At 68.4% G+C, this 57671-nt stretch carries 37 protein-coding genes and 1 pseudogene (2 of these 38 only partly in view); 27 read left to right on the forward strand and 11 right to left on the reverse strand.

Annotation, left to right across the window (positions count from 1 at the left end; translation table 11 throughout):
• On the reverse strand, positions 1–1031 hold the 5' portion of the coding sequence (locus tag AC3WRR_RS02275) for an OpgD/OpgG family glucan biosynthesis protein (RefSeq protein ID WP_439669191.1). Its footprint begins 583 nt before the window's first position; only the first 1031 of its 1614 coding nucleotides appear in the window; it begins with the start codon at positions 1029–1031; the stop codon falls past the left edge of the window.
• Between the two features lie 133 nt (positions 1032–1164).
• Positions 1165–1917: a TerC family protein gene (locus AC3WRR_RS02280; protein ID WP_010810224.1), complete on the reverse strand. Its 753-nt coding sequence runs from the start codon at positions 1915–1917 to the stop codon at positions 1165–1167.
• A 206-nt stretch (positions 1918–2123) separates the two neighbouring features.
• Here AC3WRR_RS02280 and AC3WRR_RS02285 point away from each other — a divergent pair, with 206 nt between their 5' ends.
• The 11 genes from AC3WRR_RS02285 to AC3WRR_RS02335 all read left to right on the forward strand — a co-directional run bounded on the left by AC3WRR_RS02285 (position 2124) and on the right by AC3WRR_RS02335 (position 17378).
• Positions 2124–3101, forward strand: coding sequence for a 2-dehydropantoate 2-reductase (locus AC3WRR_RS02285; protein ID WP_010810223.1), 978 nt, complete (start codon positions 2124–2126; stop codon positions 3099–3101).
• 276 nt (positions 3102–3377) lie between these two features.
• A complete protein-coding gene (locus tag AC3WRR_RS02290; RefSeq protein ID WP_011617427.1) occupies positions 3378–4097 on the forward strand; it encodes a GntR family transcriptional regulator in 720 nt (239 codons plus the stop codon).
• Between the two features lie 358 nt (positions 4098–4455).
• The gene (frc, locus tag AC3WRR_RS02295) at positions 4456–5688 is read left to right on the forward strand and encodes a formyl-CoA transferase (protein ID WP_010810221.1); all 1233 of its coding nucleotides are present in this window, start codon (positions 4456–4458) and stop codon (positions 5686–5688) included.
• Between the two features lie 138 nt (positions 5689–5826).
• A complete protein-coding gene (locus AC3WRR_RS02300; RefSeq protein ID WP_010810220.1) occupies positions 5827–6609 on the forward strand; it encodes a fumarylacetoacetate hydrolase family protein in 783 nt (260 codons plus the stop codon).
• A gap of 37 nt (positions 6610–6646) precedes the next feature.
• On the forward strand, positions 6647–8209 hold the full coding sequence (locus AC3WRR_RS02305; RefSeq protein ID WP_037023416.1) for a Re/Si-specific NAD(P)(+) transhydrogenase subunit alpha: 1563 nt from the start codon (positions 6647–6649) through the stop codon (positions 8207–8209).
• Positions 8210–8225: 16 nt separating this feature from the next.
• On the forward strand, positions 8226–9623 hold the full coding sequence (gene pntB, locus AC3WRR_RS02310; protein ID WP_492296130.1) for a Re/Si-specific NAD(P)(+) transhydrogenase subunit beta: 1398 nt from the start codon (positions 8226–8228) through the stop codon (positions 9621–9623).
• A gap of 344 nt (positions 9624–9967) precedes the next feature.
• Positions 9968–11311: an oxalate/formate MFS antiporter gene (oxlT, locus tag AC3WRR_RS02315; protein ID WP_011617423.1), complete on the forward strand. Its 1344-nt coding sequence runs from the start codon at positions 9968–9970 to the stop codon at positions 11309–11311.
• A gap of 584 nt (positions 11312–11895) precedes the next feature.
• Entirely contained in the window at positions 11896–13635 is a 1740-nt protein-coding gene (gene oxc, locus AC3WRR_RS02320; protein ID WP_010810216.1) for an oxalyl-CoA decarboxylase, read from the forward strand.
• Positions 13636–13677: 42 nt separating this feature from the next.
• Positions 13678–14928 (forward strand): formyl-CoA transferase, encoded by a 1251-nt coding sequence (frc, locus tag AC3WRR_RS02325; RefSeq protein ID WP_010810215.1) that lies wholly within the window; start codon positions 13678–13680, stop codon positions 14926–14928.
• A 155-nt stretch (positions 14929–15083) separates the two neighbouring features.
• On the forward strand, positions 15084–15521 hold the full coding sequence (locus AC3WRR_RS02330; protein ID WP_011617422.1) for a PAS domain-containing protein: 438 nt from the start codon (positions 15084–15086) through the stop codon (positions 15519–15521).
• A gap of 279 nt (positions 15522–15800) precedes the next feature.
• Positions 15801–17378: an AMP-binding protein gene (locus tag AC3WRR_RS02335; protein ID WP_058696478.1), complete on the forward strand. Its 1578-nt coding sequence runs from the start codon at positions 15801–15803 to the stop codon at positions 17376–17378.
• A 6-nt stretch (positions 17379–17384) separates the two neighbouring features.
• Here the strand turns inward: AC3WRR_RS02335 and AC3WRR_RS02340 are convergent, their stop codons facing one another.
• A complete protein-coding gene (locus AC3WRR_RS02340; RefSeq protein ID WP_010810212.1) occupies positions 17385–17990 on the reverse strand; it encodes a TetR/AcrR family transcriptional regulator in 606 nt (201 codons plus the stop codon).
• 273 nt (positions 17991–18263) lie between these two features.
• On the opposite strand from AC3WRR_RS02340, the pseudogene AC3WRR_RS02345 reads away from it, so the two are divergent.
• Positions 18264–18541, forward strand: a pseudogene (locus AC3WRR_RS02345) (type II toxin-antitoxin system RelE/ParE family toxin).
• Positions 18542–18552: 11 nt separating this feature from the next.
• Entirely contained in the window at positions 18553–18870 is a 318-nt protein-coding gene (locus tag AC3WRR_RS02350; RefSeq protein WP_010810210.1) for a HigA family addiction module antitoxin, read from the forward strand.
• 65 nt (positions 18871–18935) lie between these two features.
• Here the strand turns inward: AC3WRR_RS02350 and AC3WRR_RS02355 are convergent, their stop codons facing one another.
• Entirely contained in the window at positions 18936–19241 is a 306-nt protein-coding gene (locus AC3WRR_RS02355; protein ID WP_010810209.1) for an HAD family hydrolase, read from the reverse strand.
• Between the two features lie 104 nt (positions 19242–19345).
• Complete coding sequence (locus tag AC3WRR_RS02360) at positions 19346–20287, reverse strand: LysR family transcriptional regulator (protein ID WP_010810208.1); 942 nt, start codon at positions 20285–20287, stop codon at positions 19346–19348.
• Positions 20288–20605: 318 nt separating this feature from the next.
• Here AC3WRR_RS02360 and AC3WRR_RS02365 point away from each other — a divergent pair, with 318 nt between their 5' ends.
• The 6 genes from AC3WRR_RS02365 (at position 20606) to AC3WRR_RS02390 (ending at position 29796) form a co-directional block, all read left to right on the forward strand.
• The gene (locus AC3WRR_RS02365) at positions 20606–21529 is read left to right on the forward strand and encodes a LysR family transcriptional regulator (protein WP_010810207.1); all 924 of its coding nucleotides are present in this window, start codon (positions 20606–20608) and stop codon (positions 21527–21529) included.
• A 147-nt stretch (positions 21530–21676) separates the two neighbouring features.
• A complete protein-coding gene (locus AC3WRR_RS02370; RefSeq protein WP_010810206.1) occupies positions 21677–21895 on the forward strand; it encodes a hypothetical protein in 219 nt (72 codons plus the stop codon).
• A gap of 679 nt (positions 21896–22574) precedes the next feature.
• Complete coding sequence (oxlT, locus tag AC3WRR_RS02375; protein WP_010810205.1) at positions 22575–23894, forward strand: oxalate/formate MFS antiporter; 1320 nt, start codon at positions 22575–22577, stop codon at positions 23892–23894.
• Positions 23895–24074: 180 nt separating this feature from the next.
• Positions 24075–25784, forward strand: coding sequence for an NADH-ubiquinone oxidoreductase-F iron-sulfur binding region domain-containing protein (locus AC3WRR_RS02380; RefSeq protein ID WP_492296132.1), 1710 nt, complete (start codon positions 24075–24077; stop codon positions 25782–25784).
• A 9-nt stretch (positions 25785–25793) separates the two neighbouring features.
• Complete coding sequence (gene fdhF, locus AC3WRR_RS02385) at positions 25794–28610, forward strand: formate dehydrogenase subunit alpha (RefSeq protein WP_058696475.1); 2817 nt, start codon at positions 25794–25796, stop codon at positions 28608–28610.
• 169 nt (positions 28611–28779) lie between these two features.
• Positions 28780–29796, forward strand: coding sequence for a zinc-binding alcohol dehydrogenase family protein (locus tag AC3WRR_RS02390; protein ID WP_010810202.1), 1017 nt, complete (start codon positions 28780–28782; stop codon positions 29794–29796).
• A 77-nt stretch (positions 29797–29873) separates the two neighbouring features.
• On the opposite strand, the gene AC3WRR_RS02395 is transcribed toward AC3WRR_RS02390, so the two are convergent.
• Together AC3WRR_RS02395 and AC3WRR_RS02400 are read right to left on the reverse strand one after the other, a co-directional pair.
• Entirely contained in the window at positions 29874–30167 is a 294-nt protein-coding gene (locus AC3WRR_RS02395) for a GYD domain-containing protein (protein ID WP_010810201.1), read from the reverse strand.
• Positions 30168–30441: 274 nt separating this feature from the next.
• Complete coding sequence (locus AC3WRR_RS02400) at positions 30442–30963, reverse strand: MarR family winged helix-turn-helix transcriptional regulator (protein ID WP_041688483.1); 522 nt, start codon at positions 30961–30963, stop codon at positions 30442–30444.
• Between the two features lie 139 nt (positions 30964–31102).
• On the opposite strand from AC3WRR_RS02400, the gene badH reads away from it, so the two are divergent.
• From badH to aliA, 4 genes are read left to right on the forward strand one after another with little or no spacing between them, the layout of a single operon-like run.
• Positions 31103–31870: a 2-hydroxycyclohexanecarboxyl-CoA dehydrogenase gene (badH, locus tag AC3WRR_RS02405; protein WP_011617415.1), complete on the forward strand. Its 768-nt coding sequence runs from the start codon at positions 31103–31105 to the stop codon at positions 31868–31870.
• Positions 31871–31900: 30 nt separating this feature from the next.
• A complete protein-coding gene (badI, locus tag AC3WRR_RS02410; protein ID WP_010810198.1) occupies positions 31901–32683 on the forward strand; it encodes a 2-ketocyclohexanecarboxyl-CoA hydrolase in 783 nt (260 codons plus the stop codon).
• Between the two features lie 30 nt (positions 32684–32713).
• Entirely contained in the window at positions 32714–33865 is a 1152-nt protein-coding gene (gene aliB / locus AC3WRR_RS02415; RefSeq protein ID WP_011617414.1) for a cyclohexanecarboxyl-CoA dehydrogenase, read from the forward strand.
• A gap of 45 nt (positions 33866–33910) precedes the next feature.
• On the forward strand, positions 33911–35554 hold the full coding sequence (gene aliA, locus AC3WRR_RS02420; protein WP_011617413.1) for a cyclohexanecarboxylate-CoA ligase: 1644 nt from the start codon (positions 33911–33913) through the stop codon (positions 35552–35554).
• A 49-nt stretch (positions 35555–35603) separates the two neighbouring features.
• On the opposite strand, the gene AC3WRR_RS02425 is transcribed toward aliA, so the two are convergent.
• From AC3WRR_RS02425 to AC3WRR_RS02440, 4 genes are read right to left on the reverse strand one after another with little or no spacing between them, the layout of a single operon-like run.
• A complete protein-coding gene (locus AC3WRR_RS02425; RefSeq protein ID WP_454750922.1) occupies positions 35604–37028 on the reverse strand; it encodes a diaminobutyrate--2-oxoglutarate transaminase in 1425 nt (474 codons plus the stop codon).
• Positions 37025–37858, reverse strand: coding sequence for a 4'-phosphopantetheinyl transferase family protein (locus AC3WRR_RS02430; protein WP_492296136.1), 834 nt, complete (start codon positions 37856–37858; stop codon positions 37025–37027). Before AC3WRR_RS02430 ends, AC3WRR_RS02425 begins: the two co-directional genes overlap by 4 nt.
• Positions 37845–38663 carry a thioesterase II family protein gene (locus tag AC3WRR_RS02435; RefSeq protein ID WP_454750920.1) on the reverse strand — a complete coding sequence of 273 codons (819 nt, stop codon included), beginning with the start codon at positions 38661–38663 and terminating at the stop codon, positions 37845–37847. The genes AC3WRR_RS02430 and AC3WRR_RS02435 overlap by 14 nt, the downstream gene beginning before the upstream one ends.
• A complete protein-coding gene (locus tag AC3WRR_RS02440; RefSeq protein WP_010810192.1) occupies positions 38660–38866 on the reverse strand; it encodes an MbtH family protein in 207 nt (68 codons plus the stop codon). Before AC3WRR_RS02440 ends, AC3WRR_RS02435 begins: the two co-directional genes overlap by 4 nt.
• Positions 38867–39247: 381 nt before the next feature.
• Here AC3WRR_RS02440 and AC3WRR_RS02445 point away from each other — a divergent pair, with 381 nt between their 5' ends.
• The 4 genes from AC3WRR_RS02445 to AC3WRR_RS02460 all read left to right on the forward strand — a co-directional run.
• Positions 39248–40195 carry a TauD/TfdA family dioxygenase gene (locus AC3WRR_RS02445; protein ID WP_492296259.1) on the forward strand — a complete coding sequence of 316 codons (948 nt, stop codon included), beginning with the start codon at positions 39248–39250 and terminating at the stop codon, positions 40193–40195.
• A 115-nt stretch (positions 40196–40310) separates the two neighbouring features.
• A complete protein-coding gene (locus AC3WRR_RS02450; RefSeq protein WP_492296138.1) occupies positions 40311–49595 on the forward strand; it encodes an amino acid adenylation domain-containing protein in 9285 nt (3094 codons plus the stop codon).
• The gene (locus tag AC3WRR_RS02455) at positions 49588–52683 is read left to right on the forward strand and encodes a non-ribosomal peptide synthetase (protein ID WP_492296140.1); all 3096 of its coding nucleotides are present in this window, start codon (positions 49588–49590) and stop codon (positions 52681–52683) included. The genes AC3WRR_RS02450 and AC3WRR_RS02455 overlap by 8 nt, the downstream gene beginning before the upstream one ends.
• Positions 52684–52720: 37 nt before the next feature.
• Positions 52721–57671: the 5' portion of an amino acid adenylation domain-containing protein gene (locus AC3WRR_RS02460; RefSeq protein ID WP_492296142.1), read on the forward strand. The gene runs 1076 nt beyond the window's last position; only the first 4951 of its 6027 coding nucleotides appear in the window; it begins with the start codon at positions 52721–52723; its stop codon lies beyond the right edge, outside the window.

The following is a 57671-nucleotide window of genomic DNA, read 5'->3' on the forward strand; positions in this document are numbered from 1 at the left end:
TCGCGCTGCAGCAGCCCGAAGCCCTTGGGGTTATCGTCGGAAAACGCCGAGGCCGTGGTCTGCGGCGGGTTGTTCAGCGGGCGCCAGATATGCTCGCCGGCGCCGTTCCACAGCGCCAGGCCGTCGGAGTCATGCACCTCCGGGCGCCAGTCGACGGCGGTGCCTTTGATGCCCTCAGAGAACCAGAACATCGAGGTCAGCGGCGCCAGCCCCAGCCGGCCCACATCCTTGCGCAGGAACAGCGCGCACTCCACATCCATGATCACGGCCTTGCCACGCTGCATGACGAAGCGGTAGGCGCCGGCGATGCTGGGGCCATCCAGCAGCGCATAGACCGTGACGGTATCGCCGTTGCCCTCGGGCGTCTCGAACCAGAAATGGGTGAAGGCCGGGAATTCCTCGGACTTGCCGGCTTCGGCCACGTCGATGGCGATGCCGCGCGCGGACAGCCCGTACTGGTACAGGTCGCCGATGGCGCGGAAATACGACGCGCCGAGGAAGGCAACCCAGTCGTTCTTGCGCCAGTCGCGTGTCTTCTGGTCGCCGAGGCGGCTTTCCTGGAAGCGGAAGCCGGCAAAGCCGCTGCCCGGCGGCAGCTTGTGCGCGGGGCTGTCGGCCGGCATGTCGAAGTAGGCGTCGTCGTAGACGATCTCGCGGGCCTTGCCGGGGCCGCCCTTGGCGCGTTCGATCACGTGCATGCGCACCGGCGTGCGGAAGTACGTGCCGAGGTGGAAGAAGGTGACCGGGAACTGGCCTGGGCCACTGGCAAAGAGCGCGTCGTCGGTGCGGAAGCGGATCTTGCCGTGGGCGTCGTAGTCGATGCGGGACAGCACGTCCGCGGGCGGTGACGGCGGCGGCGCGTAGGGCTTGCCGGCCAGTGCGCGGGCGCGTTCGATCAGGGCGTCGAAACCGAATGGCTGGGCGTCGCCGAGTTTGATCCGGCTGGCTGCCAGCACCGACGGGGTAATGCCCAGTGCGGCGAGCGCGGCGGAGGCAGTGGCGGAGACCAGCAGGGTTCGGCGGTTCATCATGTGGCGAAAGCGTCCTTTTATTGTCCGGGGGGTGTGCAGAACTGTAAGAGACGCCGCCGTCCGCGAAAAGTTCGGACACCCTCTGTTACAGGCGGCCGCCCGCAGCCCGGCTGCAAGCGGCCGCCGCCGCACATCAGGCCTGCCCGCTGGCCCGGCGCCGCTGGCGCCGTTGCCGCGCCAGCATGTTCAGCCCCTCGACCGCGGCCGAGAACGCCATCGCCGTATAGATATAGCCCTTGGGCACATGGGTGCCGAGGCCCTCCGCGATCAGCGTCATGCCGATCATCATCAGGAAGGCCAGCGCCAGCATCACGATGGTCGGGTTGCGGTTGATGAAGTTGGCCAGCGGCGTGGCCGCGAACAGCATCGCCATCACCGCGGCGATCACCGCCACGAACATGATCTGCACATGCTCGGTCATGCCGACCGCGGTGATGATGCTGTCGATCGAGAACACCAGGTCGAGCACCAGGATCTGGCCGATGGCCGCGGCAAAGCTCTGCACCGCCTTGGCCGTGCCGCCTTCCTCGCCTTCTTCGGCGGCGGTGACGTGGTGGTGGATTTCGCGCGTGGCCTTCCAGACCAGGAAGGCGCCGCCCGCGATCAGGATGATGTCGCGCCACGACAGCCCCTGGCCCAGGATGGTGAACACCGGCTCGGTGAGCTTGACGATGAAGGCGATGGTGGCCAGCAGGCCCAGGCGCATCACCAGCGCCAGGCTGATGCCGACCTTGCGCGCCTTCTCGCGCATGGCTTCAGGCAGCTTGTTGGTCAGGATCGAGATGAAGATCAGGTTGTCGATCCCCAGCACGATTTCCATGGCCACCAGGGTGGCCAGTGCCGCCCACGCGGCGGGGTCCTGCAGCAATGCCAACGACGCTTCCATGGGGGGCTCCGGGTGTCAGGTTGCAACTCGGCGCCGGACGGTGGTCCGCCCGGGGCACATGCAGGCGTTATGTTAGCGCAGCGCCGCTTGCCCGCGCCGTGTGATCCGGAAAGATAAAGGTTGTTCTATGCGGTTGCCATGCGCCTCGATGGAATATAGTATGTGATATATCAAAAGATCCAAATCGAGCCATCAAGGAGACAGCAATGAAAGTGTGTATCTACGGCGCAGGCGCGATCGGCGGCTATGTCGGGGCGCAGCTGGCGCGCGCGGGGGCGGAGGTCAGCTTCGTCGCGCGCGGCCCCCATCTCGCGGCAATGCAGGAACATGGTGTCAGGCTGCTGATCGACGGCGAGGAGCGCGTGGCCAAGGTGCGCTGCACCAGCGATCCGCGCGAGCTCGGACACCAGGACTATGTGTTCATCACCCTCAAGGCGCATTCCGTGCCGGGCGTGGTGGACCAGATGCAGCCGCTGCTGGGGCCGGAAACCGCGGTCGTCACCGGCGTCAACGGCATTCCGTACTGGTATTTCTACAAGCATGGCGGCGACTTGGCCGGCAGCACACTGGAAAGCGTCGATCCCGGCGGGCGCCAATGGCAGGGCCTGGGGCCGGAGCGGGCGATCGGCTGCGTGGTCTATCCCGCGGCTGAGATCGTTGCGCCGGGCGTGATCAAGCACGTCTACGGCAAGAAGTTTCCGCTGGGCGAGCCGGATGGCAGCCGCTCGGCGCGCGTGACCCGGCTCAGCGAAATGATGATGGCCGCCGACCTGGACGCCCCGGTGCGCGACAATATCCGCGACGAGATCTGGCTCAAGCTGTGGGGCAACCTGTGCTTCAACCCGATCAGCGCGCTCACGCATGCCACGCTCGACGTCATCACCGCCGACCCGGCCACGCGGGCGCTGTCGCGCCAGATGATGGTTGAGGCGCAGGGCATCGCCGAGCGCTTCGGGGTGAAATTCCGCGTCGACGTGGAGCGGCGCATCGACGGCGCCGGTGCCGTGGGCGCGCACAAGACCTCGATGCTGCAGGACCTGGAGGCCGGGCGGGCCATGGAAATCGACCCGCTGCTGACCGTGGTGCAGGAAATGGGACGTCTGGTCGCGCAGCCCACGCCGATGTGCGATGCCGTGCTGGGTCTGATCAAGCAGCGCGACACGATGGCCAAGCTGGCCGCCTGAGCGCGGCTGGGAACAGGGGATACCGCCGGGTCAGGTATCCCCTGGCGCACGCCAGGCGCGCCAAGGTAGCATTGGCCGGGCTTGCGAAGCGAGAAAGGCAGGCGATAGTGATATACCATATACGACAGACCGCGCACCGCTACTGTGCCGATGCATGACAACAACGCATTGTTTGATGCGTTTTCGTAATGGGTCCGGCGTTTTTGCTAAGCTGTGCGGCAATGCGGGGGGCAGCCATTCCGGCCACCCTGCCGCTGGTCTCACACGAGCTCATTCATGTCTGCGCAAAGCCAATCCATCGTCCAGCCCAACGGGCTGGCCTTGTCCGTGCAACCGATCAATGCCGGCGCGAGCCTGCGCGACCAGGCCTACGCCATGTTGCGCCAGGCCATCGCCGACGCTGACATCTACCAGTCGCGCGACGAGATCCGCCTCGATGAGCGGGTACTGAGCGAGGCCATGGGTGTCAGCCGCACGCCCATCCGCGAAGCCATGACGCTGCTGGAGCAGGAGGGCTTCCTGCGCACCGTGCCCCGGCGCGGCATCTACATCATGCGCAAGACCAAGCGCGAGATCGTGGAGATGATCCAGATGTGGGCCGCGCTGGAAAGCATGGCCGCGCGGCTGGCCACCGAGAACGCCACCGATGCCGAGATCGCGCAGCTGCGCAGCATGTTCGACAGCTTCCGCGATTCCACCCCGGCCGAGCATATCGAAGAGTATTCCGACGCCAATATCGCCTTCCACCAGGCGATCGTGCAGCTGTCCAAGTCGCACATCATCATGGACACGATCCGCAATATCTTCATCCACGTGCGCGCGATCCGGAAGATGACGATCTCGCAGAGCGACCGGGCGGCACGTTCGATCGTGGACCACCTGCGCATCATCGAGGCGCTGGAGAAACGCGATACCGAGCTGGCCGAGCGGCTGGTGCGGCAGCATTCGCTGGATCTGGCTGACTACGTGGAACGGCACTGCGACTTCCTCGACTGAAGGCGGGCGGGGTAGGGCGGCAAAACGGCGGACCTTGGTCCGCCGTTTTGCTTTTGTACGTTCCCGGATGACGCGCGAGCTTTTCGCGTTATGGTATGTAATATATCAATGCGAAAAAGATGCTGGCTGACTGATTCGGGATTTCACTGGGTTTCCCACTTCGGGCAAGCAAAGCAGGCCGATTGCTGCATTGCATCGTCGAAATTTGTGTTGCATCGGGCAAACTCCTCTTGCTCTCTTCTGATATATCACATACCGTATGTCATCAAGAGGGCCGGAACGGACGCGAGCGAGTACGCGCCGAGCACCAGGAACAGACCATATACAAGTGAAACCATCGTCCGAGGAGACATCCGAAATGGAAACCAAGGCACTGCAAGGCGTTCGCATCCTGGACATGACCCACGTCCAGGCGGGGCCCTCGGCCACGCAGCTGATGGCGTGGCTGGGCGCGGACGTGATCAAGGTGGAAATGCCCGGCCGCGGGGACATCACCCGCAGCCAGTTGCGCGACGTGCCCAATGCCGACAGCCTGTACTTCACCATGCTCAACAGCAACAAGCGCAGCCTGACGCTGAACATGAAGACGCCCGAAGGCAAGGCGCTGCTCGAAGACCTGGTCCAGCGCAGCGACGTGCTGATCGAGAACTTCGGGCCGGGCGTGCTCGAGCGCGCGGGCTTTGACTGGGACCACCTGCAGGACCTGAACCCGCGGCTGGTCTATGCCTCGATCAAGGGCTTCGGCCCGGGGCCGTACGCGGACTGCAAGGCGTATGAGAACGTGGCCCAGTGCATGGGCGGTTCGGCCTCCACCACGGGCGATGCCGAGGGCGTGCCCACTGTCACCGGCGCGCAGATCGGTGATTCGGGCACGGGCGTGCATTGCGTGGTCGGCATCCTGGCCGCGCTGCTGCAGCGCGAGCACACCGGCCGCGGCCAGCGCGTGGAAGTGGCGATGCAGGACGCGGTGCTGAACCTGTGCCGCGTCAAGCTGCGCGACCAGCAGCGCCTGGCCAACGGCCCGCTGCGCGAGTACCCGAACGAAGAGTTCGGCGACCACGTGCCGCGCGCCGGCAATGCCTCGGGCGGCGGCCAGCCGGGCGCGGCGCTGCGCTGCGCGCCGGGCGGCCCCAACGACTATGTCTACGTCATCATCCAGCCGCAAGGCTGGGAGCCGCTGATGCGCCTGTGCGGGCGCGAGGACCTGATCACCAATCCGGACTACGCCACGCCAGAAGCACGCCTCAAGCACCTGGCCGACTGCTTCGCCGTGATCGAGAAATGGACCGGTGGCCGCAGCAAGTTCGACGTGATGGCGGCGCTCAACGAGGTCGATGTTCCGTGCGGCCCGATCCTGTCGATGAAGGACCTGATCGAGGACGAGTCGCTGTACCAGCGCGGCTACCTGAAGGAGCTGGAGCACCCGCAGCGCGGCAGCTACGTGCAGCTGGGCTGCCCGATCACGCTCTCGGCATCGCCGGTGGAGATCGAGCGTTCGCCGCTGCTGGGCGAGCATACCGAAGAGATTCTCGAGTGGCTGGGGCGCTCGCCCGCGCAGATCGCCGCGATGAAGCTGGCCGGCGCGGTATGACGCAAGCCTGACGTCATTCCCGCCTGTGCGGGAATGACGAATCCGGGCGCGAGCCGCCCACGATCCCATTTCTTCCAAGATCCTGCAACCGACATCGGAGCAGGCAGGGCCCCGCTTTGCCTGCGCAAGGAGCATGCTGTGCAAACCTGGATACGCTTTCGCCGCGCTGACGGCAGCATCGGCCATGGCCGCATCGACGAAGCCGATGGCAACCGTGTCGTCGAATATGACGGCGACGGTTTCAACGACCCCGCCCCCACCGGCGCCGTGCATGAGCGCGCGTCGCTGACGCTGCTCGCGCCCTGTGCGCCGGGCAAGGTGGTGGCGCTGTGGAACAACTTCCACGCACTCGCGCGCAAGCTGGAAAAGCCCGTGCCCACGCACCCGCTGTTCCTGCTCAAGCCGGCCTCGTCGCTGGCCGGGCCGGGCGATGCGGTGCAGCGCCCCAAGAGCTACGACGGCAAGATCGTCTATGAGGGCGAGCTGGGCATCGTGATCGGCAGCAAGGCGCGCAATGTGTCGGTGGCCGAGGCCGGCGCGCATATCTTCGGCTATACCGTCGTCAACGACGTGACCGCGGCCGAGCTGATCACGGCCGACCCCAACTTCCCGCAGTGGACGCGCGCCAAGGGCTTCGACACCTTCGGCTGCATCGGCCCGGCCATTGTCTGCGGCTTCAACTGGAAGGCCGCCAGCGTCATCACGCGGCTCGATGGCGTGGAGCGGCAGAACTACCCGCTGTCGGACATGATCTTCTCGCCCGAGGAACAGGTCAGCCGGATCTCGCAGGACCTGACGCTGATGCCCGGCGACGTGATTGCGTGCGGCACCTCGATCGGCGTGGGATCGATGAAGGACGGTGCGGTGGTCGAGGTGGCGATCGCGGGCATCGGCTCGCTGGTCAACCACGTGCGCGGCTGAGCCGGCGCCCGATTCCTTCCAAAAAACGGTGAATGCCATGCCAATGACGATCGGTGTGCCACGCGAAGTCCACCCGGGCGAGCGGCGCGTTGCCGCCACGCCCGACTCGGTCAGGGAACTGCTCAAGCTCGGCTACCAGGTGGTGGTGGAGAGCGGCGCCGGCCAGGAAGCGTCGTTCTCCGACGCTGACTACAGCGCCGCCGGTGCGGCCATTGTCGACGCGGCCAGCCTGTGGGCCTCGGTCGACGTGGTGATCAAGGTGCGCCCGCCGCAGGTCCATCCCAGCCTGGGCGTGGAAGAGGCGGCGCTGCTGAAGAAGCATGCCACGCTGATCGGCTTTGTCTGGCCGGCGCAGCAGATGGCGATGCTGGAGCGGCTGACGCAGCGCGGCGCAACCGTGCTGGCGATGGACTGCGTGCCGCGCATCTCGCGCGCGCAGAAGCTCGATGCGCTCAGCTCGATGGCCAATATGGCGGGCTACCGCGCGGTGATCGAAGCCGCGCATGCGTTCGGGCGGCCCTTTGCCGGACAGATCACGGCCGCGGGCAAGATCCCGCCGGCGCGCGTGCTGGTGATCGGCGCGGGCGTGGCGGGGCTGGCGGCCATCGGCGCGGCGCGCAGCCTGGGTGCGGTGGTGCGCGCCTTCGATACGCGGCCGGTGGTGCGCCAGCAGATCGAAAGCCTAGGCGCCGAGTTCCTGACCGTCGAGATCGAAGAGGACGGCAGCGGCAGCGGCGGCTATGCCAAGGAGATGAGCCCGGCCTTTATCGAAGCCGAGATGCGTCTCTTTGCCGAACAGGCGCGCGAGGTCGACATCATCATCACCACCGCGCTGATCCCGGGCAGGCCCGCTCCCAAGCTGCTCGAGGCCGGCACGGTGGGCCTGATGCGCGCCGGCAGCGTGGTGGTCGACCTGGCTGCTGAGCAGGGCGGCAACTGCGTGCTGACCGTTCCGGGCGAGGCGGTGCGGCAGCACGGCGTCACCATCATCGGCTACACCGACCTGCCCAGCCGCATGGCGGCGCAGGCCAGCCAGCTCTATGGCACCAACATCCGCCACCTGCTGACGGAGCTGACGCCGGGCAAGGACGGCCAGCTCGTGGTCGACATGGACGACGAGATGATCCGCGGTGCCACGGTGCTGCACCAGGGCACGGTGACCTGGCCACCGCCGCCGCTGACGGTGGCGATCCCGCAGCAGCAGGCGCCGGCCGCGCCGCCGCCGGTGCAGGCCGAGGCCGAGCCGCCGCGCAGCCGCACCGGCGCGACGCTGATCGCGCTGGCCATCGCGGCGGCGGCGCTGCTGGGCCTGGGCGCGGTCGCGCCGCCGGCCTTCATGGCGCATTTCACGGTGTTCGTGCTGGCGATCTTTGTCGGCTACCAGGTGGTGTGGAACGTCACCGCCGCGCTGCATACGCCACTGATGAGCGTGACCAATGCCATCAGCGGGATCATCGTGGTGGGCGCGCTGGTGCAGCTGGGCAAGCCGTCGCTGCTGACGGCGGTGATTGCCGGCAGCGCGGTGCTGCTGGCCACCATCAATATCGCCGGCGGCTTCCTGGTGACGCAGCGCATGCTCAAGATGTTCCAGCGGGACTAGAGACGGGGAGACAGGGATGCCATCCGGAATCAGCAATATCGCTTACCTGGGCGCCAGCGCGCTCTTCATCCTCAGCCTGAGCGGGCTGAGCCACCCCGGCACCGCGCGCCGCGGCAACCTGCTGGGCATCGCCGGCATGGTGATCGCGGTGCTGACCACCGTGCTGGCGGGCAGCCCGGACGGCATCGCCATCATCATCGGCGCGATGCTGGTGGGCGGCATCGCCGGTGCCATGCTGGCCAGGCGCGTGGAAATGACGCAGATGCCGCAGTTGGTGGCGGTGCTGCACAGCTTCGTCGGCCTGGCCGCGGTGCTGGTGGGTTATGCCAACTACCTGGATAGCCATGCGCTGACCGGCGCGGAGAAGGCCATCCATGAAGTGGAAACCTACCTTGGCATCCTGATCGGCGCGGTCACGTTCACGGGCTCGATCATCGCCTTCCTGAAGCTGCAGGGCACCATGGGCGGCAAGCCGATGCTGCTGCCCGGGCGGCATGCCTTGAATGCCATCGCGCTGCTGGTTTGCGTGTGGCTGGGCTATGCCTTCCTGAGCGCGCCCGACGCGCAGCAGGGGCTGGTGCCGCTGGCGGCGATGACGGTGATTGCGCTGCTGGTCGGCGCGCACCTGGTGCTGGCCATCGGCGGCGCCGACATGCCGGTGGTGGTGTCGATGCTCAACAGCTACTCCGGCTGGGCCGCGGCGGCCACCGGCTTCATGCTGGGCAACGACCTGCTGATCATCACCGGGGCGCTGGTGGGATCGAGCGGCGCCATCCTCAGCTACATCATGTGCAAGGCGATGAACCGCAAGTTCCTGTCGGTGATCCTGGGCGGCTTCGGCGCGGTGCAGGCACAGGGCGCGGCGACCGAGCAGGGCGAGGTGCTGCCGGTGTCCAGCGAGGAAGTCGGCAACCTGCTCAAGGACGCCAGCGACGTGATCATCGTGCCGGGCTACGGCATGGCGGTGGCGCAGGCGCAGGGCACCATCAGCGAGATCGCGCGGCGGCTGCGGGCGCAGGGCGTCACCGTGCGCTTCGGCATCCACCCGGTCGCAGGCCGCCTGCCCGGGCACATGAACGTGCTGCTGGCCGAGGCGCGCGTGCCGTACGACATCGTGCTGGAGATGGAAGAGATCAACGACGACTTTGGGAAGGCCGACGTGGTGCTGGTGGTGGGCGCCAACGACATCGTCAACCCCGGTGCGCTGGAAGACCCGGGCAGCCCCATTGCCGGCATGCCGGTGCTGGAAGTCTGGAAGGCCCGCACCGTGGTGGTGTCCAAGCGCAGCATGGCGGCGGGCTATGCGGGCGTGGACAACCCGTTGTTCTACAAGGACAACACGCGGATGTGGTTCGGCGACGCCAAGGGCAGTGTCGATGCCCTGCTCAGGCAGCTGGAGGAAGCGCCGGCCTGAGTTGGTCGAGTCGAGGTCTCCAAGCTGAGCAGTTCAGGCGGCCGCGAAGCCACCGCCGCCCCGCGTTTGTCGGGGCGGCGGTGGCTTTTGTTGTCTGGATGGGCCCATAGACAACCTGTTATGGAAGCCCGGCGGGCGATTCATGCCAGCTCCGCGATATATAAACGATCGCAAATAGAAACGATAAAAAACTTTAAGACTAGTCAAATTAAGCTTCAGGTAGCATCAATCCACGACTTCATGTGCCGCAATGCCAGGCGCCGGTCTAGTTGTGAGAAGGGCAACCCACAAAGCCCTGTTGTGCCAGTCGAGGCACAAACAAACAGTACCAGGAGACAAGACAGATGGCGCAATTTGAAGTATCGGCCCCGGCCGGTCACGGCAACGTGAACGGGCGCGGCCTGCAGAACCGTTGGATCCAGCTTGCAATTGGCGTGGTGTGCATGGGGCTGGTGGCGAATTTGCAATACGGCTGGACCCTCTTCGTGTCACCGATGGACGCCAAGCATCACTGGGGCGCGTCCGCCATCCAGGTGGCATTCTCCATTTTCATCGTGACGGAAACCTGGCTGGTGCCGCTGGAGGGCTGGCTGGTGGACAAGTTTGGCCCGCGCCCGGTAGTGGCGGGCGGGGCGATCTGCGCGGGCCTGGCATGGGTGATGAATGCCTATGCGACCACGCTGCCGGAACTGTATGCGGCCGCGGTGATTGCCGGCATCGGCGCGGGCGGTGTCTATGGGACCTGCGTCGGCAACGCGCTGAAGTGGTTCCCGGACAAGCGCGGCCTCGCGGCCGGACTGACGGCGGCGGGTTTCGGCGCGGGCGCGGCCATTACGGTGATCCCCATCGCCAACATGATCCAGAGCTCGGGCTATGAAAAGGCCTTCCTGACCTTCGGCATCCTGCAGGGCGTGTGCATCTTCGTGCTGGCACTGCTGCTGGTGAAGCCCAGGCCGCCCAAGGGCGCGGTGGCGGCCAAGGCGGTACTGACCAACCCGGTCGAGTTCTCGCCGGGGCAGATGGTGAAGACGCCGGTGTTCTGGCTGATCTACGTGAGCTTTGTCGCGGTGGCGGCGGGGGGGATCATGGCGACGGCGCAGCTCGGGCCCATCGCCAAGGACTATGGCTTCGCCTCGATGCCGGTGACGATGCTGGGCATGACGCTGCCGCTGCTGACCATGACCTTGTCGATCGACAACCTGTGCAATGGCTTTACGCGGCCCTTGTGCGGTTTCCTGTCGGACAAGTTCGGGCGCGAGAACACCATGTTCGTGATCTTCGTCGGCGAGGGGCTGGCGCTGCTCGGGCTGATGCAGATGGGGCACAACCCGTACTGGTTCATGTTCTTCGCGGCGCTGACCTTCCTGTTCTGGGGCGAGATCTTCTCGATTTTCCCGGCCTTGTGCGCCGATACCTTCGGCAGCAAATTCGCCGCGGCCAATGCCGGCACCCTGTACACGGCGAAGGGCACGGCGGCGATGGTGGTGCCGCTGGCATCGATCCTGTCGGCGCATGGCGGCTGGGGAGCCGTGTTCTCGGTGGCGGCGGTGGTGACGATTGCGGCAGGGATCTCGGCCAAGGTGTTGCTGGCGCCCGTGCGCAAGCGCTTTATCACCGGGCATGCCGAGGCAGTGCGCGTGTCCGACACCGCGTTCCTGGCTGGCATTTCGCCGCGTCAGGGGGAGTAATCCCGGGCTGAACGGTAGAGGGGGAGCCTGGCGTAGGCTGCCGGGCTTCCGGAGCGGGGGCAGGACATTCCCATTAGTGGGCGCGCTGGTGTTCGCGGAGGACGCCAGTGCGCGGCAATGTGTTCCAGAGAGCCATAAAGCCGCTGGAATTTTTGGTATGTAGTATATCTTCATGCGTAATCCCGGCGAGATTTCCAGGCTTCGACATGGCCCGGAAATCTGTGCCGATTGCGCATGAATCGCGTGCTTTCAGAAATTACGCTGATTTAGCCGTAGTTGCCTGCAAAATTGCTGCGCCGCATCGACGAAACTTGAAGGGCTAGGGAAATTCTTCTTGCTTCGTTCTGATATATCACATACCGTATGTCATCAAGATCGAGTGAAACGATCGGGCGCCGCAAGGCATACGGGTAGCAACAGCGAAGGGCGAGAAGGCGAGAGTGCCCCGCCCCGTAAAGAGTTCAACGAGGAGACCAAGACATGTCCGAAGTCGTCGAAGCCAAGCGGGTCGGGAGCACCACGCGGAAGACACCCTGAATTAGAAGAATTCCAACCCCAGTCAATTTGTATAGAAGGAATCAACCATGGCAGAAGTCGGAAACGAACTGCAGCGTCACGCCACGGAAGAACATCAGGCACAAACCGATGGTTTTCATCTGGTCATCGACGCGCTGAAGCTGAACGGCATCGAGAACATCTACGGTCTGCCCGGCATTCCGGTCACCGATCTGGCCCGTCTGGCACAGGCCAACGGCATGCGCGTCATCAGCTTCCGTCACGAGCAGAACGCAGGCAACGCAGCAGCGATTGCCGGCTTTCTCACCCAAAAGCCGGGCGTTTGCCTGACCGTTTCTGCGCCGGGCTTCCTGAACGGGCTGACGGCGCTGGCGCATGCGACCACCAACTGCTTCCCGATGATCCTGATCAGCGGCTCGAGCGAGCGCGAGATCGTCGATTTGCAGCAGGGTGACTACGAAGAGATGGACCAGCTGGCCATCGCCCGTCCGCACGCCAAGGCTGCCTTCCGCGTGCTGCACGCTGAAGACATTGGTGTCGGGATTGCGCGTGCCATTCGTGCCGCCGTGTCGGGCCGTCCGGGCGGTGTGTACCTGGACCTGCCGGCCAAGCTGCTGGGCCAGTCGATGGAAGCCGAGAAGGGCCGCAAGTCGCTGATCAAGGTGGTGGATCCGGCCCCGCGCCAACTGCCTGCACCGGACTCGATCGACCGTGCCGTCGCGCTGCTGAAGAGCGCCAAGCGCCCGCTGATCCTGCTGGGCAAGGGTGCCGCGTACGCACGCGCCGAAGCGGATATCCGCACGCTGGTCGAGAAGACGGGCATTCCGTACCTGCCGATGTCGATGGCCAAGGGCCTGCTGCCCGATACGCATCCGCAATCGGCCTCGGCCGCACGCTCGTATGTGCTGGCTGAAGCTGACGTGGTGTTGCTGGTCGGCGCCCGCCTGAACTGGCTGCTGTCGCATGGCAAGGGCAAGACCTGGGGCAAGCCGAAGCAATTCATCCAGATCGACATCGCGGCGACCGAGATGGACAGCAACGTCGCCATCGCCGCGCCGGTAGTGGGTGACATTGGTTCGTGCGTGTCGGCGATCCTCGACAAGGTCGGCAATGACTTTGCCAAGCCGGGCGCCGAGTGGCTGAACGCGGTGGCCGACCGCAGGGACACGAACCTGGCGAAGATGGCCGAGACCCTGGCCAGGTCCAAGGATGTCTCGCCGATGAACTTCCACGGCGCGCTGAACGTGCTGAAGGATGTGGTCAAGGCCAACCCGGGCATCTCGTTCGTCAACGAAGGCGCCAACACGCTGGACTACGCCCGTGCCGTGATCGACATGTACGAGCCGCGCAAGCGCCTGGACGTAGGCACCTGGGGCGTGATGGGCGTGGGCATGGGCTACGCGGTCGCCGCGGCGGTCGAGACCAGCAAGCCGGTGCTGGCGCTGTGCGGTGACAGTGCGTTCGGTTTCTCGGGCATGGAAGTCGAGACGATCTGCCGTTACAACCTGCCGGTCTGCATCGTCATTTTCAACAACAACGGCGTCTACAAGGGCATCGACGTGAATCCGACCGGCGGCAAGGATCCGGCGGTCACGACGTTCGTCCCGGGCGCGCGCTACGACAAGATGATGGAAGCGTTCGGTGGCGTCGGCCGCAACGTCACCACGCCGGCGGAACTCGAGGCTGCGGTGAACGAAGCCCTGCGCTCGGGCAAGCCCACGCTGGTCAACGCTGTCATCGATCCGGCTGCTGGCACGGAAAGCGGTCGTCTGACCAATCTGAATCCGCAAAGCTCGGCCAAGAAGTAATTCACCCGAATTTCACCCCTCTGATCCAATAGGAGAACGAAAGTGAACCTACCACTCAACGGCATCAAGATCATCGACTTCACGCACGTCCAGGCCGGTCCCGCCTGCACGCAGCTTCTCGCGTGGTTCGGTGCGGACGTGATCAAGGTCGAGCGCCCCGGTTCCGGCGACGTGACGCGCACCCAGCTGCGCGACATCCCGGATGTCGATGCCCTGTACTTCACCATGCTCAACAGCAACAAGCGCAGCCTGACGCTGGATACCAAGAAGCCGGAAGGCAAGAAGATCCTGGAGCAGCTGATCCGCGAGTCGGACGTGCTGGTCGAGAACTTCGGCCCGGGCGCGCTGGACCGCATGGGGTTCTCGTGGGAACGCATCAACGAACTGAACCCGAAGATGATCGTGGCTTCGGTCAAGGGCTTCAGCGACGGCCACCACTATGAAGACCTGAAGGTCTACGAGAACGTGGCCCAGTGCGCCGGCGGCGCGGCCTCGACCACCGGCTTCTGGGATGGCCCGCCGACGGTGTCCGCCGCGGCGCTGGGCGATTCCAACACCGGCATGCACCTGGCCATCGGCATCCTCACCGCGCTGATCGGCCGCGACAAGACCGGCAAGGGCCAGAAGGTGGCTGTGTCGATGCAGGATGCGGTGCTGAACCTGTGCCGGGTCAAGCTGCGCGACCAGCAGCGCCTGGACCGCCTGGGCTACCTGGAGGAGTACCCGCAGTATCCGCACGGCAGCTTCAGCGACGTGGTGCCGCGCGGCGGCAACGCGGGCGGCGGCGGCCAGCCGGGCTGGGTGCTGAAGTGCAAGGGGTGGGAAACCGACCCCAACGCCTATATCTACTTCACCATCCAGGGCCATGCCTGGGAGCCGATCTGCAAGGCGCTGGGCAAGCCGGAATGGATTTCCGATCCCAACTACGCCACCGCCAAGGCTCGCCAGCCGCATATCTTCGATATCTTCAACACCATCGAGGAATGGCTGGCCGACAAGACCAAGTACGAGGCCGTGGACATCCTGCGCAAGTTCGACATCCCGTGCTCGCCGGTGCTGTCGATGAAGGAAATCGCCGCCGATCCGTCGCTGCGCGCCAGCGGCAGCATCACCGAGGTGCCGCACAAGGAGCGCGGTACCTACCTGACGGTGGGCAGCCCGATCAAGTTCTCCGACCTCAAGCCGGAGATCACCGGGTCGCCACTGCTGGGCGAGCATAGCGAAGAGGTGCTGGCCGGCCTGGGCTACGGCGCGGACGACATCAAGCGCCTGCGCGAGTCCCAGGTGATCTGACGCTGCCCGCCGGCACTTGTGGCCGGAGTGTACGCCGGGGTCTCGCGCATAGCGGGCCCCGGCGTTTTTGCTTGCAGCGTGGCCATGTGGCACGCTACCTTGATGGCCATGACAGGCTGGCGCCGACCGGCCCTGGGAATAACGAGGGAATCCCCATGACAGACCAGATCGATTACGCGCAACTGGTGTCCGCCATCGGCGACGCCATCATCATCTCCGACGCCAAGGGCGCCATCACGCTATGGAATCCCGCCGCCGAGCGCATGTTCGGCTTTACCCAGGCCGAGGCCATGGGCAAGTCGCTCGACCTGATCATCCCTGAGCGCCTGCGCGGGCGGCACTGGGAGGGCTACGGCAAGACCATGGCGACCGGCATCACGCGCTACGGCCACGACCTGCTCAAGGTGCCCGCGGTCGACAAGGACGGCAAGGCCATGTCGATCGCCTTCACCGTGGCGCTGCTCAAGGATGATGCGGGCGCCATCACCGGCATCGTCGCCGTGATCCGCGACGAGACCGTGCGCTTCCAGGAGGAGCGGGCGCTGAAGAAGCGGCTGGTGGAGCTGGAAAACCAGGTCAAGGAACAGGCCTGAGGCGCGTGCCATTTCCGTGATCCCGGACCAGCCGCGCAGCGCGTCGGCCCGGTGGCCAGGCCTGGTCCTGGCCGTTTCCTGTTTGCGCGGCGGCCCCGGCCGGGGCCGCCGCGCAGGTCTCGATTGTCCCCCGAGTTTTCCCGAATAGGTGGCCGGCATGCACTTCCAGCGCCGCTTTGGCGTAGCCGATCGTGGTCTTTTCGGTACCAAAAGCGTTGACTGAGTACCGAATGCCTCCTACATTGGGAGCCCTGACAAAGACAGATCCGAGGAGACAACATGAGCCGTCAAGCTTCGGCCGCTGCGGTAGTCCATGGCGGCGCTACGGTGGGCCAGCTCTATGCGGCCGCGCTGCGTGCCAGGCCCGGCGTGCCCGCCATCGTCGGCGACGACACCACGCTGAGCTATGAGGCGCTCGCGCGGCAGTGCGCGCGCGTCGCGCGGCTGTTTGCCGCCCGCGGCCTGGCGCGCCAGGATGCCGTGGCCTTCCTGGTGGGCAACCGCGCCGAAGCGGTCGCCGCCATCATCGCCGCGCAGCTGGCCGGGCTGAAGAATGTGTCGCTGCATCCGATGGCATCGGAAGCGGATCACGCCTTCGTGCTGCAGGATGCCGGGGTGCGGGCGCTGGTGGTGGACAACGCCCGCTTCACCGAGCGCGCGCGCGTGCTGGCAGCTGGCGCCGGCCTGCAGGTCCTGCCGCTGGACGATGGCGAGTTCGGGCCTGGCCTGGCCAATGCGGCGGCTGCGTTCGATGACACGCCCGTGGTTCCCGGCGACGACCCCACGGAAATCAGCCGGCTGGCCTATACCGGCGGCACCACTGGCCGTTCCAAGGGCATCCTGCATACGCACCGGACCACGGTGACGGTGCTGCAGTACATGCTGGCCAGCTACGAATGGCCGGCGCAGATCCGCTACCTGGTGACCACGCCGATCTCGCATGCGTCCGGCAGCCTGTTCCTGCCGACGCTGCTGCGCGGCGGCACCATCTACCTGTGCGACAAGTTCAGTCCCGCCGATTTCCTGCGACGCGTGGCCGAACAACGGATCAACCTGACCTTTTTGGTGCCCACGCAGATCTATGGCCTGCTCGATTGCGACGGGCTGGACACGGCCGACCTGTCCAGCCTGGAGCTGGTGCTCTACGGCGCGGCGCCGATCGCGCCGGTGCGTCTCGCTGACGCGCTGCGCCGCATCGGCCCGGTGTTCGGACAGGTCTACGGCCAGGCTGAAGTGCCGATGTGCATCAGCTACCTGAGCCAGCGCGACCACGATCCGGACAACCCCGAGCGCCTGCGCTCGTGCGGCAAGGTGATCCCGGGCAACCAGGTCAAGCTGCTGGACCCCGACCTGCGTGAAGTCGCGCCGGGCGAGGTGGGCGAGCTGTGCGTGCGCGGTCCGCTGGTGATGGAAGGCTACCTGAACCGGCCCGAGGAAGACGCCAAGGTCTTTGCCGGCGACTGGCTGCATACCGGCGACATGGCCCGTTGCGACAGCGAGGGCTTCCTGTACATCGTCGACCGCGCCAAGGACATGATCATCAGCGGCGGCTTCAACGTGTACCCGAGCGAGGTGGAGCATTGCCTGGCGCTGCACCCGGCCATCGCCATGTCCGCGGTGATCGGCATCCCCGACCCCAAGTGGGGCGAGGCGGTCACCGCCGTGGTCGTGGCACGGCCCGGTGCCGCGCTTACCGAGGCCGACGTGATCGGCCACGTGACGCAGCACAAGGGCGTGGTCAATGCGCCCAAGCAGGTGGTGTTCGTGGATGAGCTGCCGCTGACCGCGCTGGGCAAGATCGACCGCAAGGCCATCCGCGGCCGCTACTGGGGCGGCCAGGAGAGGCAGGTGGCCTGAGCGCGGTTACCTTCCGGCGTGCGGCTGGGACGAGCGCGCGCCGGTGTCCGCGCGGCACAGCAGGCCGTTCAGGATGATCTCGTAGAACTCGCTGAAGGCATCGCCGATCTTCAGGCCGGTTTCCTTCAGGAACTGCTGGTTGCGCAGCCGGTGCGCGGCGCCCAGGATCGCTTCGGAAACCAGCCGCGGATTGTGCGGCGCCATCAGCCCTTGCCGCATGCCTGCCTCGAGCAGGCTCTCAAGCCCGCGCACGCGCGCCAGCTGGTAGTCGTCGAATGCCGCCCGGCCGCTGTCGATCGCATCCAGGTCCGCCAGCGCGGCCTTGCTCAGTCCCGATGTGTTGAGCGCGGCATGCAGGTAGGCGGACACTGCCCGCGCCGCATCGCTTTCGCGGCGCGCCGCGGCAAAGCCCCTTTCCAGGTTGTCAGCGAGCACGTCGCGGCAGATGCCGACGAACAGCGCTTCCTTGGTCGGCGCGATCTCGTACAGGCGCCGCCGTGAGCAGCGCATGCGTCGGGCAATCTCGCCGATGGTCAGCGACGACACGCCTTCGGTGCTCAGCAGCCGGGTCAGTTCGTGGGCAAATTCTTCGTCGGTGCGTCGAGTCGGCATGAAACGGGTGGCAAGCCGGGCAAGTGGCGGGCGCGTGAGTGTTGATGCCGAATCTTACGACGACTGCGCCCGGGCCGGCATGGCAATGGATCCATGCCGGCCGGCACATCGCCAGCTCCCCCAGGCGCGGAATGAGTAATGGCTCAAAAGCAGCCGCCGACTGGTTTCCCAGTGCGCTTCAGGTGATAGAGTCCGTCCCCGGCAACGCAAGCAAGCTTCTAACGCTTGTATAGTGTATCTATACGCTATACATTCTTTGCTACCTGGAAATCGATGATCAAGAGTTTCGCCCATGCGGGCCTCAAACGTTTCTTCGAGACTGGCTCCAAGGCGCGAATCCAGCCGCATCACGCGCAGAGATTGCGCAATCAGCTCGGTGCGCTGGATCACGCCACGAGACCCCGGGACATGGGGGTGCCAGGTTGGAAGCTGCATCAACTGGGCGGCGACATGTCCGGCCCTGGTCTGTCAGCGTCAATGGCAACTGGCGGCTGACATTCATGTTCGACGGCATCGACGTCATCGTCGTCGATTACCAGGACTACCACTGAAGGACTTCATCATGACGCGCATGCACAACCCGCCGCACCCCGGCGCGGTGCTGGCCGATTGGCTCGCTGGCATGGACGATATGACCATTACGGCGTTCGCCGCGCACATCAGCGTGACGCGCGCAACGCTCTCGCGCATCCTGAATGGTCATGCATCGATCACGCCGGATATTGCCATTCGCCTGGAAGAAGCCCTGGGCGCGAGCCGCGAGATGTGGAGCGGCATGCAGATGGCATACGACCTCTGGGTCGCGGCGCAAAGGCCGCGCAAGCGCATCAAACGGCTGCCCCGCCCCGCAGGCAAGGCTGCGGAGGCCGATCTCGCCTGAGGGACATGCGGGCCACGCAAAAAGGCGAGGCCGCTCGCGCGCCTCGCCGTGAACCGAGCGGCCCTTCAGTTGAGATGACCGACCGCGCGCAGGTATTCGTTCTTCTTCTCGAAGATCAGCGCGCTCAGAAAGGCGGCGTCATAGGCGGCCAGCAAGTGCGCGTGGTGTTCTTCGATATAGCGGGCCACGCGCGCCTTCTCGCATTCGATGCCGCACAGCCATTCATACATCTCGGCGTCCCAGCGGAAGCGCAGGCCCAGCTCGATAAACGCGGCGTTGTAGGCGGCGAGCTGGGTGTCGCGCGGAATGGGTTGGTTATCGGTGCCGACCGTGATGGCAGCCTGGCTGCTTTCCTGCTGGACCTGGTTCATGCTCGTCTCCTCAGATGCGCTGTAGCGGTTGGGTTGAGACAAGCATAGGGACCGCGGATGATTTACGATAATTAAAGTTTCATAGCGAAACCATAATCAATTGTTTATGCATTCTGACTGATCAAACCTTCCACCCCGGTAATCCGCTCGATCAGTCCCGCGCCTTCCTCCATCAGGAACTGCTTGAACGCCAGCGCCACCGGTGGCAGCCGCTTGTTCTTGCGGTGCACCACATACCAGTTGAGCATCACCGGGAAGCCCTCGATGTCCAGCACCGCGAGCTTGCCGGCCTGCAATTCCAGGCCGACCGTGTGCGCCGACAGGAAGGCGATGCCCATATTGGCGATCACGGCCTGCTTGATGGTCTCGGTGCTCTTGATCTCCATCGCGATGCGCATGTTCGACAGACGCCCGGCAAAGCCCTCCTGCATTGAATTCCAGGTATCCGAGCCTTTCTCGCGTGAAACGAAGGCTTCATCAGCCAGCTCGGCCAGCGGGATATTGCGCTGTCCGACCAGCGGGTGGGTGGGCGCAGCCACGATGACATAGGGATGGGGGGCGAAGGCCTCGTTGATGGTGTCCATGCCTTCGGGCGGACGCACCATCACCGCCAGGTCGGTCAGGTTGCCGGCCAGCTGGTGCAGCAATTCCTCGCGGTTATGCACGGCAAGGTTCAGCGTCACGCCTTCATGGCGGTTCATGAACTCGGCCAGCAGGCGCGGAAAGAAATAGTCGCCGGCGCTGATCACCGCCACGTTGAGCCGGCCGCCGGAGATGCCCTTGAGCTGGGACATGGCGTCTTCGGCCTCGCGGAACTGCTGGATGATGCTGCGGCTGTAATGCAGCATCTCGTGGCCCGCCGGGGTCAGGTAGATCTTCTTGCCCAACTGCTCGAACAGGGGCAGCCCCACGTGGTGCTCCAGCTGCCGCACCTGGGTCGATACCGCGGGCTGCGTCAGGTGCAGTTCCTCGGCAGCGCGTGAAAAGCTCATATGGCGGGCAACGGTCTCAAAGACCTTCAACTGCCGCAGTGTGGCGTTCCTCATCCTCGTCCCGTGCAATATATAAACGATTGGCTATATAAACGATAAAAAACTTTATGCAGTGCTGATCTTAGATTCAAGTAGCATCAATCGTCGGATTTGCCTGCCCCGCCCCGAATCCGGCTCTCCGGCTTGCGCCAGGAGCCCGCCAATGGCCACAAGCATGGCCGATAGCAACGATGGCTGCCTACAGCCACGACAAAAAATACACAAGGAGACTACCGTGACCGGACTGAATGCAACGGTGCGTGCAACGCGGCACCCCGCCATGCCTGAAGAGACCCGTCGCAGCCACGCCGGTGCGGGGCAGGGGGGCAGGTCGTGAATATCTCGCTCCCCCAACTGAAGGCCTTCGCCGCAGTGGCGCGGCACAAGAGCTTTACGCGTGCCTCGGTTGAGCTGGGCCTGACGCAATCCGCGGTCAGCCGCAGCGTGCGTGAACTGGAAGATGAGATCGACCAGCGCCTGTTCGACCGTACCACGCGCCAGGTGGAACTGACCGATGCCGGCCAGCACCTGTCGCAGCGCATCTGCCACCTGATCGAAGAGGTCGAGCAGACCCTGCGCGACAGCCAGAGCGCCAGCCGTCCGTGCCAGGGCCTGGTGCAGATCGCTTCGGATCCGGTGCTCAGCTCGATGTCGGTGCCGACCTGGCTGGCCGGCTGCCGGCAAGCGTGGCCGGCGATTGCCATCCACCTGAAGGACCGCTCGCAGGAGTCGGTGCTGCAAAGCGTGCGCAGCGGCGAGGTGGACTTCGGCATTGCCACCGATCCGAAGCCAACCGACGACCTCTATTGTGAACCGCTGTGCGTCGATGCCTACCACGCCGTCCTGCCCGCCCAGCACCCGCTGGCGATGCGCGACGCGGTAGGGTGGGGCGACCTGAGCGATGCCCGCGTGCTGGCCCTGGACCAGCAGTGCGGCATGCAGCCCGCGGTGGAGAAGGCGCTCAGCAGCTATCACGTGCGCGCGGGCTCGCTGCAGTTGCTCGGCCACTTTGCCGCAGTGTTCGGCATGGTGGCGCTGGGCCTTGGCATCGGCGTGGTGCCGTCGCGTGCCCAGGTGGGCGGCATGAATCCGGCGGCGGTGATGCGGCCGCTGCGTCCGCAGGTGACTTCCACGGTGATGCTGGTTCGGCGCAAGAGCCGCTCGCTCAAGCCCAATGCCGCGGCAATCTGGGATGCCTTGCGTGGCCAGGAATATCAGGAGTCGCCGGTGGTGCATCGAAAAACCACCATGGTGTGAGGCAATCGGCTCATCAGGGGGCATGGGGCGGGCATTCGTTGTATTAGTGCAAAACTTCTATTGATATATCACATACAGGATATTTACACATAGTGCGGTGCAGCATATAATGAAAACTCCTGATCACAACGCTATTGGAGTTTTCAAATGGAAGTCGCTCTTCTCTTCGCTCTTGGCCTGGGCCTGATTGCTGCCGGTGCCGGCGTGACCACGCTGCTGGCCACGCGCCTGCCGATGGACGTGCTGGTGACCGCGCAGGAGCACGGTCGCTTTGCCGGCCTGGGCTCGAACCAGGAAGGCGATGGCGTGGGCCGTGCCAGCCCGTCGCGCATCGTGCCCGCTGCCGGTGAACTGGCCTACGCGTAATGCGCGCCGGCGCCATGCGCCATCGCGCTGAACCGCGCAACCAGCAAGGGTTGTAGCGGCCGGCACCCCTTGTGGCAGTACCTCGGTTGACACCTGATCTGCGGCATTCGCCGCGAGCCAGGGCAGGGTTCTGCACGAACCTGCGGCCGCCACCATCTTCCTCCCCGATCGCTGCCAGCGATCGCCCTGCACGACCCCTCTTCCTGCGCCCCGGTTCCAGGCCGGCAGGCTCCCTGCTGTGTCTTTAACGCCGCTTCCGGCGTCGTTCCCAAGCCATACGCGCGTCACCAGACATTAATGTATGCATCTAGGGACTTTCCCCAATTCATCGTTTTCCCGATTTTTCCGGGGCGCGATCCCCGGCATTCTTGCGGATGCCATCAGTCGGCCGATTAATGTGCCGATGCATGGCAACTGCTTGATTTCCAACGACTCCGGATGCTGTCGGACCGGCCATTGATGCAGTGTGCGCACCAGTCGCACTGCAGCAACGGCCACCCAGGCGTCACTCACCGCGATCCCATGCTGCAGAGCCGCGACGAATACGCTTGACTTACCTGATATATCACATACCGTATAGCACTAGAACGGCTCAGCTGTTCTTTGACTGAGAGTCACGCAGAGGCGTCTACAGGCGCCCATCTTCCACCTTGGCGGCACGCCGCTATAAGGAGACATCATGGAATTGCAGCAGAGGGAGTCCACGTCGCGCTTTGCGTCGCCGTGGGTGCAACTGGTATTCGGCGTGATCTGCATGGCGATGATCGCCAACATGCAATACGGCTGGACGCTGTTCGTCAACCCGATCGACGACAAGTACCACTGGGGCCGCACCGCGATCCAGGTGGCCTTCACCATCTTCGTCGTGACGGAAACCTGGCTGGTCCCGATTGAAGGCTATCTGGTCGACAAGTACGGCCCGCGTCCGGTAGTGGTGGGCGGCGGCCTGCTGTGCGCCATTGCCTGGGCCCTGAACTCGGTGGCGTCCTCGCTGCCCATGCTTTACTTCGCGGCGGCGATCGGCGGCCTGGGCGCGGGCGCTGTGTATGGCACCTGCGTGGGCAACGCGCTGAAATGGTTTCCCAATCGCCGGGGCCTGGCAGCGGGGATTACCGCAGCCGGTTTCGGCGCGGGCTCGGCGCTGACCGTGGTGCCCATTGCCAACATGATCAAGACTTCGGGCTATGAGGCTGCGTTCCTGTGGTTCGGTCTTGGCCAGGGCCTGATCGTGTTCATCCTGGGCATGGCCCTGTACCCGCCGTCGGCCAAGATCCTGAGCGAGGTCAAGTCCACGCTGAAGGCTGCCGCAACCTACAACGCTTCGCCGCGCGAGGTGCTGAAGTCGCCGATCTTCTGGGTCATGTACGCGATGTTCGTGATGATGGCCGCCGGCGGCCTGATGGCCACCGCCCAGCTCGGCCCGATCGCCAAGGACTTCGGCCTGCACGACGCCCCGATCTCGATCCTCGGCCTGACCTTGCCGGCGCTGACCTTCGCACTGACCATCGACCGCGTGCTCAATGGCCTGACGCGCCCGTTCTTCGGCTGGATCTCCGATCATATCGGCCGTGAACGCACCATGTTCTTTGCCTTCGGGGTCGAGGCCATCGGCATCCTGCTGCTGTCCAAGTACGGCCACCATCCGGTTGCCTTCGTGGTGCTGACAGGCGTGGTGTTCTTTGCCTGGGGTGAGATCTACAGCCTGTTCCCTGCCACCTGCGGCGACACCTTCGGGCCGAAGTTTGCCGCCACCAACGCGGGCCTGCTGTACACCGCCAAGGGCACGGCCGCGCTGCTGGTGCCGTTCTCCAGCGTGATCACCACTGCCACCGGCAGCTGGCATGCGGTCTTCATGGTGGCCTCCGGCATGGCGGCATTGACCGCGGTGATGGCGCTGTTCGTGCTCAAGCCGATGCGCGAGGCCCATGCCCGCAAGTATGTGCATGCCAATGCCTCGGCACCGATGGGCTACCGTACCGTGCCGGAAGACCTGACCTGATGAAGAAAGCAGTACGGCGCCTCCGGCGCCGGCAGGATCCGGACGTGGCGGCTGCGATGCGTGCACAGGCGCCGCGCCCGGTAGCACAATACGAAAAATAGAAAGAGCGACAGGGAGGCGGCCCGCCGGGCGCCTTCCTGATCGCACATCGGATACCCACAAACAGAATCCAGGCACGCCATGAACCAGGTTGTCATTCCTCTCGAGGCGACGGGGCTCGGCCGGCAGCGCAAGCGCCGCCAGCCCAAGGGCCGGCAGGTAGACGCGGCCGCGCTGGCCGAAGTGCGCGTGGCGCTGGGCGACATGCCCCGCCGGCGCGACTTGCTGATCGAACACCTGCACTGCATCAACGACCGCTACGGCCAGCTGGCGATGCCGCACCTGGTGGCGCTGGCCAGCGAACTGCGGCTGTCGATGACCGAGGTCTATGAAGTCGCCACCTTCTACCACCACTTCGACGTGGTACGCGAGGACGCCGACGGCCAGATCGCACCGCCGCCGGCGTTGACCGTGCGCGTATGCGAAGGCATTGCCTGCGAGCTGGCGGGCGCACAGGCGCTGATCGACAAGCTGCCCGCGCTGCTCGGCACTGAAGTGCGCGTGGTGGCCGCGCCCTGCATCGGCCGCTGCGAGAAGGCGCCCGCGGCGCTGGTCGGGCAGAATCCGGTCGACACCGCCACGGCCGACGCCATCGACGCCGCCGTGCAGGCAAAGGCCGTGCGCCATGCGCCCGAGCCCTATATCGGCTACGACGCTTACCGGAAGGACGGCGGCTATGCCTTGCTGAAGTCCCTCGCCAGCGGCGACCTGGATCCGGCCGCCGTGCTGTGCACGATGGAGGACTCCGGCCTGCGCGGCCTGGGCGGCGCAGGCTTCCCGACCGGGCGCAAATGGCGCATCGTGCAGAACGAGCCCGCGCCCCGGCTGATGGCCATCAACATCGACGAGGGCGAGCCCGGCACCTTCAAGGACCGCGTCTACCTGGAACGCGATCCGCACCGTTTCCTGGAAGGCATGCTGATCGCGGCGACGGTGGTCAACGTGTCAGCGATCTATATCTACCTGCGCGACGAATACGCCGGCTGCCGCGAGCTGCTGGCGGAAGAACTGCAGCGGCTGCAGCAAGACCCGCCAATCCCCGGCCTGCCGACGATCGAACTGCGCCGCGGCGCGGGCGCCTATATCTGCGGCGAAGAGTCGGCCATGATCGAGTCGATCGAAGGCAAGCGCGGCATGCCGCGGCTGCGCCCGCCCTATGTGGCGCAGGTGGGCCTGTTCGGACGGCCCACGCTGGAACACAACTTCGAGACCCTGTACTGGGTGCGCGACATCATCGAGAAGGGCGCCGAGTGGTTTGCCTCGCAGGGGCGCAACGGGCGCAAGGGCCTGCGCTCGTTCTCGGTCTCGGGCCGCGTGAAACGCCCCGGCGTGCACCTGGCACCGGCCGGCATTACCGTGCGCGAGCTGATCGATGAATACTGCGGCGGCATGCTCGACGGCCATGCGTTCTACGGCTACCTGCCGGGTGGCGCCTCGGGCGGCATCCTGCCGGCGTCGATGGGCAATATCCCGCTGGACTTCGACACGCTGCAGCCCTACGGCTGCTTTATCGGCTCGGCCGCGGTGGTGATCCTGTCCGACCAGGACAGCGCCACGCAGGCAGCGCGCAACCTGATGCACTTCTTCAAGCACGAGTCCTGCGGGCAATGCACACCGTGCCGCACCGGCACCGCCAAGACGCTCGACCTGATCCGCCAGCCGAAGTGGGACCTGTCGGCGCTGGATGACCTGTCCGCGGTGATGCGCGATGCATCGATCTGCGGGCTGGGGCAGGCCGCGCCCAATCCCGTCGACTGCGTCATCAAGTACTTCCCGCACGAACTGGCCTGAGAGACTGACATGAATGCACTGACCCGCGCCGAACGCGCGCTTGTCGAATCCGCCGAGCCAGCCGTCACCTTCACGCTCAATGGCCGCGAGGTGAGCGCCCAGCCCGGCGAAAGCCTGCTCAAGGTGGCCCAGCGCGAAGGCTTCGACGTGCCGCACCTGTGCTACAAGGACGGCCTGGAGCCCGCCGGCAACTGCCGCGCCTGCATGGTCGAGATCCAAGGCGAGCGCGTGCTGGCCCCGTCCTGCTGCCGCTATCCCGCCGAGGGCATGCAGGTGCAGACCGAATCCGAGCGCGCCCGCCGCGCTCAGCGCACGGTGCTGGAACTGCTGCAGTCGGACATGCCCGAGACCGACTACACCCGCCACAACGAGCTGGACCAGTGGGCCGCGAAGCTGGAGGTCGGCAAGCCGCGCTTTGCCCCGCGCGAACGCGTGGCGGCGGATTTGTCGCATCCGGCCATCGCCGTCAACCTGGATGCCTGCATCCAGTGCACGCGCTGCCTGCGTGCCTGCCGCGACGAGCAGGTCAACGACGTGATCGGCCTGGCCCTGCGCGGCGACGAAGCCCGCATCGTGTTCGACATGGACGACCCCATGGGCGCGTCGACCTGCGTGGCCTGCGGCGAATGCGTGCAGGCCTGCCCGACCGGTGCGCTGATGCCCGCGCGCGACGCCGCGCTGGCGGTGCCGGACAAGCAGGTGGACTCGGTCTGCCCGTACTGCGGCGTGGGCTGCCAGCTGACCTACAACATCAAGGACAACCGCATCCTGTTCGTGGAAGGGCGCGATGGCCCGGCCAACCACGAGCGGCTGTGCGTGAAGGGCCGCTACGGTTTTGACTACGTGCAGCATCCGCAGCGCCTGACGGTGCCGCTGGTGCGCCGCGAAGGCGTGCCCAAGCAGGGCGATTTCGTCATGGATCCGGACCACGTCATGGACGTGTTCCGCGAGGCCACCTGGGAAGAGGCGCTGGCGCTGGCTGGCGGCAAGCTCGCGCAGATCCGCGACACCCACGGCAAGCGCGCGCTGGCAGGGTTTGGCTCGGCCAAGGGCAGCAATGAAGAGGCCTACCTGTTCCAGAAGCTGGTGCGCACCGGGTTTGGCAGCAACAACGTCGACCACTGCACGCGGCTGTGCCATGCCTCGTCGGTGGCGGCGCTGCTGGAGGGGATCGGCTCGGGCGCGGTATCGAACCCGGTGATGGATGTCGACAAGGCCGAGGTGGTGATCGTGATCGGCGCCAACCCGACCGTGAACCACCCGGTCGCGGCCAGCTGGATCAAGAATGCGGTGAAGAACGGCACCAAGCTGATCGTGGCAGATCCGCGCCGCTCGGACCTGGCGCGCTTTGCCCATCGCTTCATGCAGTTCAAGCCCGATGCCGACGTGGCGCTGCTCAACGCGATGATGCATGTCATCGTCACCGAGGGCCTGGTGGACCAGGACTTCATCGACAGCCGCACCATCGGCTTTGACGAGCTGCAGCGCAATGTCGCGGCGTACAGCCCGGAACTGATGGCGCCGGTGTGCGGCATCGAGGCCGAAGTCATCCGCGAGGTGGCGCGGCTGTATGCCACGTCCAAGGCCTCGATGATCCTGTGGGGCATGGGCGTGTCGCAGCACGTGCACGGCACTGACAACGCGCGCTGCCTGATCGCGCTGGCGCTGATGACCGGCCAGATCGGCCGCCCCGGCACCGGCCTGCATCCGCTGCGCGGCCAGAACAACGTGCAGGGCGCGTCCGATGCCGGCCTGATCCCGATGATGTACCCGGACTACCGCCGCGTGGACGATCCCGTGGCGATCGCCAGCTTCGAGGCGCTGTGGGGCATGCCGCTGGACCGCCAGCCCGGCCTGACCGTGGTCGAGGTGATGCAGGCGATCGAGCGCGGCGAGGTGCGCGGCATGTACATCATGGGTGAGAACCCGGCGATGTCAGACCCCGACGCCGAGCATGCGCGCCAGGCGCTGGCCTCGCTCGACCACCTGGTGGTGCAGGACATCTTCCTGACCGAGACCGCCTACCTGGCCGACGTGGTGCTGCCGGCTTCGGCCTTCCCGGAGAAGACCGGCACCTTCACCAACACCGACCGCACCGTCCAGCTCGGCCGCCAGGCATTGAACCCGCCGGGGCAGGCGCGCCAGGACCTGTGGATCATCCAGCAGATGGCGGCGCAGCTGGGGCTGGACTGGCACTACGACGGCGTGGCCGAGGTCTTCGACGAGATGCGCCAGGCCATGCCCAGCATCGGCGGCGTGACCTGGGAGCGGCTGGAGCGCGAACACGCAGTGACTTATCCGTGCAAGGAAGAGGGCGACCCGGGCGAACCGGTGATCTTTATCGACAGCTTCCCGACCGCCAGCGGCCGGGGGCGCTTCGTGCCGGCCGACATCATCCCGGCAGCCGAGCGGCCCGATATCGACTACCCGATGGTGCTGATCACCGGCCGCCAGCTCGAGCACTGGCACACCGGCAGCATGACGCGGCGCGCCGGCGTGCTGGATGCGATCGAGCCCGATCCGGTGGCGCTGGTGCACCCGCTGGACCTGGACGCGCTGGGCGGCAAGCCGGGCGACGTGGTCACGCTGGCATCGCGCCGCGGCGAAGTCACGCTGTACGCGCGGGCCGATGCCGGCACGCCGCGCGGGGCGGTGTTCGTGCCGTTCTGCTATTACGAGGCGGCGATCAACAAGCTGACCAATGCGGCACTGGACCCCTTCGGCAAGATCCCGGAGTTCAAGTACTGCGCGGTGAAGATGGCACTGGGCGGCGCGCCGCCGGAGCAGTCGAGCTACGGCGGCGGGCAGATCCTGGCGGCGGTGTAGGGCCGACGGCAAGCCCTGGCGGGGCCGTCTGCGCGGGTAGCGCAGGCGGCCCTTTTTGTTGGGTGATTATCCGGAGTTTCGGGAAATTGATTGCTGTAGCTTCCGGCTAATCAAATCAATCGTGACAGGCTACGCTTCGGTTCATTCCCTACACAACCCGGAGCCCGCCATGAAAGCCATCGGCCTGACCCAGTACCTGCCCATCTCCGACCCGCGTTCGCTGCAAGACGTGGAGATCGACATGCCCAGCCCCGGCGGCCGCGACCTGCTGGTGAAGGTTGAGGCCGTCTCGGTCAACCCGGTCGACACCAAGGTGCGCGCGCCCAAGGCGCAGGTAGAGCCCGCGCCGCGCGTGCTGGGCTGGGACGCGGCCGGCACGGTGGCCGCCGTGGGGCCGGAGGTGACCCTGTTCAAGGTCGGCGACCCGGTCTACTACGCGGGCAGCATCACTCGGTCCGGCTCCAACGCCGAGTTCCACCTGGTCGATGAGCGCATCGTCGGCCACAAGCCTGCCTCGCTGGATTTCGCCAACGCGGCGGCGCTGCCGCTGACGGCGATCACCGCCTGGGAGGCTCTGTTCGACCGGCTGGGCATTTCGCCCAATGGGGATCACGCCGGGCGCCCGGTGCTGATCATCGGCGGCGCGGGCGGCGTGGGCTCGATCGGCATCCAGCTGGCCAAGGTGCTGGCCGGGCTGACCGTGATCGCCACCGCGTCGCGGCCCGAGTCGCAGGAATGGTGCCGCCGCCTTGGCGCCGACCATACGGTTGACCATCGTGGCGATCTGCCGGCGCAGCTGAAGGCGCTGGGATTTGCCGAGGTCGACTACATCCTCTGCTTCAACGACATCGACGGGCATTTCCCGGCGATGGCTGAAGTGGTCGCCCCGCAGGGCAAGATCTGCACGATCGTCGCAAATACGCGGCCGTTGCCGGTGGAATTGCTCAAGAACAAGAGCGCCACCTTCGTCTGGGAATTCATGTTCACGCGCGCCATGTACAGCACGCCCGACATGGTCGCGCAGCATCGTCTGCTTAACGAGGTCACGCGGCTGGTCGATGCCGGGCGCCTGCAGACCACGCTGGGCGAGAACCTGGGGCGCATCAATGCGGAGAACCTGCGGCGCGCGCACGCCATGCTGGAAGGCGGGCGCACTATCGGCAAGCTGGTGCTGGAAGGGTTCTGAGCCGGCGTGCCGCGCCCGGCAAACGACAACGCCCGCCGGGATGCCCCGGCGGGCGTTGTGCGTTCCCGGGGCAGGGGTCAGCCCATCTTGCCGAGGATGCTCTGCATCTCGTCGCTATTGAAGGCGCGTAGGGTTTGGGTGCGCACGTTGCCGGCTGCGCCGATGGTCAGCCCGAAGCTGGTCATGGTCTCGTCGTCGGGCGCTTCGACGGTGAGCACGATGTCGTATTCGCCCAGCGTCCAGTAGATGTCTTTCATCTGCACGCCCAGGCGTGCCCCCATCTCGCGCACGGCGGCCGCGCGCTTGGTGGTGTCCTTGACGGTGCGGATGCCCTGGTCGGTGAAGCTGGCTAGCACGATGTAGCGGGTCATGGCGGGACCTCCGGTTATGGTTGGATCGGTCGCCGTCCCGGCGGCGTGCATGGGGCAAGCGGCCGGGGCAGTGGTTCAGGGCTTCGGGGCGTGGCGAGGCGCGAATGGCATGGCGCCTCGCCGTTGATGCTCGCGATGTCTGAGCAACTTCATGCCAACGCATATTGCGCGCCAGTCGGCGCGGCAGGCCAGGATGCGGATCGCGGACGCGCGCTCGGCTGTTCCAGCCGGCCGGTGTGTGCCGGTGTGTTTCAGTTGCGATACTGCGTGCGACTCAGTCCCCTGGGCTGCCACCGTCTGCGCTGTCGGGCGTGTCGAGCGCACGCATGTTGTCCAGCAACTTGAGCAGGTAATGCAGCGTGTGCGTCAGGTCATTGGTAGAAAACCCCGTCAGCGCCTGCTCGTAATAGGCCCGGATCTTCGGCTGCGCCTGGTGCAGCCAGACCTCCCGGCCCGGTTCGCTCATCCGTATCAGCCGTGAGCGGCGGTCGCGGCCGTCCGGGGCCAGCGTGACGTGGCCGTCGCGTTCCATCCGGCTGACCAGTCCTGACAGGTTTTGCCGGCTCACCATCAGGTAGCGGGCCAGGTCGCCCACGCTCATGCCATCGGCGGCTTCCGGACGCGACAACGCGCCGAGCACGGCCCACTGCTGCGTCGTCAGGCCCTCTGCCTCGACGGCTCGTGATCCCGTTTTATGCAACATATTTGCGCATTGGTATAGCCGGAAGAAAAGCCGGTTGGCCAGTTCCATGCGCGCGTTTGTGGGGAGTTCTACTTCTACGTCCGGGTTAACCATAGTCTTTTTCACAGTGTTGGCGTCTTGCGCAGGCAATGGCTGCCTCCTATTATAGGTAAATATATTTACCTAATTGGCGGTGCGATGTGACGGCGTCATGGCCGGCACGATAGCACCGGAATCCTGAAAGGAGAACGCTGTGCAAGGACTTGAAGGCAAGACGGTCATCGTGACCGGTGGTGGCGGTGGTATCGGCGGTGCAACGTGTTTGCGCTTTGCGCGCGCCGGGGCGGCGGTGGGCGTACTCGACCTGAACCCGGAAGCGGCCGAGCGCGTCGCCGGCCAGATCCGCGAGGCTGGCGGGCGGGCGCTGGCGATCCGCTGCGACATCACCGAGCGCGCCAGCGTGGATGCCGCGGTGGCGGCAGTGGAGCAGGGCCTGGGCCCGGTGGACGTGCTGGTCAACAACGCCGGCTGGGATGTGTTCAAGCCATTCATCAAGACCGAGCCCGCGCAATGGGATCGGCTGATCGCCATCAACCTGATCGGCGCGCTGCACATGCACCACGCGGTGCTGCCGGGCATGGTCGCGCGCCGGCGCGGACGCATCGTCAGCATTGCCTCGGACGCGGCGCGCGTGGGTTCGTCCGGCGAGGCGGTCTATGCCGCATGCAAGGGTGGGTTGGTGTCGTTCTCCAAGACGATTGCCCGCGAGCATGCGCGCCACGGCATCACCGTCAACGTGGTGTGCCCAGGGCCGACCGAGACCGCGCTGTTCGAAGACTACAAGCAGGGTGCGGGCAACCCCGAGAAGCTGGTGGAAGCCTTTACCCGCTCGATCCCGCTGGGCCGCATCGGCCAGCCCGACGACCTGCCCGGCGCGGTGCTGTTCTTTGCCAGCGACGACGCCGGCTTTATCACCGGCCAGGTGCTGAGCGTGTCGGGCGGCCTGACCATGAACGGCTGAGCAAGCAAACACCAGAAAACGGAGACCACCATGCAATACGAAGACATCCTGTACGAAGTGCGCAACGGCGCCGCCTGGATCCTCATCAACCGCCCGGAAAAGATGAACGCCTTCCGCGGGCGCACCTGCGACGAACTGATCCACGCCATCAACCGCGCCGGCTATGACCGCGAGATCGGCGCCATCGTGCTGGCCGGTGCCGGCGAAAAGGCCTTCTGCACCGGCGGCGACCAGTCCGCGCACGAGGGCCAGTACGACGGCCGCGGCACCATCGGCCTGCCGATGGAAGAACTGCACAACGCCATCCGCGACGTGCCCAAGCCGGTGATCGCGCGCGTGCAGGGCTATGCCGTGGGCGGCGGCAACGTGCTGTGCACGATCTGCGATTTCACCATCGCGTCGGACAAGGCCGTATTCGGGCAGGTCGGGCCCAAGGTCGGTTCGGTCGACCCGGGCTACGGCACCGCCTTCCTGGCGCGCGTGGTGGGCGAGAAGAAGGCGCGCGAGATCTGGTACCTGTGCCGCCGCTATCCGGCCGCGGAAGCGCTGGCGATGGGGCTGGTCAATGCGGTGGTGCCGCACGAGCAGCTCGATGCCGAGGTACAGAAGTGGTGCGACGAGATCATGGAGAAGAGTCCCACCGCGATCGCCATTGCCAAGCGCTCCTTCAATCTCGATACCGCGCACCAGAGCGGCATCGCCGGCATGGGCATGTACGCGCTCAAGCTCTATTACGACACCGAGGAATCGCGCGAAGGCGTGCGCGCTTTCCAGGAAAAGCGCAAGCCCGAGTTCCGCAAGTACGCGAAGTAAGCCGTGCCGTCCGAACCAGCGGAGACCACCATGAATCCCTATCTTGACGAAGACCTGACGGCGCTGGCCGAGCACGCGCGCCGCTTTGCCGATGCGCGCGTGGCGCCCGGCTACCTGGAGCGCGACCGCACCCGCGTGCTGGACCGCGCGCTGATGCGCGAAATGGGCGAGATGGGCTTTATCGCGCCCGAACTGCCGGAGCAGTATGGCGGGCAGGGCATGGGCTCATTGGCCGCCGGCGTGATCCATGAAGCCGTGGCGCGTGCCGACCTGAGCCTGTCGTACATCAACTTGCTCGCGTCGCTCAATGGCCAGATCCTGGCGCACCATGCGCAGCCGGAAATCGCCGGACCGTGGCTGCAGCGCCTGACGCGCGGCGAGGCGCTGCTGGCAATCGCGCTGACCGAGCCGCGCGGCGGCTCCGACGCGGCCAGCCTGCGCCTGCGCATGGAGCGCGATGGCGACGTCTACGTGCTCAACGGCGAGAAGACCTCGATCTCCGCCGCCGACCAGGCCGATGCCGCGGTGGTCTTTGCCCGCAGCGGCACCGTCGAGTCCGGCGCGCGCGGCGTGTCTGCGCTGCTGGTGCCGATGGACCTGCCGGGCATCACGCGCAACCGCTTCGACTGCCACGGCCAGCGCGCCATCGGGCGCGGCTCGATTTTCTTCGAGAACGTGCGCGTGCCGGCCAGCCACCTGCTCGGCAAGGAGGGGGAGGGGTTCGTGCAGGTGATGCAGGGCTTCGACTTCTCGCGCGCGCTGATCGGCCTGCAGGTGCTGGCGGTGGCGCAGGCCGCGCTGGACGAGACCTGGGCCTACGTGGCCGAGCGCCAGGCCTTCGGCAAGCCGCTGTCGGCCTTCCAGGGCGTGTCGCATCCGCTGGCCGATTTCGAGACCCAGGTGCAGGGTGCGCGCCTGCTGTGCCTGCAGACGCTGTGGCTCAAGGACCGTGGCCTGCCGCATACCGCCGAGGCGGCGATGTGCAAGTGGTGGGCGCCCAGGCTGGCGTACGACGTGGTGCACCAGTGCCTGCTGTCGTTCGGCCACGGTGGTTATGACCGCGGCGTGATGGAGCAGCGCCTGCGCGATGTGCTGGGCTTCCAGATCGGCGACGGCACGGCACAGATCATGAAGACCATCATTGCCCGCACGCGCGCGGGGCGCGAAGCCGTACCGGCCTGAAGCGGCGCCACGACCGCCGAGCCGTCCGATAAAGAGGAGACACCCATGGATTTCGACGCCGTACTGATCGCGCCGCGCCGTGCCGCCAGCATTGCCGCCAGGCATTGGCATGACCGCACCGTCAACGACTACCTGGCCGCCTGCGTGCGCGACCGGCCCGACGCCCCAGCGCTGACGGCGCTGAGCCTCGACAGCGGCAGCATGACACGCTTCACCTGGCGCGAACTGGCCCGGATGGCGGACCGGGTAGCGATGGGTCTCAGCCGCCTCGGCATCGGCGCGCAGGATGTGGTGTCATGCCAGCTCCCGAACGGCTGGCACCTGACTGTGCTGTATCTCGCCTGCTCGCGGCTGGGCGCGGTGCTCAACCCGCTGATGCCGATCTTCCGCGAGCGCGAGCTGTCGTTCATGCTGGCGCATGCGCAATGCAAGGTGGCGGTGGTGCCGCAGCTGTTCCGCGGCTTCGGCCATGCCCAGATGCTGCAGGGTTTGCGCGAGGCATTGCCGGCGCTGCGCCACATCGTTGTTGCCGGCGGTGATGGCGCGGACAGCTTTGAAGCACTGCTTAGCGGTCCCGCCTGGGAATATGAGCCCGATGCCGCCAACATCCTGCTGCGCAGCTGTCCCGGCCCGGACGACGTCACGCAGCTGATCTACACCTCCGGCACCACCGGCGAGCCCAAGGGCGTGATGCATAGCGCCAACACGCTGTTCTCCAACATCGTCGCCTACGCCGAACGGCTGCGCCTGACCAGCGACGATGTGGTGCTGATGGCGTCGCCGATGGCGCACCAGACCGGCTTCATGTATGGACTGCTGATGCCGGTGTTGCTGGGGGCGCATGCTGTGCTGCAAGACATCTGGGACCCGGCGCGCGCGGCCGCGCTGATCCGCGAGGAGGGCGTGACCTTCACCATGGGTTCGACGCCGTTCCTGACCGATCTGGCGCGTGTGGTGGCGGAGTCCGGCACGCCGGTTCCCAGCCTGCGCATCTTCCTGTGCGCCGGTGCGCCGATTCCCGGCGCGCTGGTCGAGCGCGCCCGCGAGGCGCTCGGCGCGAAGATCGTATCGGCCTGGGGCATGACGGAGAACGGTGCGGTTACCACCACGCTGCCGGATGACAGCGACGAGCGCGCCTCGACCACCGACGGCTGCCCGCTGCCAGGCGTCGAAATACGCATCGTGGACGGCACCGACGCCGACGTGCCGCCCGGCGAAACCGGCCGCCTGCTGGTGCGCGCCTGTTCCAACTTCGGTGGCTACCTGAAGCGCCCGCAGCTCAACGGCACCGATGCCGACGGCTGGTTCGACACCGGCGACCTCGCACGGCTGGATGCCAGCGGCTACCTGCGCATCGCCGGGCGCAGCAAGGACGTGATCATCCGCGGCGGCGAGAACATCCCCGTGCTGGAGGTCGAGACCCTGCTGTACCGCCATCCCGCGGTCTCCCAGGTGGCCATCGTCGCCTATCCCGACGAGCGCCTGGGCGAGCGCGCCTGCGCCTTCGTGGTACCGCGCGCCGGCCAGCCGTTCGACCAGGCGGCGATGGTGGACTGGCTCAAGGCGCAGAAAATGGCGCTGCAGTACATCCCCGAGAAGCTCGTGGTGCGGGACGCCTTGCCGGCCACGCCCGCCGGGAAGATCCAGAAATTCCGGCTGCGCGAGATGCTGCGCGGTGACGCGTCCTGAAGCTGGTTCCGCGGTGGCCCCGGCCCCCCGCGGAACGGCGCGCAAGCGCTCAGCGGCATTGCTTGTGCGCCGCGCTGACTGCGTCGCCAAACAACTCGGCCACCAGGTCGATCTCGGTCTCGCCGATGACCAGCGGTGGCAGGAAGCGCACCGTGGCGCCGTGGCGTCCGCCCAGTTCGACGATCAGCCCGCGCTGCAGGCATTCGCGTTGCACCGTGCGCGCGAAGGTGCCGTCGGCCGGGTAGGCGCCCACCGCATCGGCCTCGGCACGTTCGTCGATCAGTTCCACCCCGATCATCAGGCCGCGCCCGCGCACTTCGCCGATCGCGGGGCACGCGGTATGCAACTGCCGCAGCCGCGTGGCGAGGCGCTGGCCCATGGTCTCGGCATGGGCGACGATGCCTTGCGCGACCAGGGTGCGGATGGTGGCGGAGCCCGCCGCCATCGCCAGCTGGTTGCCGCGGAAGGTGCCGGCGTGCGCGCCCGGTTGCCACGCGTCGAGAGCGCTGTCGTAGATCACCACCGACATCGGCAAGCTGCCGCCGATCGCCTTGGACAGGACCAGCACGTCCGGCACGATGCCGGCATGCTCGAACGCGAACATGCGCCCGGTGCGGCCGAGCCCGGTCTGCACTTCGTCGAGCACCAGCGCGATGCCGTGCTCGCGCGTGATGCGGCGCAGTTCGCGCAGCCAGCGCGCGGGCGCGGGGATCACGCCGCCTTCGCCCTGTACCGCTTCCACCACCACCGCCGCCGGCGGCAGCACGCCGGACTCCGGGTCGGCCAGCATCTGCTCGATATAGCGCAGGCCCGCGTCGATGCCGGCGTCGCCGCGCAGGCCGAACGGGCAGCGGTAGTCATACGGGTAGGGCAGGAACTGCACGCTGCCGCCGAGCGCACCCAGCGGCGCCTTGGGGCCGAGGTTGCCCATCAGCGCCAGCGTGCCGTGCGTCATGCCGTGGTAGCCGCCGGCAAAGCTCAGTACCGTATGGCGTCCGGTGGCGGTCTTGGCCAGCTTGAGCGCTGCCTCGATGCCGTCGGCGCCGGTCGGGCCGCAGAACTGGATACGGGCGCGCGCTGCGAACTCGGGCGGCAGCAGGCCGAACAGGTCGTCGATAAAGCGGTCCTTGACCGGCGTGGCCAGGTCCAGCGTATGCAGCGGCAGGCCGCTGTCGAGCGTGTCGCGCAGCGCGCGCACTACTGCCGGGTGGTTGTGGCCGAGCGCCAGCGTGCCGGCGCCGGCCAGGCAGTCGATGAAGAGCTGGCCGCTGGTATCGCGCAAATACACGCCATAGCCCTGTTCCAGCGCCAGCGGGATGCGGCGCGGATAGGAGCGGGCGTTGGACTCGCGCGCGGACTGGCGCTGCAGGTAGGGGTTGTCGTCGAGCCGGATGGGCGCTTGCCGGACGAAGGCGCCAGCCGAGAACGGCGCGGGTTGGCCGTGGGCATGCGTGGCGAGCGAGGGAGGCGTCATGGTGTCGTTCCTAACGGGGGCGTTGAACAGGGACGTTGACTGCGGGGCCCGGCATCGAGACTGGGCAAGATGGGTTGGCCCGCGCGCGGGGGCAGCTCGCGCGGCGGATACTGCCGGTGCACGACGCGCGCGGCGGCCATTGGCGTGGCCAGGCTCGCGACGTAGCGGGTGTCGTGATCGGGCTGGCCACATGCATCGTGGATATGCCAGACGCGCAGGTCGGCCCCGGCGCGCGCCAGCGGCGGCACGCAGGCAGCGCACGCCGGCAGCGCCACGCGCACCGATTGCGGCGCAGCCGACAGCCCTGTGCCGACGGCCTTGCTGCACGCTTCCTTGGCAGTCCACAGGCGCAGGAAGGCGAGCATGGCATCCTGCGGTTGGCGCTGCGCCAGCGCGCTCAGCCAGCGCATTTCGCCGGGGTTGCAGGCCACGGCCGCGCTGTCGTGCCAGGCTGTCCACGTCATGTCCGCACGCCAGGCTTCGATGTCGATCCCGACCGGCGCGCATGACAAGGCGATTGCGGCGCGTGCGTCGCTGTGGCTGACGTTGAACTGCAGGGCTGTGGTGCAATGGCCGCCAAGCGTGGGTTTGCCGAACGCGTTGGCGACCAGCGGCACGGCGTCGGGCGACACGCCCAGGTATAGGCCCAGCAGTGTCCGCAATGCCGAGCGGGCCGCGGTGAAGCGGGCGCGGTCGCCGGGTTGCCGGAACATGGCGGCGCGCGCGCGTTCGCTTGCCGACAGCGCCGACAGGTCTGCCGCAGCGTCGACTGCCACGTGCCAGACCTGGATCTCGCCGTGCGCTGGCGCGGCCATGTCAGGCGAGCGCATGGCCGTGGTCTCTGGTGGCGCGCATCGTGGAACCGAGCACGGCATCCGTGATGGTGTCCAGCACGTCCTGCGCCGCCTCGTGCAGGAAGAAATGCCCGCCCGCGAACAGCCGGTGGCTGCAGTCGTGCAGGGTCTCGTCGCGCCACGCGGCCAGCATCGCGGGCGGGGCGTGGACGTCGTCCCTGCCGCCGAGCACTGTGACCGGACAGCCCAGCCGCGGGCCCGGACGGTAGCGCCAGGCCTCGCACAACGCGATATCCGCGCGCAGCACGGGCAGGAAGAAGGCGAGCGCTTCCGGCGTTTCGCGGATCTCGGCCGGCATGCCGCCCATGGCGGCGATGACGTCGGCAAAGGCGCCGTCCGGCAGGCTGCTGAACGGCGGCCGAGCCGACGGCAGCGCGGGCGCGCCGCGCCCGGACACCACCAGCGCGGCGGGGGAGAGGCCATGCACGGCTTCAAGCGCGCGCGCGGTCTCGAACCCCAGCAGCGCACCCATGCTGTGGCCGAACAGCGCAAAGCGCGGCGCTTCGGCTCGGGCCGCGCGCGCGATCGACGCGGCCAGCGCGCTGGCCAGCGCATGGATCGATGCGCCATGCGTTTCGGCCGTGCGCGTGCCGCGTCCGGGCAGGCATACCGGCGCCAGCTCGATCGCGGCGGGCAGCGCGGCGCGCCAGCCGTGGTACGCGGTATGGCCGGCGCCGGCGTAGGGCAGGCAATAGAGGCGCACGCGATCGCCGGCAGCCGGGCCGCTGCGGCCCGGCATCAAGGCGTACCAGGGATCGCGCATCGGCTGCGCGGGGCTCATGCGCCGGCCAGCGCGCGCTGCAGGCTCAGCGGACGCATATCGGTCCAGACCGTCTCGATATGCGCCAGGCACTCGTCGCGGCTGCCCTGGAAGCCCACGCTGGCCCATCCTGCCGGTACGGGCTTGTAGTCGGGCCAGATCGAATACTGGCCTTCATCGTTGCGGACGACGTGGAAACGCGTGTCGGGATGATCCCAGCTCATGGCTGTGCTCCTTCAGGTGGTTTGAGTTGCCGTCGCAGTCGGCGCCGCGCCGGCAAGGAAAACGTTGAAGACAACAAAAACGTCGAAGGCTGTATCGTAAATGATAATGATTTGTATTTCCATTCGTAAATATTTCCGGTAGACTCGCCTTCCATCCAATGTGCAGACATTGTTCGCGTGGCCGCGCCCCTCCCGCCTATGGCCCCGCTGCAACGCCTTCCGGCGCCGTGCGGCAAGCGCGAACGAACCCAGCGAGGCAACAGGGATATGGATTTGGACACGACCGCTACCATCGCCGACCTCCATGCGGACCATCGCAGCGGCCCCGGCACGGCTGCCACCGCATCGACAGCAAAGGCGGGCGCGCCGCGCACCGCGCCGATGTTTGCGCACAGCGCGCTGCCACTGGTGGTCACGCCCGACGGCGACACCGACTGGCGCCGCCAGTTCGGCGCCATGGCCGCGATCGCCGCGGAACAGTTGCCGCGCGTTGGCGGCGTGCTGTTCCGAGGCTTCCGTTTTGACGATGACTCGGATTTCCGCGCCTTCGCCAGCGCCTTCGGCCATCCGCTGCTGAGCTATGAGTTCGGCTCGACGCCGCGCTCGCAGGTGAAGGAGGGCGTCTATACCTCCACCGAATACCCGGCGCACCAGGTCATCCCGCTGCATAACGAGCAGTCGTACACGCTGCAATGGCCGATGAAGATCTGGTTCCATTGCGTGCAGCCGAGCGAGACGGGAGGCGAGACGCCCATCGCCGACAGCCGGCTGGTCTACCAGCGCCTGGACCCGGTCATCCGCGAGCGCTTTGCCGCGCGCCGCCTGATGTACGTGCGCAACTACGGCAACGGCCTCGACCTGAGCTGGCAACGCGCCTTCAACACCGATGACCGCGCGCAGGTGGAGCGCTTCTGCCGCGCCCAGCGGATCGATTTCGCATGGAAGGCCGACGGCGAGCTGCGCACGCGCCAGCTATGCCAGGCCGTCGCGCGGCATCCGGTGACCGGCGAGATGGTGTGGTTCAACCAGGCCCACCTGTTCCATGTCTCGGGGCTCGCGCCCCACGTGCGCGAGGCCCTGCTCGCCGTGGTCGGCAGCGTCGACGAACTGCCGCGCAATGTCGTCTACGGTGACGGCGCGCCGCTGGAGGACGACGCCCTTGCCACCATCCGCGCCACGCTCGACGACTGCACCGTGCGCTTCCCCTGGCAGCAGGGCGATGTGCTGATGCTCGACAACATGCTGGCCGCCCACGGGCGCGGCACCTTCCGCGGCCCGCGCCGCGTGATCGTCGCCATGGCCGAGCCCGCGCCGCCCGGCCTGGGCTGATCCCGCCGCCGTCCCGATGCCCACTGGCCGCCCTGCGGGCCGGGGCCTTGTCATCTCCAACGTTTTCGCCATGTCGTCTTCCGTAGCTTCCCTGCCGGCAGAAACCGGCGCCCTGATGCGAACTCTGCGCGCCGATGGCGTGCGCCTGCGCCTGCTGGACGGGCGCTGGCGCGTGGCCGATGACTGCGCCGCCAGCGCTGAGGCGCTGGACGCCGCGGCCGCGCTGCTCGCCACGCGCGCCGCCGAGGCCGATGCCTGGCTGGCCGCGCATCCCGGCTATTTCGACCGCTATCCCGCCGGCCCCGGGCAACTGGCGCTGCTGGCCTTCCATCGCCGCCATCCGCACAGCGCCGCGTACAACATGGTGTTCACGATCGAGCTGGCGCCGGGGCTGCGCTTCGACCTGCTGGAGCAGGCCGCGCGCCATGTGGTGGATTGCCACGAGGCGCTGCACAGCGCCTACCTGGACGAGGACGGCGAGATCGTGATGGCGCGGCCGGCCGGCTTTGCAGCCGAGGTTTCGCTGACGCGCGTCGACGGCCTTGCCGAGGCCGATCTGATGGCCTGGTTCGAGCGCGAAGCGGACGAGCCGTTCGACCCCGACGCGGGCCAGGTCTGCCGCTTCCGCTTCCTGGTCTCGCGCCAGGCCGACGGCACCGAGCGCATGTGGATGTGTGCCGGCATGCACCATATCGCCGGCGACTATCTCGGCTTCGAGACGGTTTGCGACCAGATCCTTGCGACCTACGAAGCGCTGCGTGCCAAGGACCCGGCCAGTCCGCCGATGGCGTCGCAGGTGGGCCGCTACCGCGACTGGCTGGTGCGCCAGCGCCAGTTGCTGGCGGGGCCGCGTGGTGCATCGCTGCGCGCCTACTGGGACAGCGTACTCGAGGACGCGCCCGCGGCGCCGGCCCTGGCCGGCGAGCGCGCTGTCGAGCCCCGCCTGCGCGGCGCCGAGATTGAATTCCACCTGACGGCGCAACAGACGCAGGGCCTGCGCGACCTGGCCGCGCGGCTCGAGGTCAGCGTCTTCGTGGTGATGCTGGCGCTGTTCAAGACCGTGCTGCACCGGGCCAGCGGCGAGGACGACTTCTTCGTCGGCACGCCCACGGCCGGACGCTCCGGCGCGCAGCATGCCGACCTGATCGGCTATACGCTCAACGCCGTGCCGCTGCGCGCGGATTTCTCCGCCAACCCGGTCTTTGCCACGGTGGTGCGCGACTGCGCCCGCCAGATGCGCGGCGCTTTGCGCCACCAGCAATATCCGCTGGCGCGCATGGGCGGCGCGGATCGCAGCCTGGGGCCCTTGTTCCGGCATATGACGACCTTCGTGCCAGTGGGTCCGCGCAAGGTGCTGGGCCGCTACCTGGTGCGCGAATACCTGGCCACGCAGCGCGGCGCGGCCAACGACATGAACCTGCGCTGGCAGGACGAAGGCGAACGCCTGCGCGGCCAGTGGCGCTACGACGCTGACCGCTTTGCCCCGGAGGCCGTGCTGCGGCTGATCGCGGCGCTGCGGGTTGCGGTGGACGTGGTGCTCGACAACGCCGAAGTGCGTGTCGGTGATCTGTCCTTGTTCGATGCGGCGGTGCTTTCGCATGCGCAGGCCAGTGGTGCCGCAACGCAGGTCCACGCCACCGCGCTGGCGGCCTTCGAGGCCGGCGTGCGCGCGCATCCGGAGCGCCTCGCGGTAGACGCTGCCGATGCGCAGTTGTCCTACGGTGCGCTCGACGCCGGCGCTGACGCGCTTGCCTCGCGATTGCAGCAAGGTGGCGTGCGCCCCGGCGACGTGGTCGGCCTGCTGCTGCCGCGAGGCGCCGGCATGGCCGTGGCCATGCTCGCCTCGTGGAAAGCGGGCGCCGCGTTCCTGTGCCTCGACGCAGCCATGCCCGCCGCGCGGCTGGCACAACTGGCGGCAGATGCGGACCTGAAAGCGGTAGTGGGCGAGGGGGGCCAGCCGCAGTGGCTGGCGGACGTGTTGCCCGATGCCGGCTGGCATGCCGCATCCCTGCAAGTCGATGCCGCAACCCTCCCGGCGACATGGCCCGCTGCCGTGCCCGCCCAGCCGGCCTACCTGATCTACACCTCCGGCTCGACCGGCACGCCCAAGGCAGTGGTGGTGACGCAAGGCAACCTTGCGCACTACGCCGCTGGCGTGCTGCACGCGCTGGCCCTGCCGGCGGGATCGTCGATGGCGTCGCTGTCCTCCGTGACAGCGGACCTGGGCCACACCGCCTGGTTCGGCGCGCTGCTGGGCGGCCACACGCTGCGCGTGCTGGACGATGGGCTGGGCGAAGACCCCGAGGCCCTCGCCAGCGCGCTGGCGGCGCGGCCGGTCGATTGCCTGAAGATCGTGCCCTCGCACCTGCGCGCACTGCTGGCCGTCGCCGATCCGGCGCGGCTGGTGCCGCGGCAATGCCTGGTGTTCGGCGGCGAGGCGCTGGATGCGGCGCTGGTGGCGCGCGTGCAGGCGCTGCATCCGGCCTGCCGCGTGGTCAACCACTACGGGCCCACCGAAACCACGGTTGGCTGCCTGACGCACGCGGTGCCATCGGGCGGAGCGCAGGGTGCGATTCCGGTCGGCCGCCCGCTGCCCGGCGTCAGCGCCTACGTGCTGGATCGGCACCTGAATCCCGTGCCGCGCGGCGCGGCAGGCGAGCTCTACGTCGGCGGGGCCGGCGTCGCGAGCGGCTACCTGCGCCGCCCGGCGCTGAGCGCCGAACGCTTCGTGCCGGATCCCTTCCAGCCCGGCGGCCGCCTGTACCGCACCGGCGACCGCGTGCGCATGACTGATGACGGCGCCATCGTCTTCCTCGGCCGTGCCGATGCCCAGGTCAAGATCCGCGGCTTCCGCGTCGAACCCGGCGAAGTCGAAGCCTGGCTGCGCCAGGCGCTGCACGTGCGTGATGCGGTGGTACTGGCGCAGCCCTCGCCCGCAGGCGAAGGGCTGCGGCTGGTCGCCTATCTCGTGCCCGCCGACGGCTTCGGCCTGGCCGCGTTGCGCACCGCCATGGCTGCCGCACTGCCGGCGCCGATGCTGCCGGCGGCCTTCGTGCAGTGCGACGCCTTCGCGCGGCTGCGCAACGGCAAGGTCGATCGCAAGGCCTTGCCGCCGGTGCCCGATGAGGTCGCCGCGCCCGTCCGCGCTACACCGCAGGATGACACCGAGGCTACGCTGGCGCGCCTGTGGGCGAGCGTGCTCGGGCGCGATGCCGTCAGCGCCGACGACAACTTCTTCGCCCTCGGCGGCGACTCCATCCTCGGGCTGCAGCTGGTCGCGCAAGCGCGCCAGGCCGGTCTGGCGTTGACCCCCAAGCTGCTGTTCGCCCATCCCACGCCCTCGGCATTGGCCGCCGCACTGCGCGCGGGCGCCGCACCGGCCGACGCAACCGCTGCCATCGAGCAGACGCTGCGCACCCTCTGGCGCGAGATCCTGCAGCGCGACGAGATCGACCGCGACGCCGACTTCTTTGCGCTCGGCGGCGATTCCATCCTGGCGCTGCAGATCGTGGCCAAGGCCCGCGCGCAGCAGCTGATGCTGGCGCCCAGGGACCTGTTCGCGCACCCGACGCTGGCGCGCCTGTCGGCGCATCTCGCCGCGCGCGCACAACCTGCCGCCGCTCCCGCTGCGACGCCGGCCGTGGCACAGCCATTTGCGCTGAGCGGTCGCGACGCGGCAGCACTGGAGCGCCTGCGCGCCGCGCAGGGCGGCATCGAGGATGCCTATCCGCTGTCGCCGCTGCAGGAAGGGCTGCTGTTCCACCACCTGCGCGACGGCGGCAACGGCGCCTATGTCAACCAACTGGTGCTGGAAATCGACGGGCCGCTCGACCCGGCGCGGATGGCCGCCGCGTGGCAGGCGCTGCTCGACGCCCACCCGATCCTGCGCACCACCTTTATCGCGCCGGGCGAAGCCGGTTGCGGCGACCGCGCGCTGCAATGCGTGCATGCCCGCGCCACGCTGCCCGTGGCCGTCGAGGACTGGCGCGGCGAAGACGGCCCGGCGCTGGCCGAGCGTCTGGCAGCCTGGTGCCGCGCCGACCGCGCGCGTGGTTTCGACCCGGCTGCGCTGCCGCTGATGCGGCTGGCACTGCTGCGCACCGGCGAGCAGGGATGGTGGCTGGTCTGGAGCCGGCACCACCTGATCGTCGACGGCTGGGGCTCGGTGCAACTGCTCGACGAGGCGCTGGCCCGCTACGCCGATCCGGCCCACGCGCCGGCGCCGCGCCGGCCGTATCGCGACTATATCGCCTGGCTCGCCGCGCAACCCGCGACGGCGCGGCAGGCCTTCTGGCGCGAGGCCTTCGCCGGCCTGCCCGGTCCCACCGTGCTGCCGGGCATCGCGCCGGCGGCCGCGAACCACAGCGCGGTGCCGCTGTGCCGCGACCTGGTGCTGCCGGCCGGACTCGATTCCAGCCTGCGCGCGCTGGCCGCCGCGCATCGCGTCACCCTCAACACTGTGATGCAGGCGGCGTGGGGTATCGTACTGGCGCGCCATTGCGGCAGCGACGATATCGTCTTCGGCGTGACCTCGGCCGGCCGGCCCCCGGGCCTCGACGGCGCCGAGCGCATGCTGGGCGTGTTTATCAACACACTGCCGCTGCGTCTGCGTCCGCGCGGCCCGCTGGCGGTGACGGACTATCTGCAGGCTACCCAGCAAGCCGGCGTCGCCATGCGCGAGTTCGAACATGCCGCGCTGGCCGAGATCCAGGCGCAGGCCGGTACCGGTGGCGCGCTGTTCGACACGCTGATGGTGTTCCAGAACCTGCCCGACCTGAACGACCGGGCGCGCGAGGTGGCGTGCCTGCGCCTGCGCCAGCACGACAACATCGAGCAGACCCACTACGGCCTGACGCTGGAAGTGATGCCCGATCGTCGCTTCACCGTCCGCTTCACCTGCGATGCCGGCCGAGTTGAGGCGGGACGCCTCGCGCAATGGATGGACGCGTACGCGGCCGCGCTGGCATCGCTGGCCGAGGGCGCGGCGCATGTCGGTGCCGTCGATCTGCTTGACGCCGCCACGCGCACGCGGCTGCAGGCTTGGGGCGCCAGCGATGACACCAGCGTCTCGCAGGCAGCCCTGCACGACGACTACGTACAGCGCGTGGCGTGTCGCGTCGCCGCGCATCCTGAGCGCGTGCTGGCGCGCTGCGGCGATGCCGCACTGACCTATGGCGACTGGTGGCAACGTGCCGGCCGGCTCGCCGGGGGCCTGCGTTCCGCGGGCGTGGCGCAGGATGACGTCGTCGCAGTGCTGCTGCCGCGCGGGCTCGACTGGCTGGTCGCGCTGGCCGGAATGCTGCGCGCAGGCGCGGCCTGGGTGCCGCTTGACGTCAGCCATCCCCCGGCACGCTGGCAGCAGGTGCTGGCACAGGCGCGCCCCGCGCAGGTGCTGACCGATGCTGCAGGCGCCGCCGCGCTCGCCGAGGCAGGGATCGCAGGCGCCCGGACGCTGGCAGCCGTAGAGGCCTCCGCCGCGGGAACGACGGCACTGCCCACATCCTCGCACCCCGCCCAGCTCGCCTACGTGCTGTTCACCTCCGGCTCGACCGGCGTACCCAAGGGCGCGATGGTCACGCGCGCCGGCATGCTCAACAACATGCTGGCCAAGGTGGTGCCGCTCGGGCTGGGCGAGGGCGACGTGATCGCCCAGACCGCGCCGCCGTGCTTCGACATCTCGGTATGGCAGGCGCTCGCCGCGCCGCTGTTCGGCGCCCGCGTGGAGGTCGTCGCCGACGACGTGGTGCGCGATCCGTCCGCGCTGACGGCGCTGCTCGCGCAGCGCGGCGTCACGCTGTTCGAACCGGTGCCGTCGCTGCTGCAAGCTGTGCTGGACTGCCAGGCCGCGGAGGGCCGCGACGCGCCGCTGCCGGCGCTGCGCTGGGTGCTGCCCACCGGCGAGGCGCTGCCGCCCGCGACCGCGCGCGCGTGGTTCGGGCGCTATCCGGCGGTGCCGCTGATGAATGCCTACGGGCCCGCGGAATGCTCGGACGACGTGGCCTTCCACCCCTTGTCTGCCGATAGCCTGGGGCAGGGCAGCGACACCGTGCCGATCGGCCGTCCCACCGCCAATGCCGTGCTGCAGGTGCTCGATGCCGACGGCAACCTGGCCGCACCCGGCGTGATCGGCGAGGTCGCGGTGGCCGGCGCTGGCGTGGGCCGGGGCTACCTGGCCGACCCGCGCCGCACCGCGGCCGCCTTCGTGCCCGATCCGACCGGCGCCCCGGGCAGCCGCCGCTACCTGACCGGCGACCTCGGCCGCTGGCAGGCCGGCGGCGTGCTGGAATACGTGGGCCGCAAGGACTTCCAGGTCAAGCTGCGCGGCTACCGCATCGAGCTGGGCGAGATCGAGGCCGTGCTGGCCGCGCATCCCGCCGTGCGCCAGGCGCTGGTGACGGTGTACCAGGCCGCCGGCAGCGAATGGCTGACGGCCTACTGGCAGCCAGGAGCCGGCCAGGCCGTGCTGGAAGCCGAGCTAGCCGCCAGCGTCGCGGCGCGGCTGCCGGCCTACATGGTGCCGGCCGCGTGGGTGCGCATGCCGGCCTGGCCGCTCAACGCCAACGGCAAGATCGACCGCAAGGCGCTGCCCGCGCCGCAGGTGGCAGCCGCCGGCGAGGAGGGCGATCCCCCGGCCAACCCGGTCGAGCAAGCCGTGGCGGAAATCTGGGAGGCCCTGCTGCCCGGTGTGCGCGTTGGCCGCGACAGCCATTTCTTCCGCCTCGGCGGCCATTCGCTGATCGCCACCCGCGTGGTCGCGCGCTTGCGTGCCGCCGGCCACGCACAGGCCGCGCTGCGCGATGTGTTCGAAGCCCCGGTGCTGCGCGACTTTGCCGCGCGCCTGGCCACGGCGGCGCCCGCGGCGGCGATCCCGGCGCTGGTGCCCGTGCCTCGCGTTGCACGCATGCCGGTATCACTGGCGCAGCAACGGCTGTGGCTGGTCGAGCGCCTGCAGGGCAATGCCGGTGCCGCCTACAACATGGCCGGCGCGCTGCGCCTGCGCGGGCCGCTGGATGTCGCTGCGCTGCGCCAGGCCCTGGCCGCCGTGGCCGCTCGCCACGAGGTCCTGCGCACCGCCTATCCCGACGACGACGGCGAACCGTTCGCCAGCATCGGTGCTGCCGCAGGCATCGACCTGCCGGTGGCCGACCTCCAGGCACTCGCGCCCGAGACCCGCGACGCGGCGCTGCGCGAAGCCATGCGTGAACACGCGTCACGGCCCTTCGCGCTCGACCAGGCGCCGCTGTGGCGCGCCACGCTGCTGCGCTGCGCCCCGCAGGAACACGTGCTGCTGGTCGCGATGCACCACCTGGTGTCCGACGGCTGGTCGGTCGGGCTGCTGGTCGACGAGATCACCCATGGCTACCGCCGCGCACTGGCGCCGGACCAGGTCACACCGCTGCCGCCGCTGGCCCTGCAATACGCCGACTACGCCGCCTGGCAACGCGACTGGCTGCGCGGCGCCGCGCTCGACCGGCTGACCGCCTACTGGCGCGGCGCGCTCGCCGGCGCGCCGGCGGCGCTGGCCTTGCCGGCCGACCGCGCCCGCCCGCCGGTGGCGCGCATGGAAGGCGATGCCGTGCCGCTGCATATCGGTGCCGCGCGCATGGCACAAGTGCATGCGCTGGCCCGCGCCGAGCAGGTCACGCCCTTCGTCGTGCTGTTGGCCAGCTTCCAGTGCTGGCTGCACCGTGTCACCGGCATGGACGACCTGGTGCTCGGCACCGATGTTGCCGGCCGCCACGAGGCGGCGCTGGAGCCCCTGATCGGCTTCTTCGTCAACGTGCTGCCGCTGCGCTCCCGGCGCGTCGCCGGCGCCAGCTTCCGCGACACGCTGGCCGCCTGCCGGCGCGGCGTGCTGGCCGCGTTCGAGCATGACGGCCTGCCGTTCGACCGCATCGTCGAAGCCGCCGGCGTACCGCGCGACCGCAGCCGCAACCCGCTGGTGCAGGCGCTGTTCGTGCTGCAGAACACGCCGGCCGGGCAGCTCGCCATGCCCGGCGTGCAGGCCGACATGCTGCCGCCAGTGGAGCGCAATTCCAAGTTCGACATGGCGCTGTTCCTCGAGCCCGAGGGCGGGCAGGGAGCCGCAGCGCTGCGCGGCGACTGGGTGTTCGCCACAGCGTTGTTCGAGCGGACCACGGTGGCGCGCTTTGCCAGCGAGTGGCTGGCCACGCTGGACGCGCTGCTGCGCGCGCCGGACCAGCCCGTCGACCACGTCACCGAACTTGTCCCGGGCGCCGCGCGCCCGACCCAACCGAAACCCGAGGAGTCCCGAAACATGGAAACCAGCCAGCGCATGGCGGCCAAGCTCGACCAGCTCAAATCGCTGGCGCGGCCGCGCCCGGCCACCCTCGCTCCCGCCACTCCGGTTCCGTCCGCCGCCGACCCGGCCAGCCAGGTGCGGCTGCGCCCGCTGCGGGCCGGTGAGGTCTTTCCCATCGTGATCGAGCCGGCGGCGCCCGGCCTGGATCCCGTCGCCTGGGCCGCCCGGGCGCGCGGGCTGATCGCCGACACCCTGCATAAACACGCGGGCATCGTCTTCCGCGGCTTCGACCTCCCCACGCCGCAGGCCTTCGAGGCCTTTGCCGAAGCGATGCATCCCGGCCTGTACGGCAGCTACGGCGACCTGCCCAAGAAGGAGGGCGGCCGCAACACCTACCGCTCCACGCCGTACCCCGAACGCCAGATGATCCTGTACCACAACGAAAGTGCGCACCTGGAGCGCTGGCCGCGCAAGCAGTGGTTCTATTGCGAGCTGCCTTCCGCCATCGGCGGCGCCACCCCCATCGTCGACTGCCGCGAACTGCTGCGCCGCCTGCCGCCCGCGCTGGCCGCCGAGTTCGCCAGCCGGCAGCTCATGTATGTGCGCACCTTCACGCCACGGCTGGACGTGGACTGGCGCGACTTCTACAAGACCGAGGACCGCGCTGAAGTGGAAGCGCGCTGCCGCGCCGCCGGCATCGACTGCCGCTGGCTGGACGGCGACATCCTGCAGACCCGCACGGTGTGCCCGGCCATCGTCAGCCACCCGGTCACCGGCGAGCGCAGCTTCTTCAACCAGGTGCAGCTGCACCACGTGTCGTGCCTGGAGGAAGACGTGCGTGAAGACCTGCTCGAGATGGTGGGGCTGGAACGCATGCCGCGCCATGTGATGTTCGGCGACGGCACGCCGATTCCCGACGAGGCGATGAAGCTGATAGGCGAACTGTACGAGGCCTGCGCCGTGCGCTTCGACTGGCAGCGCGGCGACGTGGTGATGCTCGACAACATGCTGGCCGCGCACGCCCGCGACCCCTATGAAGGCCCGCGCAAGATCGTCGTCGCGATGGGCGATATGTTTGACCGCACCCAGCCCGACGGCAATGCCGCCGCGGTGCCGCAGGAGAACGCCGATGCCTGAGCTGCAGTCCGCCTGGACCCCGACACCCGAACAACAGGCCGCATGGCAGCAATGGCGCGACACGCCGGGGCCGCGCGCGCATGTGGCGCGGATCGCTCTGCACGGGCAGTCCGACCCTGCCGCAGTGGATGCCGCGCTGGGGGCGCTGCGTGTGCGGCACGAATCGCTGCGTACCGCATATATTGACAATGGCAACGAGCTGGTGGCCTGCGTGCCGCAGGCGGGCACCAACGGTGCCGCCACGGCCATCGCCGCGCCCGGCGATGCGCCGTCGCTGCCTGCGCTCGACCCGGCCACCGGCGACGTACTGCGCGCCTGCATCAGCCCTCTGCCCGCGGGCGGCGCCACCCTGTGGCTGCTGGTTAGTCCGCTGGCGGCTGACCGCGGCACCGTGCTGAAGCTTGCCGAAAACATGCGCGATGCATTGGATGCGCCGGCACGGATCGATGGCGATGAGGAATTGCCGCTGCAATACGCGCAATACGCCGACTGGCAGCAAGGCGCGCGCCTGGGCGAAGACGGCACTGGCAGCGCCGGCCGCGCGTACTGGCAGGCGCAGGCCGCCGGCCTGCCGGCCCCGCTGCGCATCCCCGATGCGCTGGCAGGAAGCGCCGCCGCGCAAGGTAGCGACACCTGGCGCCACACGCTGCATGGCGCGCACCGGCAGGCGCTGGCCGCATCGGCACGACAGTTCGGCACCACGCCCGAGCGCGTGGTGCAGGCGGCCTGGTGGACCGTGCTGGCGCGCCTGTGCGCGCAGCCGGTGTTCAGCGGTGCCTGGCTGCATGATTGCCGCCGCGACTACGACGTGATGGCCGATGCCGCCGGCGTATTCGTCAAGGCGCTGCCGGTCAGCGTGGCTTGGGACGCGCAGCGCAGCGTGGCCGAGCACTGGCGCGCCTGGCTGCCCGCGCTCGACAGCCACGCGGCGTGGCAGGAAGCCTGGCAGCCCGGGGATGCCGCGCCCCGTATCGGGTTTGCGGTAGCACCGCTGCCGCCCGCCGGCGTGGCGATGGCCAGCCCGGCATGGGCCGGCTTCGACCTGGTGTGCGAGGCACTCGATGACGGGCAGGGCATGGCGGCGCTCGCGCTGCATGCGCGCGCAGGCGTCCTGCATCCGCGCGTCGCGCAGTGGGTGCTGGCGCATCTGGCGGCACTGATCGCCACTTTGCCTGCGGCGCTCGACACGCCGCTGGAATCGCTGTCATGGCCTGCCGACGATACCTTGCGCGTGCCGCAGTGCTGGACGGGCGAAACGCCCGTGGGTGCGGGGCAGACCCTGCTCGCACGCATCGCGCAGCATGCCCGGCAGACACCGGATGCACCCGCGCTCGATGCCGCGGACCTGGTGCTCGACTACGCCGGCCTGCAGCGCACCGTGCAAGGCGCCGCGCAACGGCTGCGCGCGCTTGGCGTCGGCCCTGGCACGCGCGTGGCGCTGGCGCTGCCGCGCAGCGGCGCGCTGGTGGCGAGCCTGCTGGCGGTATGGGCCGCGGGCGGGGCCTATGTGCCGCTCGACCCGGCGTGGCCGCAGGCGCGCCGCCGCAGCGTGCTGGCGCAGTCGGCGCCGGTGCTGACCATCGCGCAGCAGGCTGCCCACGATAACGCCACGGTGATCCGTGCCGATGCGCTGCTGGCCAAGGCCGCACAGGTTGATGGCGAATTTGCCAGCGCACAGGAAGAAGCCGCCTACGTGCTCTTCACCTCCGGCTCCACCGGCGAGCCCAAGGGCGTGGTGGTCGGCCACCGGCAGATCAGCCATTACACCGCGGCGGTGTGCGAGGCGCTGTCGCTGGCGTCGTGCCGGCGGCTCGGCCTGACGTCGTCGGTCGCGGCCGACCTTGGCAACACCACGCTGTTCGCAGCACTGTGGCAGGGCGCGTGCCTGGCGGTGGCCAGCGATGACGACATGGCGCATCCCGCCGCCTTCGCTCGTTACCTGCGTGGACGCGAGGTCGACGCCATCAAGATCGTGCCGTCGCATCTGGCGGCGCTGCTGGAAACGGATGCACCGGCCGTGCCCGCCACCGTGATCCTGGGCGGCGAGCCCTTGCCCGCCAGCCTGGTGCAGGGGCTGCGCCGCCACGCGCCGGACTGCCGGATCTTTAACCACTACGGCCCGACCGAAACCACCATCGGCGTCATGGTCCATGCGGTCGGCGCGGAGGATCCGGCGTGGCCCGCCGGCACGGCGCCGCTCAGCCGGGCCCTGGGCGCGACGCGCGTACGGCTGCTGGACGATGCCCTGCGCCCGGTCCCGGCCGGCGTGGCCGGGCAGCTCTACGTCGGCGGTCCGCAACTGGCGCATGGCTACCTCGGCCGGCCGGACCCGGACGCCGCCGCGTTTGTCGACGACCCGTTCGCGGCAGGGCAGCGCCTCTACCGCACCGGCGACCTGGCGCGCGCCACCCCCGCCGGCCTGCAACTGCTGGGCCGCGCCGACCAGCAGGTCAAGATCCGCGGCATCCGCGTCGAGCCGGCGGAAGTCGAGGCCGCGTTGCTGGCCCAACCGGCGGTGGCGCAGGCTGCGGTCTGTGCCGCGCCCGGCCCCGGCGCCGCAGCCGTGCTGTGCGCGTTCATCGTGCCGGCATCGGCCGGCTCCGCCGACACGGATGCGCTGCGGCGCGCGCTTGCCGCCATGCTGCCCGACGCCATGGTCCCGTCGCGCTTGATCGCGCTGCCTGCGCTGCCGCGGCTGCCGAACGGCAAGACCGACCGCACGGCGCTGCGCACGCTGGCCGCATCGCCGGACGACATTGCCGCAGCGGCGCCGCAAGCTGCCACGGCATCCGCGGATGCCGTGGAGACCCTGGTCTGCGCGCTGATGGCCGAACTGCTGGAGCAGGAGCGGGTCGACCCGCACGCCGACTTCTTCGCGCTCGGCGGCCATTCGCTGCTGGTGATCAAGCTGGTGGCGCGGCTGCGCCGGCGCCTGCAGGTGGAGATCGCGCCGGGCGTGGTGTTCGACCGCCCGACTGCCCACGCGCTGGCCGCGGCCGTGCGTGAACACGGCGAGACGGCGGGCGAACTCGACGCGCGCGCGCTCACCGCGCTGAATGCGGCGCCGCAGGCTGCCGTGGCCGCCTGAGCGCTCCCCGATATCCATTGACCGTGATACCGCTCCCATGTCAGATGCACTGAATACCGCGCACGCGCAGGTCGCCGCGCGCTTTGCCCGGCTGGCGCCAGCGCAGCGCACGGCGTTCCTGGCCGCGCTGCACGACAAAGGCGTGGCCTTCTCCACGCTGCCGATCGTGCCCGCGCCGCGCAGCGAAGCGCTGCCGCTGTCGTACGCGCAGCAACGCCTGTGGTTCCTGCAGCAGCTCGATCCGGCCGGCACCGCCTATCACATGCCGGGCGCATACCGGCTCGAAGGGGCGCTCGACGCCGCAGCACTGCGCCGTGCGTTCGATCGCATCGGTGCGCGCCATGAGGTGCTGCGCACCACCTATCCAACCGACGCTGCCGGCGTGGCGCGCCAGCAGGTGCACGACAGCCTGCCGCCGCCATTCGTCGAGATGGAAGCCGATCCCGCCGGCCTGGACACCACCATCGACGGCATTGCCCACGCGCCGTTCGATCTCGCCGCAGGACCGCTGTGGCGCGTCGCGCTGATCCGCGAGAGCGTCCGGTCCCATGTGCTGGTAGTGGTGCTGCACCACATCGTCGCCGATGGCGCCTCGATCGTGCGCCTGGTCGCCGAGCTGGCCGCCTGCTACGCGGCCGAAGCCGCCGGCACGCCGGCCGAACTGCCGCAGCTGCCGGTGCAGTACGCCGACTTTGCCGCGTGGCAGCGCAACTGGATGGACGCCGGCGAAGCCGAGCGCCAGCTCGGCTACTGGCGTGAACGCCTGGGCGATGCGCCCGGCGCCGCACTCGATCTGCCGGCCGACCGGCCACGCCGCGCGGCGCGTACCGGCGCGGGCGCCGAGCACACCTTCGTCATTCCGGCCGACGTGGCCGCGGCGCTGCGCACGCTTGCCGGCGCGCATCAGGCCACGCTCAACATGGCGCTGCTGGCCGCCTATGCGGTCTTGCTGAACCGCTACACCGGACAGGCCGATATCTGCATCGGCGTGCCGGTGGCCAACCGGCAACGCAGCGAGACCGAGGCGCTGGTCGGCTGCTTCGTCAACATGCAGGTGATGCGCGCCGAGGTGGCGCCAGACGAGCCGTTTGCCGAGCTGCTGCCGCGGTTGGCGCGGCAGGCAGCGGCGGACCAGGAGCACCAGGCGCTGCCGTTCGACCTGCTGGTGGAAGCGCTTCAGCCCGGCCGCAGCCTGGCGCAGCCGGCGCTGTTCAACGTCACCTTCGACCATCGCGCCGCTGGCGCTGCGGCGGTGCCGCAGCTGAAGGGGCTGCGCGTTACGTCGCTGGAACTGCCGGTGACGACCGCGCGTTTCGAACTCAGCCTGGCCACCACCGAGCTGCCCGATGGCAGCCTTTTCGGTCGGATCGCCTATGCCGCCGATCTGTTCGATGCCGCCACCGTGGCGCGCATGGCGGGGCACTATGGGCGCCTGCTGCAGGCGTTCGCTACCGATCCCGCCACGACGTCCGCCGCAGCGGTGCTGCTGGGGGATGCCGAACGCGATGCGCTGGCCCGCTGGAGCGAACCCGGCTGCGCGGCACCGCCGTTCGTGCCGGTGCATGTGCAGGTGGCGGGCCAGGCCCGCCGCGCGCCCGAGGCCCCGGCCGTGCTGTTCGGCGATGCCACGCTCAGCTACGGCGAGTTGAATCGCCAGGCCAACCGGCTCGCGCACCGGCTGGTCGCGCAGGGTATTGGCGCCGAGAGCCGCGTCGGCGTGGCGCTGGGCCGTTCGCCGCGCATGATCGTGGCGCTGCTGGCGGTGCTGAAGGCTGGCGGCTGCTTCGTGCCCTTCGATACAACCTATCCGGCGCGGCGCCTGCTGGACATGCAGGAGGACGCCGCCCCGCAACTGCTGCTGACCGAGCGCGCGCTGCGCGAGTCCTTCCCGGTGGCAGAAGGCCTGCCGGTGCTGCTGGTCGATGACGACGCCGACGCATCCTGGCCCGAACACGATGCCGAAATTGCCGTGCACCCGGCGCAGCTTGCCTACGTCATCTACACCTCGGGCTCGACCGGCAAGCCCAAGGGCGTCGCGGTGGCGCACGGCCCGCTGGCAATGCACGTGGTCACCACCGCCGAGTGCTACGACATCACGGCCACCAGCCGCGAACTGCATTTCCTGTCGTTCAGCTTCGACGGCGCGCATGAGCGCTGGATGGTGCCGCTGGCCAGCGGCGCCAGCATCGTGCTGCGTGACGACACGCTGTGGAGCGTGGAGCAGACCTACGCCGCGCTGCGCCGCCATGCGGTCACGCACGCGGGCTTTCCGCCGCGCTACCTGCACCAGCTCGCGGCCTGGGCCGAGTCGCAGGGCGATCCGCCGCCGCTGTGGCTGTATTCCTTCGGTGGCGAAGCCATGCCCCGGGCGGGCGTGGCCCGCCTGACGCAGGCACTGCGGCCGCAGCACATCATCAACGGCTATGGCCCGACCGAGACGGTGGTGACGCCGCTGGTGTGGAAGGCAAGGGCCGCTGACGCGGAAGCCCAGGTCACCGGCGCCTATGCGCCGATCGGCCGGCCGGTGGGGGCGCGCAGCGCGTACGTGCTGGACAGCCGGCTGGAACCGGTGCCGGTGGGCGTGCCGGGCGAACTCTATCTCGGCGGCGAAGGGCTGGCGCGCGGCTACCTGGGCCGCGCCGGCATGACGGCAGACCGCTTTATTCCCGATCCGTTTGGCGCGCCCGGTGGACGGCTCTACCGCACCGGCGACCTGGTGCGCTGGCAGCCCGACGGCTGCATCGAATACCTCGGCCGGCAGGACCACCAGGTGAAGATCCGCGGCTTCCGCATCGAACTGGGCGAGATCGAGGCGCGCCTGTTGGCGCAGCCCGGCGTTCGGCAAGTGGTGGTGCTGCCGCACGAGACGTCCGCCGGCACGCGGCTGGTCGGCTACGTCGTGGCGCAGCAGGGCGCGGCATCGTGCGAGGCCCTGCGCGCGGCGCTCGCGGCGGCTTTGCCCGACTACATGGTGCCGGCCGCGATCCTGCAGCTCGACAGCCTCCCGGTCACGCCCAACGGCAAACTGGACCGGCGCGCGCTGCCGGAACCGCAGTGGCAGGCCGAGACCGCCTACGCCGCGCCGGTGTCCGCGGCGGAGCGGATGCTGGCGGCCGTGTGGGCAGACGTGCTCGGCATCGCGCAGGTGGGCCTGCATGACAACTTCTTCTCGCTCGGCGGCGATTCCATCCTGAGCCTGCAGATCGTCGCGCGCGCCCGTTTGCAGGGCTGGCGGCTGACGCCGCGCCAGGTATTCGAGCACCAGACGGTGGCCGCGCTGGCGCGGGTGGCGGAGCGCGTGGGTGGCACGGCGCAGGATGCGGCCAACGATGACGCTGGCGCGGCGCCGCTGACGCCGGTGCAGGCGGCCTTTCTCGGGCAGCCGCTGGCCGAGGCCAGCCGCAACCGCTTCAACCAGTCGGTGCTGCTGCGCCCGCAGTCGGCCATCGACGCACCGGCATTGCAGGCCGCGCTGCAGGACGTCACCGGCCACCATGCCGCGTTGCGCTACCGCTTCACTCGCACGGACCAAGGCTGGCGTCAGCAGGCCGTCGCCGAGGCCGGGGCCGCGGTCGCACTGACGACCATCGACGTGCCGGACGCCACGGCAATCACCGCTGCCTGCGATGCGGAGCAGGACCGGCTGGACATCGCCCGCAGCCCGCTGCTGCGCGCGCTGCACCTGCGCGTCGCCGATGGCAGCGAGCGGCTGTTCCTGGTCTGCCATCACCTGGTGGTGGATGGCGTGTCATGGCGCATCGTGCTGGAAGACCTGCAGGCCGCCTACGCCGCCCGGCTGGCGGGACAGGTGCCAGCGCTGGCGCCGGTGGGCGCCAGCTATGCCGCATGGAGCCGCACGCTGGCAGGGCCGGCGCGCGACATGTTCGCGCCCGAGGCCGAATACTGGCGCACCGTCACGCGCGACCAGATGTCATTGCCATGCGATGGTCCGGGCGGTGAACCGGCGCGCCCCCGCACGGCAAGCTTTGCTTTGGACGCGGCCACGACTGACGCCTTGCTGCGGCGTGCCCATGCCGCCTACCGCACCGGCGTCAACGACCTGTTGCTGACGGGCTTCGCGCGCGCGCTGTGCGCCTTTGCTGGCCGCGACGACATCCGCATCCACATGGAAGGCCACGGCCGCGAAGCCGAGGCGGCCGGCAGCGCGCTCGATCTCAGCCGCACGGTGGGCTGGTTCACCAGCGTCTGGCCGGTCCGGCTGGCGAGCGTTGCGGACGTTGGCGACACCATCGCCGGCGTCAAGGAAGCGCTGCGCGCGGTGCCGCGCCAAGGGCTGGGGTACGGCGTGCTCAGCGCTCTCGCGCCTGCGGCGCTGCCGCCGTGCGCGCCGCAGGTGTTGTTCAACTACCTCGGCCAGTTCGACGGCAGCCTTGGCGAAGGCAGCTGGCAGGCCGCCGCGGAGGATACCGGTCGTGGCGTCTCCGACGACATCCCCTTGCCGGCGCCGCTGGCGTTCGACGGCCGGATCCAGGGCGGCCGCCTGCAGTTCCGCTGCACCTACAGCGGCGCGCAGTTCCGCGAGGCCACCATCGAAGCGCTGATGGCGCGCATCGCGCAGTCGCTGCGCGAGGTGGTCGGGCATTGCGTGGCGCAGGCCGTGACGCGGCTGACGCCCTCCGATGTGCCGGCCAGCGCGCTGTCGCAGCTGCAACTGGATGCGCTCGCGCTGCGTGCCGACGAGATCGAGGACATCTGGCGGCCCACGCCGATGCAGCGCGGCATGATCCGGCACGGCGCGCGGCATCCCGGCTCGCCGGCCTATACCGTGCAGGTGCAGGCCACCATGGACGGGCTCGACGTGGAACGCATGGTCGCGGCGTGGCAGGACGCGGTGCGGCGGCATCCGGTGCTGCGGGCCCGGGTGGCGTGGCTGCAAGCGGGCGCGGGCATGGAGGCCGAGCCGCTGCTGGTGGTGCCCACGCAGGCCACGCTGCCGGTCAGGCACCACGACTGGCGCGAGCGCAGCC

Source organism: Cupriavidus sp. FW305-3-2-15-C-LB2, assembly GCF_058787575.1.

What these genes read in the sequence shown, in the direction of transcription:
- AC3WRR_RS02280 (WP_010810224.1), bottom strand. Translation starts at nt 1,917, where the DNA reads ATGGAAGCGTCGTTGGCATTGCTGCAGGACCCCGCCGCGTGGGCGGCA.
- AC3WRR_RS02285 (WP_010810223.1), top strand. Translation starts at nt 2,124, where the DNA reads ATGAAAGTGTGTATCTACGGCGCAGGCGCGATCGGCGGCTATGTCGGG.
- AC3WRR_RS02290 (WP_011617427.1), top strand. Translation starts at nt 3,378, where the DNA reads ATGTCTGCGCAAAGCCAATCCATCGTCCAGCCCAACGGGCTGGCCTTG.
- frc (WP_010810221.1), top strand. Translation starts at nt 4,456, where the DNA reads ATGGAAACCAAGGCACTGCAAGGCGTTCGCATCCTGGACATGACCCAC.
- AC3WRR_RS02305 (WP_037023416.1), top strand. Translation starts at nt 6,647, where the DNA reads ATGCCAATGACGATCGGTGTGCCACGCGAAGTCCACCCGGGCGAGCGG.
- pntB (WP_492296130.1), top strand. Translation starts at nt 8,226, where the DNA reads ATGCCATCCGGAATCAGCAATATCGCTTACCTGGGCGCCAGCGCGCTC.
- oxlT (WP_011617423.1), top strand. Translation starts at nt 9,968, where the DNA reads ATGGCGCAATTTGAAGTATCGGCCCCGGCCGGTCACGGCAACGTGAAC.
- oxc (WP_010810216.1), top strand. Translation starts at nt 11,896, where the DNA reads ATGGCAGAAGTCGGAAACGAACTGCAGCGTCACGCCACGGAAGAACAT.
- AC3WRR_RS02330 (WP_011617422.1), top strand. Translation starts at nt 15,084, where the DNA reads ATGACAGACCAGATCGATTACGCGCAACTGGTGTCCGCCATCGGCGAC.
- AC3WRR_RS02335 (WP_058696478.1), top strand. Translation starts at nt 15,801, where the DNA reads ATGAGCCGTCAAGCTTCGGCCGCTGCGGTAGTCCATGGCGGCGCTACG.
- AC3WRR_RS02340 (WP_010810212.1), bottom strand. Translation starts at nt 17,990, where the DNA reads ATGCCGACTCGACGCACCGACGAAGAATTTGCCCACGAACTGACCCGG.
- AC3WRR_RS02350 (WP_010810210.1), top strand. Translation starts at nt 18,553, where the DNA reads ATGACGCGCATGCACAACCCGCCGCACCCCGGCGCGGTGCTGGCCGAT.
- AC3WRR_RS02355 (WP_010810209.1), bottom strand. Translation starts at nt 19,241, where the DNA reads ATGAACCAGGTCCAGCAGGAAAGCAGCCAGGCTGCCATCACGGTCGGC.
- AC3WRR_RS02360 (WP_010810208.1), bottom strand. Translation starts at nt 20,287, where the DNA reads ATGAGGAACGCCACACTGCGGCAGTTGAAGGTCTTTGAGACCGTTGCC.
- AC3WRR_RS02370 (WP_010810206.1), top strand. Translation starts at nt 21,677, where the DNA reads ATGGAAGTCGCTCTTCTCTTCGCTCTTGGCCTGGGCCTGATTGCTGCC.
- oxlT (WP_010810205.1), top strand. Translation starts at nt 22,575, where the DNA reads ATGGAATTGCAGCAGAGGGAGTCCACGTCGCGCTTTGCGTCGCCGTGG.
- AC3WRR_RS02380 (WP_492296132.1), top strand. Translation starts at nt 24,075, where the DNA reads ATGAACCAGGTTGTCATTCCTCTCGAGGCGACGGGGCTCGGCCGGCAG.
- fdhF (WP_058696475.1), top strand. Translation starts at nt 25,794, where the DNA reads ATGAATGCACTGACCCGCGCCGAACGCGCGCTTGTCGAATCCGCCGAG.
- AC3WRR_RS02390 (WP_010810202.1), top strand. Translation starts at nt 28,780, where the DNA reads ATGAAAGCCATCGGCCTGACCCAGTACCTGCCCATCTCCGACCCGCGT.
- AC3WRR_RS02395 (WP_010810201.1), bottom strand. Translation starts at nt 30,167, where the DNA reads ATGACCCGCTACATCGTGCTAGCCAGCTTCACCGACCAGGGCATCCGC.
- AC3WRR_RS02400 (WP_041688483.1), bottom strand. Translation starts at nt 30,963, where the DNA reads ATGGTTAACCCGGACGTAGAAGTAGAACTCCCCACAAACGCGCGCATG.
- badI (WP_010810198.1), top strand. Translation starts at nt 31,901, where the DNA reads ATGCAATACGAAGACATCCTGTACGAAGTGCGCAACGGCGCCGCCTGG.
- aliB (WP_011617414.1), top strand. Translation starts at nt 32,714, where the DNA reads ATGAATCCCTATCTTGACGAAGACCTGACGGCGCTGGCCGAGCACGCG.
- aliA (WP_011617413.1), top strand. Translation starts at nt 33,911, where the DNA reads ATGGATTTCGACGCCGTACTGATCGCGCCGCGCCGTGCCGCCAGCATT.
- AC3WRR_RS02425 (WP_454750922.1), bottom strand. Translation starts at nt 37,028, where the DNA reads ATGACGCCTCCCTCGCTCGCCACGCATGCCCACGGCCAACCCGCGCCG.
- AC3WRR_RS02430 (WP_492296136.1), bottom strand. Translation starts at nt 37,858, where the DNA reads ATGCGCTCGCCTGACATGGCCGCGCCAGCGCACGGCGAGATCCAGGTC.
- AC3WRR_RS02435 (WP_454750920.1), bottom strand. Translation starts at nt 38,663, where the DNA reads ATGAGCCCCGCGCAGCCGATGCGCGATCCCTGGTACGCCTTGATGCCG.
- AC3WRR_RS02440 (WP_010810192.1), bottom strand. Translation starts at nt 38,866, where the DNA reads ATGAGCTGGGATCATCCCGACACGCGTTTCCACGTCGTCCGCAACGAT.
- AC3WRR_RS02445 (WP_492296259.1), top strand. Translation starts at nt 39,248, where the DNA reads ATGTTTGCGCACAGCGCGCTGCCACTGGTGGTCACGCCCGACGGCGAC.
- AC3WRR_RS02450 (WP_492296138.1), top strand. Translation starts at nt 40,311, where the DNA reads ATGCGAACTCTGCGCGCCGATGGCGTGCGCCTGCGCCTGCTGGACGGG.
- AC3WRR_RS02455 (WP_492296140.1), top strand. Translation starts at nt 49,588, where the DNA reads ATGCCTGAGCTGCAGTCCGCCTGGACCCCGACACCCGAACAACAGGCC.